The organism is Kluyvera huaxiensis (assembly GCF_040149365.1).
Taxonomy (GTDB): Bacteria; Pseudomonadota; Gammaproteobacteria; order Enterobacterales; family Enterobacteriaceae; genus Kluyvera; species Kluyvera intermedia_A.
On record NZ_JBEFLV010000017.1, the window covers coordinates 1 to 57,671 of the forward strand.

Sequence of the window (57,671 nt, forward strand, 5' to 3'; positions counted from 1 at the left end):
AGTCACTGTCGTTCTCAAAATCGGTGGAGCTGCATGACAAGGTCATCGGGCATTATCTGAACATAAAACACTATCAGTAAGTTGGAGTCATTACCCTTTAGTGCGCCAGAAGTTGCCGGAAAAACCGGTCACCTGCATGGGATTGACGTTTAAAAATCCACTGGGTCTGGCTGCGGGTCTGGATAAAGATGGTGAATGTATTGATGCCTTAGGGGCCATGGGCTTCGGTTCGATCGAGATCGGTACCGTCACGCCGCGCCCACAGCCGGGTAACGACAAACCGCGTCTGTTCCGTCTGGTCGATGCAGAAGGTTTGATCAACCGTATGGGCTTCAATAACCATGGCGTTGATAACCTGGTAGAGAACGTTAAAAAAGCGCATTTCGACGGTATTCTGGGGATTAATATCGGTAAGAATAAAGATACTCCAGTCGAGCAAGGTAAAGATGACTATCTGATTTGTATGGAAAAAATCTATGCCTATGCCGGTTATATTGCGATTAATATCTCCTCACCAAATACACCTGGGCTGCGTACGCTGCAATATGGTGAAGCGTTGGATGATTTACTTTCTGGTATTAAAAATAAACAATCTGAACTCCAGGAAAAACACCATAAATACGTTCCAGTGGCCGTAAAGATCGCGCCGGATCTTTCACATGAAGAGTTGATCCAGGTCGCCGATAGTTTAGTTCGCCATAATATTGATGGGGTAATTGCGACCAATACCACATTAGATCGTTCTCTGGTTCAGGGGATGAAACATTGTGATGAAATGGGTGGACTAAGTGGTCGTCCATTACAATTAAAAAGCACCGAGATTATTCGTATGCTGTCGGCGGAATTAAAAGGCCAATTGCCTATTATTGGTGTTGGTGGGATTGATTCAGTGATTGCGGCTCGCGAGAAGATTGCGGCTGGCGCTTCGTTGGTGCAGATCTATTCCGGCTTTATTTTTAAAGGCCCACCGCTGATTAAAGAAATCATCACGCATATCTAGTCTTTTTCCTCGTAATGTGATCCAGGGCTTTATTTCCGGCCCTGGTTGCTTTATATTTCCACATTGTTGCTTATTTAAACATATTGGTCTTTTATTATTTAAGACAAAGTCACGCAACGGAAGAACAGGCACAGCAATGGAGGCAAAAATGACGGGGGAGACAAATGCGAATTAAACCTGATGATAACTGGCGTTGGTATTATGATGAAGAGCACGATCGTATGATGCTCGATTTAGCCAATGGCATGTTATTTCGCTCGCGTTTTGCTCGCCGAATGTTAACGCCTGATGCTTTTGACCCAACCGGTTTTTGCGTTGACGATGCCGCGCTTTATTTTTCCTTTGAAGAAAAATGTCGCGACCTTGTACTGTCGAAAGAACATCGTGCCGAGCTTATCTTAAATGCGCTGGTAGCGATTCGTTTCCTTAAACCGCAAATGCCGAAAAGCTGGCATTTTCGCGCGCATCAGGACTCATGGGCTCCGACCACCGGAGACGCCGCCTGCGTATGGCTAAGCGATGACGACAGTCAGGTGAATTTGTTGGTGGTTGAACCCGGCGAGAACGCTGCGCTCTGCCTGCTTGCCCAGCCTGGGTTGGTCCTTGCTGGACGAACCATGCAGCTAGGCGATCCGATTAAAGTGATGAACGACAGGCTGCAACCTCAACCGGGGCTGGATGGCTACAGCCTGGAACAGGCCGTTTAAAGCTTCAGTTTAAGCGCCGTTTTCGGAACGCAGCTGCAGCTTAGAATGGAGCCATCATTGCGAATCGCGCTTTTCTTCAGTGGATTGACTTCCCCATCTACCAGCGTAACCCGACAGCTACCGCATAGCCCGGCGCGGCAGGAGTAGGGCACTCGAATACCTTGCTGTTCAAGCTGCTCAAGCAAAATTTGCTGATTATTGCCGCTGAACGTTTTTCCCTCCCAGTCAATTTCAACCAACGCATTCTGCTGAACCTGCGGCGCTATCACATCATCGCTTTTCCCAGCGCGATAGATTTTTGCCGGCCCGGTGGTCAGAATTTCCACCTCATCGCCGACGCGAATCACACCGCTATTGCGAGGAATCAGATTCTGGCCAAAATCAACGTCGCCGTTTGCAGGATCGGTACGGAAGGATTGCAATGTACTGAGCGGTTCACCGGCAGGGTGTTTTTGCCCTTTTTCTGGGCTGATGGTGGTAAAGATGCATCGACTGCAGGGTTTCACGACGTCAAAAATAACTGCGCCGATACGAATTGTTTTCCAGGTGTCTTCCGCCCACGCCTCCACGCCCGTCACCACCAAATTGGGACGGAACTGCTCCATACTCACGCTGGCTTTACAGCGCTGCTGAACGTCGCGCAGCGAGGCTTCGTTAGTCAGTAAAAAAGGGAAACCATCGGCAAAAGAGAGCGGCACCGCGTCGTGGCGTTTGACGCGACGAGTCAGGTTATTTCCGAGCCAGCGCAGTTGGACATCACGCTTAAAGAAGGGCGAAAGCCACTGATTGATAGCGTCTGGGGCGATATGCGAGGTAAAATGATTGCCCCACACTTCGGTCGGCGACGCCTGCCCGGTGAAATCAGCAAACCGCACCAGCGCACTGCTGCCGTCGGGGGCGGTGAGATAGAGACCATCGTGCAGGACGGCGGGGGTAAAGCGCACCATCGCCGGAAACTGACGGGCGGTAATAAAGGTGCCATCAGGTTCGGTAATCATAAAAATGCGGTCAAACGCCAATCCGCTAATATCAGCGAATGCATGCGTGAGCCCAATACCCCGCATTGATTTCACCGGATGAATAAAAAGCCGCGATAATGTAGCCACAACGCTGTCCCTGAGTCGAAATTAAGCCTTTAACTTTATGACATGGGCCGCAGATTGGCTATAATGCGCAACAATTTTCTGCGAGTAAAAGTGACGATATGAATTCTCTGTTTGCCAGTACGGCCCGTGGGCTGGAAGAGCTGTTAAAAACTGAACTGGAAGGTCTGGGTGCGCAAGAGTGCCAGATCACCCAGGGTGGCGTCCATTTTCAGGGCGATACGCAGCTTCTGTACAAAAGCCTGATGTGGAGTCGCCTGGCGTCGCGCATCATGATGCCGCTGGGAGAATGTAGCGTCTGGAGCGATCTCGATCTTTATCTTGGCGTACAGGCCATCGATTGGACATCGATCTTTACCCCGGATGCCACCTTCGCGGTGAGCTTTGGCGGTCTGAACGATAGCATTCGTAATAGCCAGTACGGTGCGCTGAAGGTGAAAGACGCCATCGTTGATGCCTTTACGCGCAAAAATCTGCCACGCCCGAACGTCGATCGCGAAAATCCGGATCTACGCATTAACGTTCGCCTGAACAAAGAAACCGCCTACATTTCTCTCGATCTGAGCGGCGACGGCCTGCACCTACGTGGCTATCGCGATCGCGCCGGGATGGCGCCGATCAAAGAGAACCTGGCAGCGGCTATCGTCATGCGTTCTGGTTGGGTACCGGGTACGCCATTACTCGATCCAATGTGTGGTTCCGGTACGCTGCTGATTGAAGCGGCGATGTGGGCCACCGACCGCGCACCGGGGCTGCACCGTAGCCACTGGGGTTTTAGCGGCTGGGCTCAGCACGACGAAGTTATCTGGCAAGAAGTGAAAGCGGATGCGCAAACTCGTGCCCGCGCAGGTTTAGCCGCGTATGAATCGCGTTTCTTTGGTTCTGATACTGACCGCCGCGTGGTTGACATTGCACGTAGCAACGCCCGCCGTGCAGGTATTGGCGAGCTCATCACCTTTGAAGAAAAAGACGTCGCACAGCTTAGCAATCCATTGCCAAAAGGCCCATATGGCACGGTTATTAGTAACCCGCCGTACGGTGAGCGTCTGGAAAGTGAACCGGCGCTGATTGCATTGCATAGCCTGCTAGGTCGTACCATGAAAAGCCAGTTTGGTGGCTGGAATTTATCGCTGTTTAGCGCCTCGCCAGAGTTGTTAAGCTGTGTGTCCCTGCGCGCCGAACGCCAGTTTAAAGCCAAAAACGGCCCGCTGGACTGTGTGCAGAAAAACTATCACCTGGCGGAAAGCACCGGTGAAACGAAAGCGACAGTGGCCGAAGATTATGCCAACCGTCTGCGTAAGAATCTGAAGAAATATGAAAAGTGGGCGAAGCAGGAAGGTATCGAATGCTACCGTCTGTATGATGCCGACCTCCCGGAATATAACGTTGCCGTTGACCGTTACGCCGATTGGGTTGTGGTGCAGGAATATGCGCCGCCGAAAACCGTCGATGCCAACAAAGCACGTCAGCGTCTGTTTGATATCATCGCTGCAACTATTGCCGTACTGGGCATTGCGCCAAACAAACTGGTGCTGAAAACGCGTGAGCGTCAGAAGGGCAAAAACCAGTATCAGAAAATGAACGAGAAGGGCGACTTCATGGAGGTGAGCGAGTATAACGCGCGCCTGTGGGTCAACCTGACCGACTACCTGGATACCGGCCTGTTCCTCGATCACCGAATTGCCCGCCGTATGCTGGGCCAGATGAGCAAAGGTAAGGATTTCCTTAACTTGTTCTCCTATACCGGTAGTGCCAGCGTGCATGCGGGTCTGGGCGGTGCACGTTCCACCACAACCGTTGATATGTCACGTACCTATCTTGAGTGGGCCGAACGCAACCTGCGCCTGAATGGCTTGACCGGTCGCCCGCATCGCCTGATGCAGGCCGACGTGCTGTCATGGCTGCGCGATACCGACGAACAATTCGACGTTATCTTTATCGATCCGCCAACCTTCTCAAACTCCAAGCGCATGGAAGATGCGTTTGATGTTCAGCGCGATCATTTGCGTTTGATGAAAGATCTGAAACGTCTGCTGCGTAAAGGCGGCACCATTATGTTCTCCAACAACAAACGCGGTTTCCGTATGGACCACGACGGTCTGGCTGAACTGGGACTGAAAGCACAAGACATTACCCAAAAAACACAGTCACCAGATTTTGCCCGTAACCGTCAGATCCACAACTGCTGGCTGATTACTACAGCCTGAAAGGAATAAAGAATGTCATTAATTAGTATGCATGGCGCCTGGCTGTCATTCAGCGATGCGCCGCTTCTCAATAATGCCGAGCTGCATATTGAGGATAACGAGCGAGTCTGCCTGGTTGGGCGAAACGGCGCGGGCAAATCGACGCTGATGAAAATTCTCAACCGCGAGCTGGGGCTGGACGATGGGCGAATCATCTACGAACAGGATCTGGTTGTGGCGCGTCTGCAGCAGGATCCTCCGCGTAACGTAGAGGGAAGCGTTTATGATTTCGTCGCCGAAGGGATTGCGGAACAGGCAGAATATCTCAAGCGTTATCACGATATTTCGCATCTGGTGATTACCGATCCCAGCGACAAAAACCTGCAGGAGCTGGCGAAAGTCCAGGAACAGCTGGATAACCACGGCCTGTGGCAGTTGGAAAGCCGAATTAATGAAGTGCTGGAACAACTAGGTCTGACGGCGGATACCGAACTGGCCTCGCTTTCCGGCGGCTGGCTGCGTAAAGCGGCGTTGGGTCGTGCGCTGGTTAGCGCACCGCGTGTGCTGCTGCTCGATGAACCGACCAACCACCTGGATATTGAAACGATCGACTGGCTGGAAGGCTTCCTGAAGTCCTTCAAGGGGACGATCATTTTCATCTCCCACGACCGTTCGTTCATTCGCAACATGGCGACCCGTATTGTCGATCTCGATCGCGGTAATCTGGTGACCTACCCTGGCAATTACGATCAGTACCTGCTGGAGAAAGAAGAGGCATTGCGCGTTGAAGAACTGCAAAACGCCGAATTCGACCGCAAACTCGCGCAGGAAGAGGTGTGGATCCGTCAGGGCATTAAAGCACGTCGTACGCGTAATGAAGGCCGTGTCCGTGCGTTGAAAGCGATGCGTAACGAGCGTAGCGCGCGCCGTGAAGTGATGGGCAGCGCGAAGATGCAGGTCGAAGAGGCCTCGCGCTCCGGTAAGATCGTGTTCGAAATGGAAGACGTAAATTATCAGGTCGATGGCAAAGTGCTGGTGAAAAACTTCTCCGCACAGGTACAGCGTAGCGACAAAATCGCCATGATTGGGCCTAACGGTTGCGGTAAAACCACGTTGCTTAAACTGATGTTGGGTCAGCTGCAGGCCGATAGCGGGCGTATCCACGTGGGCACTAAGCTGGAAGTGGCTTACTTCGACCAGCACCGTGCAGAGTTGGATCCGGACAAAACGGTAATGGATAACCTGGCGGAAGGTAAGCAAGAGGTTATGGTCAACGGTAAACCGCGCCATGTACTAGGCTATCTGCAGGACTTCTTATTCCACCCTAAACGGGCGATGACGCCGGTACGTGCGCTGTCCGGCGGTGAGCGTAACCGTCTGCTGCTGGCGCGCTTGTTCCTGAAGCCAAGTAATCTGTTGATTCTCGATGAACCAACCAATGACCTGGATGTTGAAACGCTCGAACTGCTGGAAGAGCTTATCGATGGCTATCAGGGAACCGTACTGCTGGTGAGCCACGATCGTCAGTTTGTGGATAATACCGTGACCGAATGCTGGATCTTCGAAGGTGAAGGGCGTATTGGTCGTTATGTCGGTGGTTACCACGATGCGCGCGGGCAGCAGGCACAATCACAGTCGCATCAACAAGCGGCAGTGAAAAAAACTCCGGAAGCGGCCCAACCAAAAGCAGAAACTGTCAAACGCGGGGGTAGCAAATTAAGCTATAACCTGCAGCGCGAACTGGAGCAGCTGCCGCAAAAGTTGGAAAAACTGGAAGCGGATCTGGAAGCGTTACAGTTACAGGTTGCCGATGCGACGTTCTTTAGCCAGCCTCATGACCATACTCAAAAGGTACTGGCTGACATGGCGCAGGCAGAGCAGGCGTTGGAAGAAGCGTTTGAACGATGGGAATATCTGGAAGCGTTGAAAAACGGCGCCTGATTGAGGACTTTTCATGTGCGAACAACATCATGCTGCGCAGCATATTCTGTGTTCACAGTGTGACATGCTGGTGGCGTTGCCGCACCTTGAGCATCGACATAAGGCAAACTGCCCACGTTGTGGTACAACGCTAACCACTTCGTGGGATGAACCAAGACGGCGCCCAACGGCGTACGTCCTGGTGGCGCTCTTTATGCTGCTGCTGGCGAACCTGTTTCCGTTTATCAGTATGAACGTGGCAGGCGTCAAGAGTGAAATTGAACTGCTGGAAATCCCCAGCGTCATGTTTTCCGAAGACTACGCTAGCCTCGGCACCTTTTTTCTGCTGTTCGTACAGCTGGTGCCGGCATTTTGCCTGATAACCATTCTGTTGCTGGTCAACCAGGTCAAAATTCCCTATAGGCTCAAAACATTCCTTGCGCGTATTCTGTTTACGCTCAAAACGTGGGGAATGGCGGAGATTTTCCTCGCTGGCGTGCTGGTTAGCTTTGTGAAGCTGATGGCCTATGGCGACGTTGGCGTGGGCAGCAGCTTCCTGCCATGGTGTCTCTTCTGTCTGCTGCAACTGCGCACTTTCCAGTGTGTTGACCGCCGCTGGCTGTGGGACGACATCGGCTCTATGCCAATGCTTTCGCAGCCGCTAAAGCCGGGAATAACCGGGATCCAACAGGGGTTACGCTCCTGTTCGTGTTGCACGGCGATTCTCCCCGCAGAATTGTATGAGTGTCCTCGTTGCCACAGCAAAGGCCATGTGAGGCGTAAAAACAGCCTTCAGTGGACAGTTGCGCTGCTGGTAACATCAATCATGCTTTATCTCCCCGCCAATATCATGCCAATCATGATTACCGATCTGTTGGGCGACAAGATGCCGTCGACGATTATTGCCGGGGTGATCCTGCTATGGAGTGAAGGCTCGTATCCGGTGGCCATGGTGATTTTCATCGCCAGTATTTTGGTCCCGACGTTGAAGATGATCGCTATCGCCTGGCTGTGCCTGGATGCGAACGGGCTTAAACGACGTCACCGGGACAGCGAACGTATGCATCTGATTTATGAAGTAGTGGAGTTCGTCGGGCGTTGGTCAATGATCGATGTGTTTGTAATTGCAGTGCTCTCCGCGCTGGTACGCATTGGGGGGTTAATGAATATTTACCCGGCCATTGGTGCGCTGATGTTTGCGTTGGTTGTTATCATGACTATGTTCTCAGCAATGACCTTTGATCCGCGCCTGTCTTGGGATCGGGAACCTGAATCAAGCCATAAGGAATCGTAAAAGCATGGAAACCAAGAGTGGGGAGGCAAATGTGCAGAAAGTGAAAAACTGGTCTCCCGTTTGGATCTTCCCGATTGTCACGGCGCTGATTGGCGCATGGATCCTGTTTTATCATTACAGCCATCAGGGGCCGGAGGTGACGTTAATCACCACCAACGCTGAAGGTATTGAGGGTGGTAAAACGACGATTAAAAGCCGCAGCGTGGATGTGGGCGTGGTGATGAGTACCACCCTGACCGATGATCTGACGCACGTGGAAATTAAAGCGCGCCTGAATTCCGGCATGGAAAAACTGCTGCATAAAGACTCCGTGTTTTGGGTTGTGAAGCCGCAAATTGGCCGCGAAGGAATCAGTGGGCTCGGGACGCTGTTGTCCGGAGCTTATATCGAACTACAGCCGGGATCGAAAGGACCTGAGCCTAGCAACTATCAGTTGCTTGATGCCCCACCGCTCGCGCCGCCGGATGCTAAAGGTATTCGCGTGGTACTCGACAGCAAAAAAGCAGGGCAACTGAATCCGGGCGATCCGGTGTTGTTCCGCGGCTATCGTGTAGGGTCAGTCGAAACCAGTACTTTTGACCCAAAAAATCGCAGCATCTCTTATCAGCTGTTTATCAGTGCGCCGAATGACCGTCTGGTGACCAGTAACGTGCGTTTCTGGAAAGACAGCGGTGTGGCAATGGATCTCACTTCTGCTGGGATGCGGGTGGAAATGGGGTCGCTGGCGACATTATTTAGCGGCGGCGTCAGCTTTGATGTACCGGAGGGCGTCGATCTCGGTCAACCTATCGTCGAGAAGACCGAATTCAAGCTCTATGACGATCAGAAAAGCATTCAGGATTCGCTGTATACCCAGCATATTGACTATCTGATGTTCTTCAAAGATTCGGTCCGCGGCCTGCAGGTTGGCGCACCGGTTGAATTCCGGGGTATTCGTTTAGGGACTGTCGCTCAGGTACCGTACTTCTCCAATAGGCTGCACCAGGCATTGTCCAGTGACTACCGCATTCCGGTGAAAATCCAGATTGAACCTGAACGCCTGGCCACTCAGTTTGGCGAGAGCCCTGACATTCGTGGTCATCTGCCAGCATTGATTGAACGTGGTTTACGCGGATCGCTTAAAACAGGGAACCTGGTCACGGGCGCGCTGTACATTGATCTCGACTTCTACCCGAAAGAACCGGCTATCTCTAATGTGAACACATTCGATGGTATCAATATTATTCCTTCGGTAAGCGGTGGCCTGGCGCAAATTCAGCAACGAGTGATGGAGACGCTGGATAAATTTAACAATCTGCCTCTCACGCCGATGGTTCAACAGGCAACCAATACGCTCAGTGAGACTCAGAATACGATGCGTCGTCTGCAAACGACGCTGGATAACCTGAATAAAATCACCGCTAGCCAGTCAGCGCAGGAGTTGCCGGCCGATATGCAGAAAACGCTTCGCGAGTTGAATCGTAGTATGCAGGGCTTCCAGCCGGGTTCGGCAGCTTACAACAAAATGGTTGCCGATATGCAGCGTCTGGATCAGGTACTGCGTGAACTACAGCCGGTGCTGAAAACATTGAATGAGAAGAGCAACGCGCTGGTATTCGAAGCGAAGGATAAGAAAGATCCAGAGCCTAAGAGGGCGAAATAATGAAGAAGTGGTTAGTAATGGCTGCGGCCTGCCTGTTGGCGGCCTGCAGCAGCAGCGGGGATAATAAAACTTATTACCAGCTGCCGTTGGCAACAGGCACTGTGCAAAACAGCGCCACCGCACACCAGCGTATGCTGTGGGTTGAACAAGTTAACGTGCCTGATTTTCTCGCTGGCAGCGGCGTGGTCTATCAGACCAGTGACGTTCAGTATGTGATTGCCAGCAATAACCTCTGGGCCAGTCCTCTGGACCAGCAGCTGCGTACGACGCTGGTGTCTAACCTCAGCAATCAGCTGCCGGGGTGGGTGGTGTCGTCACAACCATTAGGCAGCGATCAAGATACGCTGAACGTCTCTGTTACCGGTTTCCATGGTCGCTTTGATGGTAAAGTGGTGGTGAGCGGTGAATGGTTGCTCAATCATCAGGGCCAGCTGACCAAGCGTCCATTCCATATCGAAATGGCGCAGCAGCAGGATGGTTATGATGCGATGGTGAAAATTCTGGCCCAGGCCTGGAGTCAGGAAGCCGCTTCTATTGCGGAGACCATCAATCGCCAACCATAAATAGAATTAATTGTTCTAAGGACCGCCGCCGGTGCAAAACCGACGGCGGTTTTTTTACGTCTGGCTTCAATTGGTTACTTATGCCACATCACGTTTTTTGTACAAATGAACTTCTGATTAGCTCACAAATATGACATTGGTATGAATTCTGCGCATTGACGGGGCCATTTTTTAGCGGTATTCGTATTATGTGGTCGCATACTTTGTAACCACTGTTTTCTTTTCCACCAGACCAAGATATGAGGGAAACGAGGCATGAAGAGACAAAAACGAGATCGCCTGGATCGGGCACATCAGCGTGGGTACCAGGCCGGGATTACCGGACGGTCAAAAGAAATGTGTCCTTACCAGACTATTAACCAGAGGTCTTACTGGCTGGGAGGCTGGCGAGAAGCCATGGAGGACAGGGCAGTAGTTGCCTGACACTGTCTCTTTAAAAAGAAACCTCCGCATTGCGGAGGTTTCGCCTTTTGATTCACAATACTAATCAATCGCCAGGCCAGTAAAGCCTGAAGACGAGTCGCATTAGAATGCAGAAGTGTCCTGGAACAGACCTACTTTCAGGTCGTTCGCGGTATAGATCAGACGACCATCAACCAGAACTTCGCCATCCGCCAGCCCCATGATCAGACGACGGTTAACGATGCGTTTGAAGTGAATACGGTAGGTCACTTTTTTCGCCGTTGGCAGAACCTGACCGGTGAATTTCACTTCACCCACGCCGAGCGCACGGCCTTTGCCTTCGCCGCCCAGCCAGCCCAGGTAGAAACCAACCAGCTGCCACATTGCGTCCAGACCCAGACAGCCTGGCATCACCGGATCGCCGATAAAGTGACAACCGAAGAACCACAGGTCCGGATTGATATCGAGCTCAGCTTCAACATAACCCTTGTCAAAGTTGCCGCCGGTTTCGGTCATTTTAATGACACGATCCATCATCAGCATGCTAGGTGCAGGTAACTGCGGGCCTTTTGCGCCAAACAGTTCACCGCGACCAGAGGCAAGAAGGTCTTCTTTTGTATAGGATTCGCGTTTATCTACCATGTTTTAAGTAAGCCTTATTTTAAGTTCGGAACGCAGGATAGCTAACACGTGTACGCTGAACAAGTCCGATCAGTTGGAATGTGAACGGTTTAACCAGCGTAACGGCCACGGATAACGGTAGCGAGGCTCCGGCTGAGTGGCCTGTGCAATGCGTTCCTGAATCGTTTGCAGTAGCGTTTGCCCTTCGCCATCCCAGTTGAGCTGCGTCAGAAGCGGCAGCGCATCGCCGACATCATCGATAGCCCAAATAGAGAATGCCCCGGCTTCTACCGCTTCCTGAATCTCACTTGAGAGGCTCAGATGGCGTACGTTAGCGGAAGGAATGATGACCCCCTGCTTGCCGCTTAAGCCACGCTGTGCGCAGATAGCGAAGAAACCTTCAATTTTTTCATTCAGACCACCTACCGGCTGCGCACGACCAAACTGATCGACAGAGCCGGTTATTGCAATACTCTGGTTGATAGGCACGTTGGCCAGGGCGCTGATAAGCGCGCACAGCTCTGCCATTGAGGCGCTGTCGCCATCAACTTCACTGTATGACTGCTCAAACGTCAGTGACGCTGAGAAGGGCAGCTGCTGCTCCAAATCGAGCTCAGCCATCAGGAAGGCCTGCATCAGCATCATCCCTTTGGCATGAATATTACCGCCTAGTTCAGCCTTACGCTCAACGTCGGTGAATTCACCGTCGCCGACGTGTACCACGCAGGTAATACGTGACGGTTCACCAAACGGGCGCGGGTGGCCAGGAAAATCGATAACTGACAGAGCGTTGATCTGACCGATGCATTCACCTTCAGTCTCAATCAGGATCTGCTCAAGCAAAATTTCGTCCTGCATACGTTCAGCCAGGAAGCCTTCTCTCCACAGACGCTGTTCCAGCATGGTTTTAAGCTGTTCTGCATTGATGACATCGTTATCAGTGAACGGGGCGGCTTCTCTGAGTTGGCGCGCAATCCACAGTGGGCAGAGCGGCATAATCTCCTGATCGCCGGTATCGCGGGCACCTTCCTGCATCAGCAGTGGCCATGCATCGGCAGCAAGGCCTGGCAGGGATTTTTCGCGAGCGACATTCCAGACCCACTGGCACCACTGCTTAAGCGTTTCTTCATCGCTGATTTGCAGGTTGTCTTCAAATTCGCTGTACAGTGAAGTTTCAGCCAGCTCCGGTTCCATTTCCTCGAAGTCGGCAAGCGAATCACGGTCGCCAACCAGGACGAGCTTGAGTGTCAAAGGCATGGAGGGAATGCTGACCGGCAGAGGGCGCGCATCGTCGAAAGTGAGCCAGTCAAATCGCTGGTGTGAAATCACATTCTTCAAGCGCATCCACAGCAGCGGCTGCGCCATAAGCGTACGCAGTGACAAAATCAGAATGCCACCATTGGCCTGGTGAACGAGGCCCGGCTGCAGCGTGATTTCACCATTGAATTGGCGAACGCAGCCAAAAAGCTGCTCGGCTTCGATCCAGTCGGCATAGACAACTGGCCCGGTGCTGGCAAAATTATCATCGGTACTGCGCGCTGGCGTGACCGTGATTTTGCTGCCGTTAACTTGATAATCGACGCCTGTCAGGGCCGACTCATCGTTACCACGCAGCGACAGCGTTGTCTGCGTGAGCAGCTGCAGGTAATCTTTTTCTTCTGGTGCTTTGACCAGCAAGAGGGGGGAGACACCTTGCGGATGCAGAAACTGCTCCAGGGCGTAATGTAAACGCGCCTGCAGTTCACTGAATAAGGATTCGTTTTCTGAGGCCAGATCAGGCTGGGCAAATAGCGCCTGAAATGCTTCAGTCGCGGGGGCGAGAAAGCGCCGGGAAAGAGTATTTATAGTCAATGTCGCTATTTTTAGTCAGATGTAAAGTGCGTGATTATACCTGATGCCAACGGGAAGCTCACGGAGAATACGGAAGTATCTTCTGTTGTTGGCTTAATCGGTATCACAGTTGCAGATTTCTTCTCAGCACATTGAGAAAAAACTGTTATTCTGAAAAGAGTTACACGGTCACACTGAGATCGCAATGAAATATCAACAACTGGAAAATCTTGAAAGCGGCTGGAAGTGGAAATACCTGGTTAAAAAGCACCGGGAAGGCGAATCCATCACCCGCTATATTGAAGCCAGCGCCGCACAAGAGGCTGTCGATGTTTTGCTGAAACTGGAACATGAACCCGTTCAGGTTAATGACTGGATCGCTCAGCATATTAATCCGCAACTGGTCAACCGTATGAAGCAGACGATTCGTGCACGCCGCAAGCGCCACTTCAATGCTGAACATCAGCATACGCGCAAGAAGTCTATCGATCTGGAGTTTGCTGTCTGGCAGAGACTCGCCGGTTTGGCGCAACGTCGCGGGAAAACGTTATCGGAAACCGTTGTCCAGCTGATTGAAGATGCTGAAAACAAAGAGAAGTACGCGACGAAGATGTCCAGCCTTAAGCAGGATCTTGAAGCGATGTTGGGTAAGGATAAGTAGACTTGTTTTGAGGTTGTTTGGCTTAGTTAAAAACCGACAAACCAACAGGCAAAAAAAAACCCCGCAGCGCGGGGTTTTTTATTAGACGATAACTTAAGCCTGTGGCTGAGTTACAACGTCTTTGCTACCTTTAACTTCGATCTCTACGCGACGATCTGGTGCCAGGCAGTCGATCAGCGCAGCTTTCGCTTTCACGCCGTCACAGGTGTTGCCGCTAACTGGGTTAGATTTACCCATGCCACGTGCGGAGATTTTGTCTGAAGGGATACCTTTAGATACCAGGTAATCAACAACGGACTGTGCACGTTTCTCGGACAGACCCTGGTTGTAAGCGTCAGAACCGATACGGTCAGTGAAGCCCAGAACCACTACGGAACCGTCTTTCGGATCCAGGTTGCTCAGCTGGCTGTACATCTGATCCAGAGCTTGCTTACCTTCTGGTTTCAGAGTTGCTTTGTTGAAGTTGAACAGAACGTCAGACTTCAGAGTGAAGTGCTTGGTCTGTACTTCTGGAGCTGGAGCTGGAGCTGGTGCGATTACTGGAGCCGCTGCATCCTGCTGGCCGAAGCGGTAGGAAACACCTACGCTCAGCATGCCGTTGTCAGGACGTACACCAACGGTGTTTGCGTCGCCGATGTTGTTAACCCACTGGTATTCCAGACGGGTAGCGATGTCGCGAGTCACAGCCCACTCAACGCCGCCAGCGAATACTGGGGAAACGCCGGTGTCGTGGTGATCGCCAGCTTTGTTGTTGCTGGAATCTGCACGCCATACCATACCACCCAGACGGGTGTAGATGTCCAGATCGTCAGTTACTGGGTAACCCAGTTTAGCGGTCAGCTGAACGCCTTGAGCTTTCAGTGCACCGTTAGTCTGGCTACCGGTGTATTCCATACGGCCCAACCAGTCGTAACCCATTTCGAAACCAACGTACGGGTTAACCTGGTAGCCACCGAACGCGCCTGCGCCCAGCTGGCTGTTGTGGGTAGAGCCGTTGTTGTTTTTGTCAGCCTGGTACCAGCCGGTGTCATGGAACTGGGACCAACCCAGTTTACCACCAGCATACCAGGTGTTGTCTTGCGGAGCGGCCTGCGCCACAGAAGCGAAGCCTGCCAGTGCCACTGCAATCGCGATAGCTGTCTTTTTCATTTTTTGCGCCTCGTTATCATCCAAAATTTGCCATGAAGCTCTAAATAGACTCACGGTTAAATCCTTCCACCGGGGTGGGGCTTAGTGAATTACTTAGCAGATATCTGCGGTGTAAGCTGAGCACCCCTGGCGATGTAAAGTCTACAACGTCGTTCGAAACTTACAAGTGTGAACTCCGTCAGGCTTATGAAAAAAAAAGAGTTGTATACGCAATATTTAACAAAATTGATTAAAAACCAAACAGCCAAAACTACCGGAAACCGCACCAGACAAGCCTTTTGAGAAAAATCTATCAGGAAATCTAAGAGATAAAAAAGCTGCAAAAAAAATACCAGGAATAATCCTAATTTCGCTTAATGGAACAAATTAGAGTGAATTTTTAGCCCATTAAATTGTCCAGTGGGGTGTGATGAAGATTGAACTGGGCGCATTATGAACACCATCGCGTTACCTTCCTCAGCTGCCGCCAGTAATTGGGCATGCTCATTTGTTGATAATTCATCCTTTAACCAACAGATAACCACACTATAATTTCCGGTACGTAATGCCCTAACCATAGAGTCGAGCATGTCGCATGACGACATTTGACGCAATTGCATTACTTTTGTTAGCGGCAGTCCAGACTCTTGTACCCACTGACGGCTCAGTTTCTGTTGTGGGGTAAGCCAAAGCTGCCAGCGTGACTGCTGCCCCAACTGTTGGAGCAGGGGTAGTAATAATAGCTGTGCCATCATTGGCTGATCTTCGCGATAGAGCACTTCGCTAATTAAGGCAGCAGAAGTACTTTTCGCCGAAGTGAAAGCATGGGAAGCCGTTGCTGTAACAGCTGCAGAAGAATGATTAACAACACCAGAAGTATACATAGCTAATCCAACCTTGTGGGTTACTGTATGAATATACAGTACTACCCATATCATCAAAGATCAACCTCAATTTCTGAAAGTAACTCGCAAAATTGGATACAAATTGCTCAGGACGACAAATTCATCTTGCCGTCCCGGGTGAACTTCCCTATGTTGCTTATTAAATGTTCTATTAGTGAATTAGATACACCCACATCCATGATTATTAAGGATTAATCATGAAGGAAATATCATATAAACGGATTTATCAATCCCAGGAATGTTTCTCAACATTAGGGAAAATCAGGTCACGGGCGCTGTTCGGCGGTTACAGTCTGGCTGTCGACAGCACGGTCTTTGCTATGGTTGCAGAGGGAGAGTTGTATCTGCGGATGTGTGAACAAAATGCCACTTATCAGGCTCAACACTCACCGCCATTATTAACGTTGCGCAAACGCGGGATGCCGTTGCAGTTAAAATATTTCCGCGTTGACGCTGCACTGTGGTCGAATCAATCTGTGTTATTACAGCTTGGCCTATCCTCGCTGGAGGATGCGCGACGAGAGAAATCTCAACAAAGGATGCCACCGCGCTTAAAGGATTTACCTAATCTCTCTTTTCATATGGAATTATTGCTGAATGAAGCCGGCATTATGGATGCACGGACGCTACGGCAAATGGGGGCGAAAACCGCATGGCTCCGTCTTCGCCAGATTCGTAAACAGATCAGTATTAATGTGCTTTATGCACTCGAGGGGGCGATTACTGGTGTCCACGCTGCCGCACTTCTGACGCAAAGGCGTCAGGAGTTGCAGAGTTGGGCGCAAACCTGCATGCAAAAACAATAAGCCGTTTAGCATCAGGCCAGAACTTGCTTTTGTAGCCGACAGATTTCCGGTAACAGTGAAATCATCAAACCGATTTGTTGCAGTACCAATGGCTCTTTGCTGTCAGGACGAGTATCGAGATGGTTAATCCGTGCGGCTAATCCAGCTAAGGCCAATTGAACCCTGTCTTCATCCGAAGGCTGATGATGTAAAGCATCATCGACATAGCAAACGGCATCGTCCAGAAGAGCCAGGATTTCAGGTGTAGTTAATTTCTCGCGGTGGGCGCCCAGCGCAGAGATATAGCTGGTTAGAGTGTGGTTCAGGCACAGCAGACGAAACGCCGTTTCACGCATTTCAGCGGTAACTTTCGGCTCGGTCGACATGTTTGACACGACGGACGCCAGTTCAGCATCGCGATTATGAGCATCACGTCGCGCAATCCGATAGGCCAGACGGTTATCACGTCCCTGATGATATTGCTCAAGAATGGCGTCGAGATAGCGGCAGTTAGCATCGACTGCGCGCTCAAGAACTCGAGGTAAATTACGGAATTTCCAATCTGGCCAGATAAAACTCACCGCTATCCACGCAATACCACAGCCGATCAGAGTATCGATGACGCGAGGCAGGGCCACTTCAAACCCCTCGCCGAGCAGGTTGAAGCACAGTAGTACCAGTAATGTGATGAACATAGTCGCGTGGGCATACTGTACGTTGCGAAAGGCGAAGAACAGTACGCCGGTTATCACAATCAGCACCAGTTGCCCTTCAAGAGACGGCACCAGCAAGAGAATCGGCAAGCCGAGCGCCACGCCCACTAGCGTACCAATAATACGCAGCGCCAACCGGTGACGGGTGGCATTATAGTTTGGCTGACAGACGAATAGGCTAGTGAGCAAGATCCAGTAACCGTGCTGTAGGCCGGTAAACTGAATAAAGGCATAGCCTGCGCACAGGACTAGCGACATGCGCACCGCGTGGCGAAAGAGCGCGGATTCTGGCGACATGTTGCGGCTAAGACGTGAACGAATATCATCAAAGCCGTGCAAACTATCATCCGCCAACAGCGTTTCCGTTTCGCTTTTCATCTGCGACTGCACCTGCTCTGATTCTATTGTCGCAAGCTGCGCATCAATAGCTCGCAGGTTGTTAAGCAGAAAACCCAGCGCTTTTATCTGTTCCGGCGCAGCTCCGCTGGCGCGGACACGATCGAGTGCTGCATCCAGGTGAGTAAATGCGCGTTCGAACCGCGCATCGTGCTGATAAGGCGTACGCAGCAAAATGGCTTTTGCCAGCGCCTGGCAGGCCATCGACTGCATAGAAAGCAGGCGCTGGAAACGGAACATTACGTCGCTATAGCGGAAGTTATCCCGCAGTGCCTGGTACTGAATGTGCGACGAGCTGGCGCGCTCGTGAATATCCTGAGCGACAAAATAGTAGTGCAGCGTTCGACGCGTGCTGCGTTGGCCTCGGTCTCCGCGCAGGCGGGTTAATAAAGAAGCTTTAGTCTGGTTTAGCGTGGCCATTAACTGTCCATTAGCCAGCGCGAGCTCGTAAAGCGGGGCCTGATCTTCATCGTCAAGGTCAGGGTCAAAAAAACGTGACTTCAGTTCAAGGTAGTGAGCAAGCTGCTCATAGCTGCGGGCGAGGTTATCCTGCAACGGACGAATAGGGAAAATCAGGTGCCCAATCAGTGTCAGCAGGTTATACCAGACCGCGCCGGCAATCAGCAGCAGCGGTTGCATATACCAGTGGCTGTAAAGTGATACGCCAAGCATGGTGTAAATTGCGATCAGCAATGCACCAAAGGCAATAGTGGCATAACGCTGGCCCAGGCCGCCAAGCAAAATAAAGCCGATGGTTGAAACGGTCAGCCCCAGCGCAAACAGCCACGGCCACGGGAAAAGCAGTTCTACCGAAGTGGACGCGATAAAAAAACAGACAAGCGTAATGACCAGATTACGCAGCCGCCCGCTCAGACGGTCGTCTAAGTCGGTCAGCGCGGCGGCAACCACGCCCAGCGTAAGCGGGATGGTCAGCTTTACGTCGCCCAGCCACCAGGGCAGAGCGCAGGTTCCAACTAACGCGATAAAAATTCTGGCGTTATAGAGCCAGGCGCTGTTCCATGTATAGCGGCGAAGCAAGGGGCTTAGCATCTTTTGTGACGGATCCTGAATTACTGAAAACGACGGCGGGCGTTAGCTTCACGTGCAGCACGCGCCACTTCGACGGGTACCACGCGACGGCCAACCGGCCACAGGGCGATAGCGGCAATTTTAAAGTTCGCAATCCCTACCGGGATACCAATAATCGTGATGCATTGAGCAATACCCGCCATGATGTGCGTCAGGCACAGCCACCAGCCAAACAGCACCAGCCAGATAATGTTCAGCAGTGTACCGCCAGCATTCATGACGCTGCTTTTTGCGCCAGGCTCCAGTTCGTCAACATGCACGGCTTCATTACCATACGGCAGCAACGACAGCTTGGTGATTTCCCAGCATGAGCGCGTGAGCGGCAGTGTGATAATCAGTACGATGCTGAACAGCGTTGCTATCAGCCAGCCCAGCGTTGTCAGAAAACCACCTAATACAAAATTCAAAATATTCAGAACAGTACGCATAAAACCTCTGTGCAGCGCTGTGAAAAATAAGACCTGATGATTGTAACGTTTTTTTACGCTGGAGCACCTATTCTCTGGCGGTTACACTGTGAGATATCGAAAAAAGTCAGGACTCGGCATGACATGGAATTAAAAGCAACGACGCTTGGCAAGCGCATGGCGCAGCATCCTTACGACCGGGTTGAGATCCTCAATGCGGGCGTCAGGGTATCCGGCCCTCAGCATGAATATATTATTCCTTTCAATCAGTTATTGAACATCAACTGCAAACGCGGGCTGGTGTGGGGTGAGCTGGAGTTCGTTCTGCCAGAGGACAAAGTTGTGCGCCTGCACGGAACGGAGTGGAGCGACACCCAGCGTTTTCACCGTCATCTGCTAGGGCTATGGCAGGAGTGGAGTGCGGAAATGAGTGACATTGCCGCCGAGCTTCTCCAGTCACAGCTGGCGATTATCGCTGGCAGCAGCGTCGAAAGCCAATGGCTAAGCCGCCAACAGGCACAGGCGATTCGTCAGCGAATTATCACTGCGCTCGAAGGTCTACCGCTGCCGACAAGCCGTCTTGCCGAGTTTGATAACTGTCGCGAAGCCTGGCAGCAATGTCAGGCCTGGCTTGCTGATAAAGAAAGTGGCAGGGCGAAGCACAACCAACGCTATACCGAGGCCATGCTCAGCCAGTACAGAGACTTTTTTGCCCAGATTGAATCTTCCCCGCTCAACGCTTCCCAGGCACAGGCGGTGGTTAACGGCGAGCGATCCTTGCTGGTGCTTGCTGGCGCGGGAAGCGGTAAAACTTCGGTGCTGGTGGCGCGTGCTGGTTGGCTGCTGGCGCGCGGTGAAGCCTCGGCTGAGCAGATATTGCTGTTGGCCTTTGGCCGTAAAGCGGCGCAAGAGATGGACGAGCGCCTGCAAACCCGATTGCATACCGATGCGATTACCGCCAGAACTTTCCACGCGTTGGCACTGTTTATCATCCAGCAGGGCAGTAAAAAAGTGCCGGTGGTTAGCAAACTGGAGAATGATGCCGTCGCGCGTCATACCCTATTTACCGAGTGCTGGCAGGCGCAGTGTCGTGAGAAAAAAGCTCAGGCGAAAGGTTGGCGGCTTTGGTTGCAGGAAGAGCTGGGCTGGGACGTGGCTGATGAAAGTTTCTGGGAGAATGAAAAGATCCTGAAACGGATGGGCAGCCGACTAGACCGCTGGGTAAGTCTGATGCGAATGCACGGTGGCTCACAGGCTGAAATGATTGCCGCTGCGCCAGAAGAGGTGCGCGATCTTTTCGGTAAACGTATCAAGCTGATGGCACCGCTGCTTAAAGCCTGGAAAACCGCCTTAAAAGACGAAGGCGCGGTGGATTTCTCGGGCCTTATCCATCAGGCCATTATCATTCTGGAAAAAGGTAAATTTGTCAGCCCGTGGAAGCATATTCTGGTTGATGAATTCCAGGATATCTCTCCGCAGCGCGCGGCACTACTGGCCGCACTACGAAAGCAGAATTCACAAACGTCGCTGTACGCCGTGGGTGATGATTGGCAGGCCATCTATCGTTTCAGCGGCGCGCAGCTGTCGCTGACCACCGCGTTCAATCACTATTTTGGTGAAGGGGATAACTGCGCGCTGGATACCACCTACCGTTTTAATAGCCGTATCGGTGAGATAGCCAACCGCTTCATTCAGCAAAACCCGCATCAATTGAGTAAACCGCTTAACAGCTTGAGCGCAGGGGATAAAAACGCCGTCACGCTGTTGGAAGACGATAAACTCGACGATCTGTTTGATAAGCTCAGCGGTTACGCAACACCCGAGCAGCGGATCCTCGTCCTTGCCCGTTACCACCATCTCAAGCCTGCCGCGCTGGCGAAGGCGGCGACCCGCTGGCCGAATCTGAATATCGATTTTATGACCGTACACGCCAGCAAAGGCCAACAGGCTGAATACGTTATTGTGCTGGGGCTTCAGGAAGGGTTCGATGGTTTCCCGGCTCCCGCCAGAGAGTCGATTATGGAGCAGGCGTTGCTGCCTATGCCAGAGGATTTCCCGGATGCCGAAGAGCGGCGGCTGCTGTATGTGGCCATCACCCGCGCTAAGCAGAGAGTCTGGCTGTTGTTTAATAAGGCTCAGCCGTCGCCGTTTGTTGAAGTGTTAAAGCAGCTGTCGGTACCGGTCGCGCGTAAGCCGTAATCTTTACCGGCGCCGCAGGAGCGGTGCCGGTGTTATCAGCAGCTTATTTCAGTCGATCGCTGAGGTAGCGCTGATAATCAGGGATCAAAATATCAACCGGCTCGCCGAAGTTTGGCGACTGGATGATAAAATCAGCGGTTGAAGCGTTTGTGGCCACCGGAATGTTCCATACGGTAGCCAGGCGCAGCAGGGCTTTTACGTCCGGGTCGTGCGGAACGGCATTAAGTGGGTCCCAGAAAAAGATCAGGACATCAATTTTACCTTCCGATATTAGAGCGCCTACCTGCTGATCGCCGCCCATTGGGCCGCTTAGCAGCGCCTGCACTTCCAGGCCGGTTGCACGTTGTACCAGATTACCTGTGGTGCCGGTGGCTGATAGCGTGTGTTGCGCCAGACATTCCCGATGACGCTGCACCCATTTCATCAGCATATCTTTGCAGTGATCGTGCGCGACCAGCGCAATGTGTTTACGCGCCGCCAGGGTACGAGTAGTGAGTTCCATAAAACTATCCCTAAGTGTGTAATCCAGACAGATTACTGCAAGCGAATCAGGCTGCAAGCCCTGATTGGCAAAAATTTGACGCGCGACGTTAGCGGACTCGCTTACACTTAAGTGATTGGCCAGGAGGATAATGATGACTGAAAATGATATTGCCAGTATTTTGACCACAACGCGCACTATCGCGCTGGTGGGCGCTAGCGATAAACCCGACCGCCCGAGCTACCGGGTGATGAAATACCTGTTGGATCAGGGGTATCACGTGATCCCGGTTTCACCTAAGGTAGCGGGAAGTACGCTGCTTGGGCAAAAAGGCTATGCCACTTTGGCTGACGTACCGGAAAAAGTGGATATGGTTGACGTGTTCCGCAATTCCGAAGCCGCGTGGGGTGTGGCGCAAGACGCGATTGCGATTGGCGCAAAAACGCTGTGGCTGCAGCTTGGTGTGATCAACGAGCAGGCCGCCGTCCTTGCGCGAAATGCTGGACTGCAGGTGGTGATGGATCGCTGCCCGGCGATTGAAATCCCGCGCCTTGGTCTGGCGAAGTAATAAAAAACCCCGCGTAGCGGGGTTTTTTCATTTGAGAGGGCGGCTAGTTGCGTAGCCGCGGTGCCTGTAGCTGTCGGCGAATAGTGCGGGCCAGTTCGTCCATTGTGGGTTGTTCCGGATGGTCTTCACGTGGCTCACTACTTAACTGCGCTTCGGCCAGATAGGTGTGCATTGGCTGGCCTTCATCGTCTTCCATCACCACGTGATACCAGGGCAGCCCACGAAGCTCATCGTTAGCCGCCAGATCGTCGGGCTCGGGATCGTCAAGTGAGTAAACCGGGTCGATATCCACCACCACACCCAGGTAGCCGAGCAGGGAGTGACGCACCTGTTGGCCAATACCGAATTTGCTGGTAATCATCATATACACCTCCCGGGAAACAGCGCCTACTATCTATATATAGACACCATTTCGCTTTTCAAGTTACATGACGCGGCAGGCAAACCCTTTCAAATAGAGACCTTCCGGGTACGTCGCAATCACCGGGTGATCGGCTGCCTGACGGAACTGCTCTATAAATTGTACATCACGACCAGCATCTACAGCGGCATCGGCGATGATTTTCTGGAATAAATCCGTGGTCATCAGACCAGAGCAAGAGAAGGTCAGCAGTACGCCACCGGGATTCAGCAACTGGGTAGCCAGCATGTTGATGTCTTTATAGCCGCGGCAAGCGCCCATTAGCTGGTTTTTGTTCTCAACGAATTTCGGTGGATCCATGATGATTACATCGAATTTCTCACCCTGGTCACGGTATTTGCGCAGCAGTTTGAACACGTCATCGCGCACGAACTCTGCTTTGCTGAGGTCGAGTTTGTTCAGTTCAACGTTCTGGCGGGCAACGTCCAGCGCTTCCTGAGAGGTATCGACGCTAGTGACCTGGCTGCATCCGCCCATCAGTGCAGAAACGGCAAAACCACCGGTGTAGGAGAAGCAGTTCAGCACGCGTTTATTCTCGACGTAGCGGCGGGTTGCCAGACGGCTGTCGCGCTGATCGAGGTAATAACCGGTTTTATGCCCACCTTGAATATCCACCAGCAGCTTCATGCCGTGTTCTTCAATCGGCAACAGGGCAGGTGGCAGTTCGCCGGTGACCGGTCCTTGCGTCAGTTCCATCCCTTCTTTTTTACGCACCGCAACATCGCTACGGTCGTAAATAGCACATTCCGGAAAGAGAGTTTGCAGAGCGCTAATCAGCGCGGCGCGCTGGTACTCAGCCCCGGCGCTCAGGAGTTGCAACACCAGGAACGAGCCAAAGCGGTCGATGGTGACGCCCGGCAGACCGTCAGACTCGCCGGCGATAAGGCGGTAGCTGTCCAGACCGTCTTTTTGCGCCAGCCAGGTGCGCCAGCTTTGTGCTTGCTGTAGACGGCGGACGAAGAAGTCGATATCGATAGTTTCGTTAGCGTCAAATGTCCAGACGCGGGCACGGATCTGCGACGCGGGAGAATACGCGCCACGGGCTAACCATTTACCCTGATGGTCAACAATATCAATGGTCTCGCCGAGGCTGGCTTTGCCTTCCATGCGGGCGACTGCGCCGGAAAAGACCCAGGGATGACGGCGCAGCAATGATTTTTCGCGCCCTTTGGCTAACACTAAACGTACACTCATAGTTTTTTATATCTGGCTTTTTGAAGGAATCAGGCTGCATTTTCCCGACTTCCCCGCACAAATGCAACGAACGGCGGAAGAATGTGCAGGCGATTGACGCTACAGTGTCTGGATGAAGTAAAAATGTACGGGAGGAAATCCGCGTGGATAAATGTGTGATTTGTTGGGTTTACGGTCAGGTGCAGGGCGTGGGGTTTCGCTACTTTACCCAGCAGGAGGCGGTGCGACTTGACCTACGCGGCTACGCGAAGAACCTGGATGACGGCAGCGTCGAAGTGCTGGCCTGCGGTAATGATGAGCAGGTGGAGAAACTGCTGGCGTGGTTAAAAGCCGGCGGTCCGCGCAGCGCCCGGGTTGATAAAGTTCTGGCCGAGCCTCATCAACCCGAACAAGCGTGGAGCAACTTTAGTATTCGCTATTAAATACACTTCACCGGTTTAGGGAGGCCAGCGATTTTTGTTGCCTGTTTGGCCGGGCCTTTCGGGAACAGACGATACAGATAGCGGCTGTTGCCTTTTTCTTCGCCGAAGGTGTTGGCCATCGCCTTCACCAGCATACGGATAGCCGGCGAGGTGTTGAACTCGAGGTAGAAATTACGCACAAAACGGACGACTTCCCAGTGCTCAGGGCTCAGTTCAATCCCTTCATTAGCCGCTATTGCCGCCGCCAGCCCTTCGCTCCAGAGCGTCGTGTCTTTGAGATAGCCTTCGCTATCGGTCTCAATTTCGGTGTTTTCGTAGATAAGCATAATTTTTCACACAACAAACAGATGGCGGGAAGTGTAGCAAATAAAAAGGCCCCGCATAAGCGAGGCCTTGATACTGAAGCGTCTTAGGGTTAGTCGCGGCTTGCGAAGCCCAGGATGCTCAGCAGGCTGACGAAGATATTGTACAGGGAAACGTACAGGCTCACCGTCGCACGGATGTAGTTGGTCTCACCACCGCGGATGATGTTGCTGGTCTCAAACAGGATTGCGCCTGAGGAGATCAGAATGAACACCGCGCTAATGGCCAGGTGTAACGCAGGCAGCTGCAGGAAGATGTTCGCCACCATACCAATCAGCACCACTACGATACCTGCCATCAGCATACCGCCGAGGAAGGACATGTCTTTACGGGTGGTCAGCACGTAGGCCGAGCAGCTGAAGAACACCAGCGCCGTACCGCCTAACGCCATGCCGATAACGTCGCCCATACCTGCAGACAGGTAAGCATTCAGGATTGGCCCCAGGATATAGCCCAGAAAACCGGTGAACGCGAACGCCGACAAAATCCCCACCGGCTTGTCTGCCGTTTTATGGGTCAGGAACATCAAGCCGTACATGCCGACCAGCGTCAGGATTAATCCCGGAGACGGCAGCATCAGCACGGTGCTGGCGGTGGCGGTGATGGCAGAAAACGCCAGCGTCAGGCTCAGCAGAAAATAGGTATTACGCAGGACTTTGTGTGTGCTCAAAAGCGATGAGCGGTCACGCGATGATGTAATTATGCGATCCATGAGTCACTCTCTTATGACAGATGTTATTAGTGGCTCAGCATAAGAAAAGTTTCCTTTATACCCAAATGTTTTTACCCATCTTTACTCTGCTTAATCAGGGGATTACTGCCAGCTCACAGAATCCTCGCGAAAGCAGCAAAGAGCGAGATCAATATCTTATAGGTCGTTGAAAGAAGTTGCGTAATTTCATATCCGCGCCAAGAGTGAAAAGGGTTAAAACAACAAGGCAATGGAAATGAAAATACAAAAACATAACTACATCACAATGGTCATACTGGCAATCGGCATGACCGGAGCCGCACAGGCAGCAAACGTGCCGGAAGGTACCGCGCTTGCCGAACAACAGACGCTGGTGCGCAGCAACGGTAATGAACCGGCATCGTTGGATCCACATAAAGTGGAAAGCGACGTCGAGTTCAACATTATCAGCGATCTGTTCGATGGGCTGGTGGCAGTGAAGGGTGATGGCAGTATCGAACCGCGTCTGGCCGAGTCCTGGGACAATAAAGATAACACCGTCTGGACGTTCCACCTGCGTCCGGGAATTACCTGGGCAGATGGCTCCGCCATTACCGCGCAGGATATTGTCTGGAGCTGGCAGCGCTTGGTGACGCCAGCCACCGGTTCACCGTATGCCAGCTATCCTGGCAACATGCACATTGTTAACGCCGCCGATATCGCGCTGGGTAAAAAAGATCCTGACACGCTTGGCGTGAAGGCCCTGAACGACACCACTTTGGAAGTCACGCTGTCGCAGCCCACCTCATCTTTCCTCGCCATGCTGGCTCACCCCTCGTTGGTACCGCTTGATAAAGTATTGATTACTCGCTACGGCGATAAATGGGTTAAGCCAGAGCATTTTGTTGGCAGCGGTGCCTACAGCCTGTCTGATTGGGTGGTGAATGAGCGCATTGTCGCCGTCCGTAACCCGCGCTATTGGGATGACAAACACACGGTCATTAATAAAGTGACCTATCTGCCGATTCGTTCTGAGGCGGCGGATGTGAACCGCTATAAAGCGGGAGAGGTGGATATTGTTTATACGCTGCCAATCAACCAATTCAGCCAGTTGAAAAAAACGCTGGGCGATGAGGTAGATGTCTCGCCACAATTGGCAACCTATTACTATGAATTCAATACCACCCGCGCCCCTTTCAACGATGTACGCGTGCGCCGGGCGCTGAATATGGCACTGGATAAAGACATCATTGCCGACAAAGTGTTGGGACAGGGGCAGCGCCCGGCGTGGGTTATCAGCCAACCTGAAATCGGCGGCGTGAAGCTTAACGGACCGGACTATGCGTCCTGGCCGCGCGATAAACGAATCGAGGAAGCGAAGAAGCTGCTGGCGGAAGCGGGATTTAATGATTCGCATCCGCTGTCGTTTAATCTGCTTTATAACACTTCGGAATCACATCAGCGCATTGCGATCGCGGCGGCATCGATGTGGAAGAAAAATCTCGGTGTGGAAGCGAAGCTGCAAAACCAGGAATGGAAAACCATGCTGGACACAATGCACACCGGCAACTTTGATGTGGTGCGCTACGCCTGGATTGCCGATTACGACGATGCGTCGACCTTCCTGAATACCTTCCGTACCGGTGATAGCGAGAACACGGCGAAATACAGCAACCCGGATTATGACGCTGCGCTGCGCGATGCCGCGAAAGCGCAGGACCCGGCCCAGCGCGCACGCGACTATCAGAAAGCAGAAGATATGTTGGGGCGTGATGTTCCGGCGATTCCGGTGTACCACTACGTGCGCACGCACCTGGTGAAACCGTGGGTCGGTGGATTTACTCCAGACAGACTGGGTTATTACTACACCAAAGATATGTACATCAAAAAGCACTAAGCGAAAAAGGCGGCTAAAGCGCTGTAAAACTAGCCGTTTTGTTGTTTTTTCAGACGAACAACAACTTTTTGGCTGTTTTTCAGGCAAACGAACGTATTGGTGCTTTACAGGTCCGTTCGGGATGTTTATAGTGCGCCTCATTGGAAGCGTGGCCGAGCGGTTGAAGGCACCGGTCTTGAAAACCGGCGACCCGAAAGGGTTCTAGAGTTCGAATCTCTACGCTTCCGCCAAACATGAAACCCGAGCAACTTAGTTGCTCGGGTTTTTTCATTTCTGACGTACTCAGTATGCTGCTGTCTATACGTTCGCTTTCGTTTCTCCCTATATGCCTCTGGTAACCGAGTACGGTTTTCCCTTCATTTCCATTCTCTATTCCAGGACTCATGTTTGCCTGATTGCATCATTTTTTAATAAATTAACCCTGCATTTATTTAGCACGGCTAAAAGATTATTTTGCTTAGCTAAAAGTAATTGTATTGAAAAATAGTTCTATGAATGTATCGAAAGCTATTGTGATGCCATTTAATAAAATGGTCGCTAGATAATTAATGGAAATGTATTGATGTTTTCAAAATTCAGACTAGCAACTTCTTTTCCATTACACATCAACTTATTATAAATGGTGGCTGTAAAACTCATTTAAGCACCACTTAAGGATATATTTTATATCAATGAAAAAATAGTGGAGTTTAACTTAAGCTATTGATGTGTGGTTTGCTGGTAGGATTTTTCTGAATCTAATTTATTAATTAACTCAATATAATCAATGTGTTGAAATTTAACCTATGATTTTATTCGCATTTATATTAACTGTGTCTCAATGTTGTCACTACACAAAATCAATTCATGTCATACAATCGTATGAGAAGCTTTTTAAAAATGTATGATTTTCTAATACCGGCGTGAACCCTGGGGTTTTTGAACTCGATGGGTTTAAAATTCTATGAAGATAATCATAAATTTTAACGTAGATGTTTTATTGCTACGGGCGGGTTTTTTTCATCGGTATTAGGCATTGCGGAAGGTTTATTTAACGACTCACTCAGTGGGGATTAATTATAGATGCAACTGTTCAAAATGGAAACCAGAGGCAACATATTCTGTCATCTTTTTTTTACAACCAATAACTAAATAAGCGAAATAGTTAATCAAGTAAATTATTAATTATCTAAATATAATTACAGTGTTTTGATTTTATTCATTTTTATATTGTTGATGGGACGACGCCATGCACCCATGGCCCGCGCCACGGCTCATTAATCAGTTATATACCGGGATATTTTATTTGGTTGGCTGTTCACAATAACCCATTCATTGCTGCTCTGTGACGAGGTTCTAATCATATGGCTAATATCTCTATTACTGCCCGGAGTGGCGCGACTACTTCAACCGTTTCTGGTGAATCCGCAAGCGTTATTTCGCCGAGCATCGTAAAACTAAAAATCAACCCGCAGGACATAGCCGAACTGGATCGCCATGGAAACGATCTGGTTATTACGCTTAAAGACGGCGAGAAGATAACCATTGAAAACTATTTTACGGTGGATGCCGAAGGTCACGGAAGCGAACTGGTTCTGGAGGATCAAAACGGTGCGCTGTGGTGGGTGAAAGAGCCTGCCACCGGGTTGCATTTTGCGCCATTGGCCGATATCGATTCTCTGCTGATCGTCCAGAGCGGTACGGAAGGGGCGATGCCGTGGATTTTGGGTGCGCTGGGAGTGGGCGCCGGTATGGCCGCTGCCGCCAGCAGTATAGGGAGCTCCGGAGGACATCAGGATCATGGTATTAATGCTACGGATCCTGATAACGACAACGGCTCCGGCACAAATACCGAGCTAACCCAGATTGATAGCATCGCTAATCTAACGGTTACTGATAACGTTGCTCAGATAACGGGTTCAATCGCCCGCGGTGGCTTCACTAATGACAATACGCCAACCTTAAGTGGCACCACCATTCCTTATGGTATGGTCACGATTTACGATGGCTCGCTGATATTGGGTACTGTTAAGGCTGACAGTAAAGGAGCCTGGAGCTTTACAACCGCAGAACTGCCTGATGGGGCACATAGCTTTTCCACTACCGTCAGCAATGGTTCGATAACCAGCGCCCACAGTGGAGCATTTGTCGTCACCATTGATACTACCCCACCGGGCGCTATCACCATGATGATTGCGACCGATAATCATGCGCCGGGGCTGGGAACCATCACCGCCGGTATGGCAACGAACGATAATACACCGGTTCTCAGCGGTAAGGCCGAAGCGGGAAGTACGGTAAATATTTACGATAACGGTAAATTAATCGGAACCACGGTAGCTGACGGGCAAGGGAACTGGGGGCTGGAACTGACCACGGCGCTTAAGGATGGCACTCATACCCTCACCGCTAACTCCGTGGACCAAGCCGGTAACGTTGGGCCAACCACCAAGCCGCTGGACTTTACCGTCGATACTGACACGCCGCAGAAAATGACCAGCTTCAACGTCGAGGATGATGTCGGCATTTATAAAGGGCCACTGAACAGTAATGATTCGACTGATGATACCAGACCAACCTTTAGCGGCGCGGCGGGTAGCGTCGAAGGTAAAGTGACGGTCAGTATTTATGACGGCACAACCCTATTAGGCAGCGTAACGTCGCAGGCGGACGGTAGCTGGAGCTTCACCCCGGATGCGCCGCTGTCATCGGGGCATCATACGTTCACCACCGTGGTGACCGATGCGGCGGGCAACGCCAGCTCGCCGTCGCCACCGTTTGAGCTGACGATTACGGCACCGAGCGGTCTGGTGACGATCCTTAATGTGTTAGATGACACCGCGCCGGGTATCGGGTCACTGACGAACGGTGCAGTGACTAACGATAGCACGCCTACCTTCCTCGGAAATGCTCCGCCATTAACTATGCTGACTGTCTATGACAACGGCGTATTGATAACGAGTACCTTCGTTGTTGACCCAACAGGCTCGTGGACGTTTACGCCGCCGTCGGGGTTAAGCGAGGGAGAACATCATTTCACCTTCTCCGTGACCGGTGATTCCTCGCCGCCGCTGGATTTCTTCCTGACCGTTGATACTAAAGTGCCAAATGCCGCGAGCGAGTTTACCGTCGTCGACGATCTCAATCCGAGTATTGGTCAACTGCACAGCGGTGACTCCACCAACGACGGCACGCCAATTATCAGCGGTAAGGCAGAGCCCGGCACGACGGTGACGCTGTATGACAATGCCATCATTATTGGCACCGCTCTGGTTGGCAGTGACGGCCGATGGGGCTTTACGCCGGGCACCGCGTTGACCGACGGAACTCACCATATCACTACTACGGTGACCGATGCGGCGGGTAACACCAGCGCGCCGTCCGCCGATTTTGTGCTGGTGGTGGATACCCAGGCACCAGCGCCAGTCGCACTATTTATTGCTACGGATAATACTAACCCGGTTGTCGGCACCATCATGGCCGGGGATGTCACCAACGACAGCACGCCGGTGCTGAGCGGCCAGGCTGAACCGGGCAGTGAAATCATTATTTATGACAAGGGTGTTGAAATCGCGCGTACCGTTACCAATGGTGACGGTAGTTGGGGGCTGGAACTGAGCACCCCGCTCAGCGATGGGGCGCACGGTTTGACCGTGGTGGCAGTGGATGCCGCCGGTAACGCCAGCCAGCCGACGGCTGAACTGGTCTTTAGCGTGGATACTGCGGCGCCGCTTGCCACGATTAATCTCACCGTGACCGATGATGTCGGGCCTGTTACCGGCAAACTGACCAGCGGTGGCACTACCGATGACTCCACGCCAACCTTTGCGGGTCGCGCCGAAGCGAACGCCACCGTCAGCATCTATGACGGCTCGGTGCTGCTGGGGCAGGCCACGGCGGACTCAACCGGGCGCTGGAGCTTTACCCCGAATGCGCCGTTGTCCAGCGGTCTGCACCATTTCACCACCATCGTCACCGACGCTGCGGGCAATATCAGCCCTACATCGCCAGCGTTTGACCTGACGATTTCACCGGTTGCGGGGCCGATTAGCGGGTTGGTGGTGAATGATAACGTAAATCCTGTTACCGGTGCGTTGACCAACGGCGCCGCTACTAACGACAACACGCCAACCTTTAGCGGCAAGGCGGCCGCCAATAGTACGGTTGCGGTCTACGACAACGGTGTGCTGGTGACGACAGTGGTCGCAGACGGCTCCGGCAACTGGAGCTATACCCCGTCCCCGGCGCTGGGCGATGGCTCGCACAGCGTGACCTTCACGGTCGACAACGGCAGCGGCCCATCCGCGCCGTCCGAACCGTTTGTGGTTAACGTCGATACCCTGGTACCGAATCCTGCCGCGGGTCTTATTGTTGTCGATGATAAAACGCCGGGGGTTGGGCAGTTGGCCAACGGCGGATTAACCAATGACAATACGCCGATTATCAGCGGTAGCGCCGAACCGGGCAGCACGGTAACTATTTATGATGGCAGTAACATTATCGGCACGGTTAAAGTCGGTGATGATGGGCAGTGGGGCTTTATGCCGGGCACGCCGCTGGCGGATGGAACCCATCACATCACTACCACGGTGACTGATGCTGCTGGCAACGTCAGTGCACCGTCGCCAGATTTTGTGCTGAGCGTTGATGTGACGGCGCCGAACGCGCCGACGCAGTTTATCGTCACCGATAATATGCAGCCTACTGTCGGGACCGTGAATTCAGGGGGGGCCACCAACGACAGCACGCCGATTCTGAGCGGCAAAGGGGAAGCGGGCGCGCAGATAATCATCTATGACGGCACAACGGAAATCGCGCGTACTACCGTTGATCCGCTCGGTAATTGGGGGCTGGAGCTGGCAACCCCGTTGGCTGATGGCCCGCATAGTCTGACGGCGGTCGCCGTGGATACGGCGGGCAATACCAGCCAGCCGACGGCGGTGGTGGAGATTACCGTCGATACCAAAGTGCCGGATAAGATCACCGATCTGGAGATTACCGATAACGTTGGCGTGAAACAGGGCGAGTTGCTTAACGGCGAACAAACCGATGATACAAGACCCGTGATCAGCGGTAGTGCGGAAGAAGGCACGACGGTCAGTATTTACGATAACGGTATCCTGCTTGGCACCGTGCTGGTGGGTAACAACGGTGTGTGGTCGTTTACCCCCGATGCGCCACTTGCTGGCGGCGCACACACCATTACGACCCAGGTCACCGATGAGGCGGGCAATGCGAGCGCGCTATCCGATCCCTTTATTGTATTGGTTGCACCGCCTCCCGATTCGGTCAGCAACGTCAGTGCCTACGATAACTTATTGCCTGGCATTGGCCCGATTGCCAATGGGGGGATAACCAACGATAAGCATCTGGTCTTCAATGGCAATGCGCCGGCAGGCACCACGGTTATTATTTATGATAACCGTGTTAAGGTGGGAGAGGTTATATCGAGCGGGACCTGGATGTGGGCGTCTTCAACGGGGTTGAGTGATAGCAGCCACAGTTTCACCTTTGCTGTTGATAACGGCGGGACGGTCTCTGCACCTTCGGCTCCTTTTGTGGTCACGGTTGATACGCTGGTACCAGACCCTGTAGGGAATCTGACCATTGTCGACGATGCCAATCCAGGCATTGGCCAGGTCGATAACGGCGGCTTCACCAACGATGGTACGCCAATCATCAGCGGCACCGCAGAGCCAGGCACCACGGTATCAATATTCGACAACGGTTTGATTATTGGTCAGGTTACCGTGGGCGCAGACGGTCATTGGGGCTTTATTCCAGGCGCACCTTTGTTGGACGGGAAACATTCCATCACTACCCAGGTGACCGATGCCGTTGGCAACGCCAGTTCGCTGTCACCCGAGTTTATACTGAACGTGGATAACGACATTCCGTCGATAGTAACGAATCTGCTGGTTTACGATGATCGCGCGCCGGGGATAGGCGCGATTTTAGATGGTGGCTCGACTAATGATAATACGCCAACCCTCAGCGGGCTGGCGGAAGCCAACGCTATCATCACCATTTATGACGGCAACACCGTGCTGGGCACCGCCCTGGCAAATGGTGTAGGGGCCTGGAGTTTTACCCCGACAGCACCGCTGAAGGATGGGCCGCATAGCCTGACCACCACGGTCACCGACGGTGGTGGTAATACCAGCGTGAAATCACCGCCGTTTAACCTGACGGTAGACACCACGCCGCCAGCGGTTATCGGCAGCCTTACCATTACCGCTGACACCGGTGTGCTGGTACCGGGTGGTAGCACTAAAGATACCACGCTGACCGTCAGCGGTAGCAGCGAACCGAATAGCGTCGTCAGATTATATGACAGCAATGGCACCACGCTGCTCGGCACCGTGACGGCAGGCTCTGATGGCAAATGGTCTGTCGCCATCAATCCGTTGGGGGAAGGCTCGCACTCGATCACTGCCACTGCCACCGATTCTTTAGGCAACGTCAGCGCCGCGTCACCGCCGACGGTAGTCGTTGTCGACCTCACGGCTCCTGCGCAGATAAGCGCAATTATAGTTACTGACAACAAACAACCGAGCACCGGCGTTATCCATGCCAACGATCGCATCAACGACAGCCAGCCAACCCTGAGCGGCCGCGCGGAAGCCTACAGCACCGTCAATATCTACAATGGAACCACGCTGGTGGCGACGACGCAGACCGATGCCAACGGCAACTGGAGCATCACCCCAACGACGCCGCTGGGCGATAACACCTACACCCTGACCGCCACCGCTACGGATGCGGCGGGTAACACCAGCATCAGCTCGCCGGGCTTTAGCTTTACCGTCGATACCAAGGCGCCAGACGCGATGTCGGGCCTGACGGTAGCCGCCGACGGCACGCCTTTATTAGCTGGAGCTAGCACCAACGACACCACGCCGAGCATCAGCGGTGTGTCTGAACAAGGGGCGACTATTACCGTTTACGATACCGATGGCACCACCATTCTGGGGACGACGGTCGCTGGCATCGGTGGTCTGTGGACTGTGAATCTACCGGTGTTGGGCCCGGGCTCGCATTCGCTGACCGCGACGGCTACCGACGTCGCCGGTAACGTCAGCAATGTGTCAACACCTGTGGTCGTGGTTATCGATACGACGGCACCGACGCAGATAAGCGGCATTACGGTTACCGATACTAAACTACCGTCCACAGGGCCTGTGGGTAGCGGGGCGGATATCAACGATCCGTCGCCAACCCTTAGCGGTCATGCCGAAGCCAATAGCACCGTCAATGTGTATAACGGCTCGACGCTTATCGGTACCGGGAAGGCGGATAGCAACGGTAACTGGAGCTTTGCACCGACGGTGGCGCTGCCGGACGGCAACTACAGCCTGACGGCAACGGCAACCGATGCGGCGGGTAACGTCAGTAAACCGTCCCCGTCCTTCTCTTTCAGCGTCGACACTAAAGCGCCGGATACTATTACCGCGCTGATTGTCACCGACAACGTTGCGCCGAATATCGGCAACGTGGCGAACGGCGGCAGTACCAACGACACGACGCCAACCTTCAGCGGTAGAGTCGAAGCCGGAGCGACCATTGTTTTGTATAACGGCACCGATGTGCTGGGCACCGTCAAGGCGGATAGCAACGGTAACTGGAGCTACACCCCATCGGCTCTGGATGAAGGTATTTACCATATTACGGCTAAGGTGACCGATCTGGCGGGTAACGTCAGCACAGCATCAACCGATTTTGTTATTACTATCGACAAGACTGCGCCGCTGACCGCCCCGACCTTTACGGTATCGGATGATGTGCCACCGGTCGTTGCCACGGTGACAAATGGCGGCAGTACAAACGATCCGAAACCAACTCTCAACGGTTTTGCTGAGTTTGGCAGCACGGTGACCATCTACAATGGTGCAACGGTACTCGGTACTGTTAAAGCATCGGACACCGACGGTAGCTGGACCTTCACGCCGGGCAGCAATCTGGCTGACGGTGAGTACAACCTGAAGGCGACGGCGACGGATGCTGCCGGAAACGTTGGCCCGGCATCACCGGCTTTCGACCTGTTTATTGATACCGTACCGCCGGCGAATGTGACTAACTTTGCGGTCAGCGATGACTTCTCGCCGGTCACCGGATTACTGACCAGCGGCAGCAGTACCAACGACAATACGCCAACCTTTACCGGACGTGCCGAAGCGGGTAGCACCGTTAATATCTACAACAACGGCAATGTGATTTTGGGGACGGTGAGCGTGGGCGGCAGTGGCCAATGGACCTTCACGCCAACGCAGTCGCTTGGTGATGCCCACTACAGCATTACCACCACCGTCACGGATAAAGCGGGTAACGTCAGCACGGGTTCTTCACCGGCCTTTGAGCTGACTGTGGACACAGGTAAACCGGCCATTAGCACTGACTTCGCGGTTAACGATGATACCCTGCCGATCAGTGACGGTAAGTCGACTAATGACACGACGCCAACGCTGAGTGGCAAGGCGGAGCCTGGCAGCAGCGTTATCTTATTCGACAACGGTATCTGGATAGCTACGGTGAAGGTCAACGGAAGCGGGATCTGGCAGTATACTCCACCGGCAAGTTTGACCCAGGGATCGCACAGCTTTACCACCGTGGTAGAGGATGCGGCGGGTAATCAGAGTGATGCTTCTACGGCGTTTGTCATTATTGTGGATAGCATTGCGCCTAATGCGGTTACCGGGCTATTGGTGACCGATTTGGCTTCGCCAGTGACTGGGGGGCTGACCAACGGTGCCAGCACCAACGACCAGAAACCGACCTTCAGCGGCAGTGCGGAAGCCAATACCACGGTGGCGCTGTACGAGGGAACGACAAAACTGGGTGAGGTGCAGGTTGATGCTAACGGTAAATGGAGCCTCAGCCCGACTGATCTGCTCGATCCTGGCCAGCACATCATCTCCGTCGTGGTGACCGATGCCGCGGGCAACGTATCGACCAGTAACCCGTCGTTCACGCTGACGGTGGATATCAAAGCCCCTGATCCGGTCAGCACCATCACCGCTTCTGATAATGCGGATCCGCAAACCGGCATTATCACCAACGGTTTTACCAACGACACTACCCCGACGCTTAGCGGTACCGCCGAGTTCGGTAGCACGGTCACCATTTATGATGGCATCAAGGTGCTGGGCACGGTGAAGGCATCAGCGGTAGATGGTAAGTGGAGCTTTACTCCTTCCACACCGCTGGGAGAAGGCCCGCATGTGATTACCGCTAAGGCCACCGATGCCGCTGGCAATGAAGGGACAGCATCGCCGACGCTGAATTTAACCGTGGATACGATAGCCCCAGCGCCGGTTGCTGACCTACAAGTTCGTGATGACGTGGCGGGCGGTAGCTTTGGCTTGCTGACATCGGGCGGCTTAACCAATGATAAAACGCCAACGCTAAGCGGTACCGCAGACCCTGGCGGCTCGGTAACGATTTATAACGGCACCACGCCGCTTAGCACGGTGCCAGTCGACGATGTCACCGGTATCTGGAGCTATACACCGGGTTCGCTGCCGGACGGCACCTATAACTTTATTACCACCGTTACCGACAAAGCTGGCAACGTTAGTGGTCCATCGAGCTCATTTACGGTTATCGTAGATGGCACTGCGCCGGGCAAACCGGGAAGTATTACGGCTACCGATGATGTCGCGAATTATCAGGGTACGGTTCCTGCTGGCGGCTTGACCAACGACCGGACGCCGACCTTGAGCGGCGTGGTTGAAGCCAATGCGCTGGTGACTATCTATCGCGGCACCGTTGCCATCGACACCGTCACTGCCAATGCAGCGGGCCAGTGGAGCTATACCTCGACGTCGCTTATTGACGGTAATTACGATTTCTATGTCACCGCCACCGACAAGGCGGGTAATACCAGCAGCCCATCAGATACTCTGACGCTGCAAATTGATGGCACTGCGCCTACGGCAATATCGGTGCTGCTTGTTTCCGATCTTCTTGCTGGCGTCGTCAATAATAACCAACCGACCTTCACCAGTCTGGCGTTGGTAAGTGAACTGAATGCCACCGTCAATATCTATGACAACGGTAAGCTTATCGGCACTACCACCGTTGATGGTGCTGGGGTTTGGAGCTTCAGGCCGAGCGTACCGCTGGCAGATGGCCCGCACAACTTTACCGTCAAGGTGATGGATGCGGCCGGTAATGAAAGCGGTCCGAGCGCTTCAGTACAGGTGGCAATTGATACCACGGCACTAAACGGCGGGATAACGGACCTGGTTGTGGTGGATGATGTCCAGCCTGTCACGACGAACATTACCAGCGGCAGCTTCACCAACGACAACACCCCTGACTTCAGCGGTAAGGCGCAGGCCGGTACCACGATTACGTTCTATGATAACGGCCTGCCTATCGGTTCAGCATTGGTGAAAGGAGACGGAACATGGAGTTTCACTCCGCCATCTTCGTTGCTTGATGGTGCACATTTGATCACCACCACGGTGACCAACGGAGTGAGCACTACGTTGCCTTCTCCGCTTATCCAGTTCACGGTGGACTCTGTCAATCCTGATAACACCACTGTGGTGGTCAACGACGATCAGGCTCCGGGGATTGGTCTTATTGCCAATGGCGGCACCACCAACGATAAAACGCCAATCTTTAGTGGAGTCGCGGGCACTCTGCAGGGCTCGGAAGCGGGTAGTACTGTCATCATCACCGAAGGTGGGGTTGAAATCGGCCGCGCTACCGTTGGGCTGACCGGGGGGTGGACTATCACCCCATCCAGCAATTTGGGCGAAGGCCTGCACAACTTTGTTATCACGGTAGTCGATAAGGCAGGCAACGCCAGCCCGGGAAGCAACTTTACGCTGACCGTTGACTCCGTGCCGCCGGCACAGATTACTCAGTTTACGCTCGTCGATGATGCCGTACCAGGTCTGGGCAACATCGCTCAAAACGGCTTCACCAATGACACAAAACCTACGCTGGTGGGGGGCGTGGGTAGCGCCGAGGCGGGCAGTACGATCAGTATTTATGACGGTATTTTTCTGCTCGGTACTACGCAGGCACAGGCAGACGGTTCGTGGGTCTTTGAAACACCGACGTTGTTAAACGGTAGTCACAGCCTTACGGTAACCGCTACCGATGCTATCGGTAACGTCAGCAACGCCTCGACTCCGGTTAATTTCACGGTTGATACTCTGCCGCCTGCACCGATTCTGGCACTAACGGTCTCCAATAATGTCGGGTCACCTGCGTTGGCCAGCGGAACGGTCACCAACGACAACACGCCAATTATCAGCGGTCGCGCGGAGGCGGGTGCTCTGATTACGGTGTATAACGGCGCAGCGATAGTAGGCACCGTGACGGCTGGCCCGGACGGCACCTGGAGCCTGGCACCGTCTTTGCTGGGTGACGGCTCTTATGTCCTGACCGCCACCGCCACCGATGCCGCAGGCAACGTGAGCGCGGCGTCGCCGCCATTCACCCTGAATATCGACACCGCTGCACCAAATGCGCCGTTGGCATTTACCTTAACCGACAGCATTTCGCCGGTAACGGGAAGTATCACCAACGGTGGTGCCACCAACGATACCCGCCCAGTGCTGGCCGGGGCGGCGGGCAGTGCGGAGGCCAATGCGCTAATTTCAGTTTACGATGGCACTACGCTGCTGGGGACAACCCGCGCGCTCGCCAACGGCTCATGGTCGTTTACCCCACTGCTGCCACTGGATAATAACAGCCATACGCTATCGGTCACCGCGACCGATGCGGCGGGTAACGTTAGCGGCAGCTCTCCAGTATTTAACGTCACCGTAGATACCATTGCACCGGCGATACCGGGGGCGATTACCGTCAACGACGATATTGGTTCGATTACCGGTAATCTCACCAACGGTGGCGTGACCGATGATACCCAACCGGTTCTTAGCGGTACCGTGGAGCCGGGTGCGAAGGTGTCCATATATGACAATGGAATTCTGCTGACGACGGTCACCGCCAATGGTACCGGGCAGTGGAACTTCCAGGTGACCACGCCGTTGGTTCCAGGAGGACACAGCTTTACCGTGACCGCAACGGATGCTGCCGGTAACGTCAGCCTGCCGTCAGCGAGCTTTAACGTCAGCGTGGATACTACGGCGCCTGCGGCCATCACATCCTTCACGGTAACCGACGATATCTCACCGGTCACCGGCACGCTGAGCAGCGGGGCGACTACCAACGATAACCGGCCAACGATTTCCGGTTTTGGCGCGACGCCAAACACGACGGTTATCATTATGGACGGCACGCTGGAAATTGGTCGCGCCGATGTGAATGCGTTGGGAATTTGGTCATTTACCCCCGTAACCGGACTGCCAGAAGGGCCGCATAGCTTGACGCTGCTGGTCACCGATGCGGCGGGGAATACTAGCGCTCCGACCCTAGCCTTTAACCTGACGGTCGATACCGTGACGCCATCGGCTGGGGCGCTGCCGATTGTCAGCGACAATTTCGGAGCGGTCACCGGCGATCTGCTTAATGGTGCGCAGTCTGACGACAATACGCCAACGCTGCGTGGGACGGTCGAAGGGCTGGCGTGGGTCAATATCTACGATGGCAGCAAGCTGTTGGCGACGGTTCAGGCCAACGCTTCCGGGGCGTGGAGCTACACGCCATCGGCGTTGAGCGACGGGGTTCACCGCTTTAGCACCACGGTAAGCGATGCTGCCGGTAACGTCAGCGCCTCCTCGCCGGTCTTTACCCTGACCATTGATACTACGCCGCCAGTGATGGCGAACAATATTACGGTCAGCGACAACGTAGGGCCTGTCATCGGGCTGGTAACGAATGGTGGGGCTACCAATGACAATACGCCAACGCTTAATGGCATGGCGGAGGCCAACAGTACCGTCACCATTTACAACGGTCAGTCTGTTCTGGGCTCGGTTCAGGCGGACAGCAACGGCGCGTGGAGCTTTACGCCAGGTGCGCTGACGGATGGCACCTACACCCTGTCGACAACCGTGACTGACCAGGTTGGCAACGTCGGGCCGCGTTCACCGGACTTTGTTCTGACGGTGGACACCAAAGCGCCTGCAACGCTCGGGGCGCTGACGGTCAGCGACGATATTCTGCCGAATACCGGTACGCTGACCAACAACGGCAGCAGTAACGATACTCAACCGACCATCGGCGGCGTTTCGGAAGTGGGGGCGACCATCACTATTTACGATGGCGCTAAAGTCCTTGGTACCACTGTTGCGGGCGCAGGCGGCGTATGGAGCTTTACGCCGACGGTGCCGCTGGCGGATGGGGCCCACGTCTTCACGGCGGTTGCCAGCGATGCGGCGGGTAACATTGGCGGCACTTCGCCATCATTTACTCTCAATATCGATACCGTCGCGCCGACGGTGATTACTGGCCTGACCGTGACCGATGATGTGGCACCGGATTTGGGCAACCTGACCACCGGTAGTATTACCAACGATACGCGGCCAACTTTCTCCGGCGTGGCGGAGGCCAACAGCCAGGTCAAAATCTACGATGGTGGTACCGTGGTTGCCACGGTGACGGCAGGGGCAAACGGTCAGTGGACCTGGACGCCAGGCACTGCCCTGACCAGCACCACCCACACCTTTACGTTCAGCGCTACCGATGCGGCGGGCAACGAAGGGCCGAAAACGCCGGTCTTCACCGTGACTATCGATCCATCTATCGGTACGCAGATCCTTAATGCGGTGAATGACGAAGTGGGGCTGTCGCTGACCACCTCCGTACAGCAAATTACCGGGGCCACGGGCAGTTCGCAGAACCTCAACGTGCTGAACCTTGGGGTTGGCGATCTGCTGACGGTGAATTTGATTCAGACCAACCAATTGCCGACTTTCCATGTCGACGATGGGGCATCTCGTGCGCTGTCGCTGAAGGCGAGTGCGACTGGGGTGACGCTGCTATCGACCTTCGATCTTTACATCTATAAGTCCAACGGTGATGGTACCTATAGCATGTACCAGAAGGTCGATAACATCCTGAAAATTCTGCTGCTGTCGGGATCCTCGGGAACGGTGAACCTCAACTTACCGGGGGGCGATTATGCCTTGATGCTGCAGGCAGATGACGGTTTGTCGCTGCTGTCTAACAGTAAGCTGCAGATAACCTCGGATGTTACTACCGGCGTCTTTGTTGATACTGCGGGCGGCACTACCAGCGGTAACGTAATTACCGGCGTGGGCGGCGGCGGTATCGATAGCGCGCCAAACGGCACCGTAGTCAGCGGCGTCAGCCTCGGTTCGTCCAGCAGCATGACCACGGTGAACGCGACCGGCAACACGGTGATTAACGGCACCTACGGCACCCTGACTATCAACGCACAGGGTGGCTATAGCTATGTTCTGAAAGCCGGGGTATCGCCGTCCAGCATTACCGGGCCAGAGGTCTTCACCTATCAGTTGAAAGCGCTGAATGGCACGACCAGCAATGCGACGCTGACAATCGATCTCAACCTACCGAACCTCCACGCCACCAGCGATCTGGTGACGCTGGAGGTCGATCCGACACCGGTGGATGTGAGCACCCCTGGCGTCAGCAACTCCTCTCTGGTGCTTGCCAGCGTTACGTTGGGGAACATATTAACGGCCGATATCAGCACAGCCGGACAGTTGCAGTTTGATGTCCCGGCGGGAGGGAGTCGCACCTTTACGTTAGGCGGTAGCGTTCTTGGCGTTGCGCTCGGGGCGACCTACGATCTCTATATCTATAAGTACAACCCCACTACCAAGGAGTATGAACAAAGCCAGTTCCTGAATAACTGGATTAAAGCGCCGGCGCTGCTGGGGAGCCAATCGCAAAGCTTTACGCTCGGCGAAGGGCACTATGTCTTCCTGCTGAAAGCCGATGGTCTGCTGTCGGTGGCGACTTTTGCCACCATGACCACCAGTAACGATGTCACCCATACTCAACAGGCGGCAATCGAGTCGGTTTCCGGTAACGTGATTACCGGGAATACTAACGGCGGGGTGGATGTTGCGCCTGCGGGAACGGTGGTCAGCAACGTCAACGGCCAGGTGATTGCCGCTACCGGCAACACTATTATCAACGGTAACTACGGTACGCTGACTATCAACGCACAGGGGGTCTACACCTATACGCTGAAAAGCGGCCAGCCGGCAACTTCGCTGGGCCAGGAAACCTTCACCTACGTTATCCGCAACGGTTCGTCGGTGAGTATGGCGACGCTGACCATCTCGCTGCCGTCCGTCGGCGCCTCGGCGGTGACCGCCCAGTCGATGATGGCCACCATGGCGCTGCTGTCGGACGAAAGCGTGGTTCAGGACTCGGCGAGCGCACGGACCACGGCGCAGGCGGCGACTCTGCTGGCAACCACCAGTGAAACCACGGCGCACGGTGCCACGCTGCAAGTGGCCAGCGCAGACGGTCTGGAGCATTCGGCGCTGGTGCTGGCGTTCTCTTCGCTGCCGACCGCCAGTGGCCAGGTGGTTTACCAGATTCTGGATGCCCAGGGCAATTTAATCACCAGCGGTACGCTGAGCACGGACCCGACAACGCTCAATGCCAATATCTCGCTGGGCAACACTGTACTTCACGACGGCCAGTACAGCGTGTTGCTGCAAGATACCGCGGGCAATGCGCTGAACAGCGAATTCAGTACCGTCCTGACCAGCGTGGCGGTGACGCCGGAAGCTTCAGCGGCTGGCGTCACGGTCGAAGGGCAGATTGCTGAAATCGCGCTCGGGACGCTGTGGAGCAGCATCACGTTTGCCAATGAGAGCGGCCAGCAGGTGACTGAGATGGCGGGCAGCGGGCAATCGCAAACGCTGCAAGGTCTGTATGGCACGTTGGTACTGCACGCGGATGGCAGCTACAGCTATACCCTGCGTGAAGGCGTTAGCGTGGCGGATCTGACTCAGCGTGAGCAGTTCGACTACACCCTCAAAGCCCAGGACGGCAGCTTAAGTCACGGCATCCTGACGATTGATCTCCATCCACATGTTGAAGGCAGCGACAAGGCCGATACCACGTCGAGCAGCGCCTATGACGATACCTATACGCTCGGCGGCGGCGGGGACACGGTTGTCTTTAATCTGCTGGATAGCCACGATGCCAGCGGCGGGAATGGTCATAACAATCACTGGACAGATTTCTCAGTTAGTGACGGCGATCATATAGATATCAGCAAGCTACTGACCGACTGGAGTGGTAAATCTGAGGATCTCGGCCAATATTTATCTATAGAGCACACCGCATCGGGCGACACGGTGGTATCGATTGACCGTGATGGTGCAGGGGCTCAGTACCAGTCGACGCAACTGATCACGCTCGATGGCGTGCAACCTACCCTGGAAGAGCTGCTGCACCAGGATCCATCGGCTAACCACGGATAACATTCTGCGAGGTCGCAGCAGGTCTGACAAACCTGAAAGAGTATCTTGCGCGCCGTTACCCCGCCGCAACGCGGGTTAACGGTTAGCGCATCAGGACGGCATTACCTCAGGAGCACGACCCTCCGAACCCGCTGTTTCCCTATGGAAGGGACTTCACAGCGGGGGCGGATATTCATCAATAGTCATAAAAATATAAACGGCCTTATCTGGTCAGAATATTGATTTTATTGGGGATGTTGTATGGGAACGCGAAACGGTAAGCGCACGACACTTTTTTGGTTAGCGGTTTGTATTCAGCCATTACTCCTACCCAATGGCTGGGCCGCATGGGGGCGCTCGGATACCGATATCGCCCGACAAATCAATCCGCAAAAAATCGCTGATAGCGATGACCTGCCCAATCTTCGAGGGCGTGACCCTGGCCTTGCTGCCAGCGCTACGCCACCTGCCAATATGAATATCACTCAGGCGGTGCAGCGTGCCGTTCAGTGGTATCCGGATATCGGCACCCAGGCTGGTAAGCTGATGAGCACCGCGGAGAAAATCGATATCGCCCGTGCCCGATACTATCCGCAGATTAGCGCGGGGCTGAATAACGGCGTCACCAACTCCTATTCCAACCACGGCAACGTTCCTTCGGTGGTACTGTCGCTTTCGCAAATGCTCTATGACTTTGGTCTGACGGACAGCGCGGTACGTGAAGCCAACGCAGCGGTGGCGGGGCAGCAGGCTATCGTGCTGTTAAGCATTGATAAAGTGGCGCATGACACCGCGGCGGCGCTGGTTCAGGTGCAGGGTTACCAGGAGCTGGTGGCGATTGCTGAGGAACAGTTAAGTTCGTTGCAGCAGCTGGGTAAACTGGCCAACGAACGTAACGCCGAAGGGGCGAGTTCGCTGTCTGATGTGGTGCAAACCGACGCGCGTATCGAAGGCGCACGGGCGACGCTGGCGCAGAATCAGGCCAATCTGGAACGCTGGCGAGCGACGCTCTCGACCTATGTCGGCTGGGACAAGATTGCGCGGGTCAGCAATGAGTTCCCCCAGACGCTAGGCAAGTCTTGTAGTGCGGCATCGATTGATGACCAACTGGTGCCGTCGGTATTGGCTGCGCGGGCACAGGTTAATCAGGCGGCGGCGCAGCTGGCGGGGGCGGAAGCGCAGATGAAACCGACGATTTCGGTGGAGTCGGAAGTGACCCACTATCTCAACGATCGCTACCCCAACAGCGAACAGCTCGACCGTACCCAGTACACCGCCTATGTGCGGGTGAAAATGCCGATTTATCAGGGCGGGGGACTGACCGCCAACCGCGATGCCGCCCAGTATGGTCTGGACGCCGCCACGACCGCGGTACGCAGCGCCCAGTTGGAAGTACGCCAGCAGCTCAGCGCGGCGCAGAGCGCATCGATAAGTCTTGAGCAGGCGCTACAGATCCAGGCGCGACAGCAGATATTGACGCAAAAAACCCGCGAACTGTATCAACAGCAGTATCTCGATCTCGGCTCGCGTCCTTTCCTGGACGTGCTGAACGCCGAACAGGAAGTCTATCAGGCGCGCTTTACCCAGCAGGAAACCGAAAGCCAGCTACGTACGCTGCAGCTTGACTGCCTGTACAACACCGGGCGTACCCGCCAACAGTTTGCGCTTAATAATCAGTCCATTCAGGGTGTGGAGATCCAACCATGACCGGGAATGCCAGTATGGCCGAACAGGAGATGCTTGAAGCCCGAGCGCTCAGTGATTGGGTTGCCGTCATAAGCCAGGTGGCGACGCACTATCGCCTGTCATTTTCCCCCGGCGGACTGCAGGCCATGGCCCGCTGGCAGTTGGGTAAACCGCTGAGCGTGGCGCTAAATAATATGGCGCGTCACGTCGGGTTGACGGCGCGGCGGCTGCATGAAAAACGCGATGACGTTTCCGGCTGGCGTTTGCCGCTGGTGGTACAGCTCAAAGAAGGGCAGATAGGGATCGTTCATACCTTTGACGGCGCGGCGAATGTGGGCGTCAGCTTTACCCGCGATGCCAACCTGATTGTCACGCAGCCGTTGAGTGAACTGCTCGACAATATTCAGGTGGTGGTGGCCTTTCGCCCGGCGTCGATGGCCCGCGATAGCCGCACCGAAGAGTATCTGGCGGACTTTAATCCCGGCTGGCTACACCAGCTGGTGATGGTCAAAAGTAAACCCTACTGGCACGTGATGCTGGCTTCGCTGGTGATCAACGTGCTCTCCATGGCGGGGATTATTTTCTCCATGCAGGTCTACGACCGGGTGATCCCCGCGCAGTCCTACCCGACGCTGTACGTGCTGTTTATCGGCGTGCTGATTGCCGTCGCCTTTGGTTTTGCCATGCGCCTGATGCGCAGCCATGTCAGCGATATTCTCGGCAAACAGGCGGATATGCGCATCTCCGACCGGGTGTTCGGTCATGCCCTACGGTTGCGCACCAGCGTGGTGCCGCGCTCGACCGGCAGCTTTATCTCCCAGCTGCGCGAGCTGGAATCAATTCGCGAGATGGTCACCTCAACCACCGTGTCGGTGATAGCCGACCTGCCGTTCTTCTTCCTGTTTTTACTGGTGATGGCGATTATCGCCCCGCAGCTGGCGTGGATCCCGCCGGTGGCGGCGCTAGTGATGATCGCCCCCGGGCTGCTGCTGCAAAAAAAACTGGCTGACCTCGCCAACGAGAACGTCAAAGAATCGACCCTGCGCAACGCCGTACTGGTGGAGAGCGTGCAGGGGCTAGAGGATATCAAACTGATGCAGGCTGAAAACCGCTTCCTGCAGCAGTGGAATAGCTACATTCGCATCACTGCCCAGACGGGAATGAAAAGTCGACGGCTGACGCAAGGGTTACTGGCCTGGGGTAACACCATTCAGGGGCTGGTGTATGCGGTGGTTATCGTCGTGGCGGCACCGATGGTTATCGGCGGCGATATGACCACCGGGGCCATCGTCGCCGCCTCCCAGCTCTCTTCGCGCATGATAGCGCCGATGGCGGCATTGTGCGGGGTGCTGGCGCGCTGGCAACAGGCCAAAGCCGCGAAAGGCGGCATTGACAGCATTATGCAGCTTCCGGTGGAGAACGGCGGCGATTCCCAGCGCCTGCACCGCGATGTGCTGCACGGCAACTACCAGTTTACCGATACCGCTTTCCGCTATCGCCCGGACTCGCCGACTGTCCCGCTACGGGTGGCGAAGCTGGAGATCACCGCTGGAGAACGTATTGCCGTGCTCGGGCGCAATGGGGCTGGCAAATCAACCTTCCTGCAGGCGCTGATTGGCGGCGTGCCGCTGGAGCAGGGCGAGCTACGGCTCGACTCGCTCAGCCTGCCGCATATTGATGTCGCCGACCTGCGGCGCAATACCGGGCTGATGACCCAGAATGCCCGCCTGTTCCACGGCACGCTGCGCGACAACCTGACGCTGGGCGCACCGCAGGCCCGGGATGATGAAATTATCGCCGCCCTCGAGATGTGCGGTGCCGATGTGCTGGTGCGCAAATTGCCCCATGGCCTCGATCATGTGGTGATGGAAGGCGGGCTGGGGCTGTCCGGCGGGCAACGCCAGTCGCTCCTACTGGCGCGCCTGATGCTGCGCGACCCTAACATTGTGCTGCTCGACGAACCGACCGCATCGCTTGATGAGCACACCGAGCGCGACTTCCTTGACCGCCTGAGCCACTGGCTGGCGGGGCGCACGCTAATTATCGCCACCCATCGCAGCGCGGTGCTGTCGGTCGTTGACCGGGTGCTGGTGCTCAAAGACGGTGCGCTGGTGATGGATATGCCGAAAGACAAGGCCATGGCCCCCAGAAGCACCGTCGATGCGGAGGTGAATAATGAAAGACGACCAGCCTGAAACCGCCGTCATGCTGCCCGAGCAGGCACCGATCCCGACTCCAGCCAACGCCCAGCCGCTTAACTGGAACGGCGATCGCGGTGAAAATGATTTTGATAACCAGAGCCTGGCAAAATCCGGACGCATCGTCACCTTGTGCGGGGTGCTACTGCTGGTGGCCTGGGGATGGGCGTCGTTCAGCACGCTGGATGAAGTCTCGACCGGGACGGGAAAGGTGATCCCCAGCTCGCGTGAACAGGTACTGCAATCGCTGGATGGCGGCATTCTGGTGGCGCTGAACGTGCGCGAAGGGCAGCGGGTCGAGGCCGGAGAAGTGGTTGCCCGCCTCGATCCAACCCGCTCGGAGTCTAACGTTGGTGAAAGCGTGGCGCGTTATCAGGCGGCGCTGGCGGCCAGCGCGCGACTGTCCGCTGAAGTTAACGAGCTGCCGCTGACCTTCCCGCCGGAGCTCAATAGCGTGCCGCAGTTAGTCGCGTCGGAAACCCGTTTGTACAAGCTACGGCGCAGCCAGTTTACCGATTCGAAGGCGCGGGTGGCCGACTCTCTGTCGGCGGTAGACAGCGAGCTGGCGATTACTCGTCGGTTGGCGAAAACCGGCGCGGCCAGCAACGTGGAAGTGCTGCGTCTGGAGCGCCAGCGCGCCGATCTTCAGCTTAAAATTCTCGACCTGCGCTCTCAGTATCTGGTGCAGGCTCGTGAAGAGCTGGCCAAAGCGACGGCGGAGGCGGCATCGCTGGTCGAAATTATTCGTGGGCGGACCGACAGCGTGACGCGCATGACGGTGCGTTCGCCGGTGAAAGGGATCGTCAAAAAAATCAAAGTGAACACCCTGGGCGGGGTAATCCCACCGAATGGCGAACTGATGGAAATTGTCCCCCGCGATGACCATCTGCTTATCGAAACGCGTCTGTCGCCGCGTGATATTGCTTTTATCCACCCGGATCAGGCGGCGCTGGTGAAGATAACCGCCTACGATTACGCTATTTACGGTAGCCTGAAGGGCGTGGTGGACAGCATCTCACCGGACACCATTCAGGACGAGGCGAAACCGGAGGTCTATTACTACCGGGTGTTTATCCGCACTGAGCATGACTACCTGCAAAACAAAGCCGGGAAACATTTTAATATCGTACCCGGGATGATCGCCAACGTGGACATTAAAACCGGTGAGAAGACGGTGATGGATTATCTGGTGAAACCGTTTAACAAAGTAAAAGAGGCGCTGCGGGAACGCTGATCATGACATCCGATGGACTATTCAGATAATTAAGGTCCTAAAAATTGTATTTATTCAGATAAAATTATTCAGCTAACGTATTTTTCCCATTCAGGCCAGCGTAATGCAGGTGCGCTGAATATCACTGAGCTAGTGAAAATACCTTCAATATGGAAAGGCTGAATATATGATTATCTTTAGTAATGCACAATTTTTCCAAAGCGGCCGTTATTTTCCTGGTGAGCTATGCATATCGTAGAGAACGGTGTTTTTAGTATCATTCTCTTTTATAACAGCTAGTTGAATCATAACTTTAGCTGGTGGGATATCCAGCATCATGATGGCGAAGGGCGTTAGGCTGCCTGAGGGAATAATCATATATAATTTACGTATGAATTTCATGGTTAAATAATTCCTGGTTGATACCATAAATATTTTATATTTCACCTGAAAGATAGCGTGGTTTAAATGAAAACATGCCATGACACCTGGTGCTAACGTATTATTTTAAAGCTACCATGCTTGCCGAATTAGGCTTTCAGAATGTCATAACCGTGGCTTGAATTGCACCAACGCTGGGCTAAGCTGAAAAGAGCCTGACCGGCGATGGTCTTTTATTCTGAATAATAACGACAATTATTTCTTTCTGGTGATAGTCATGAATAGAAGTGAGACCGGGTTTTGGTCTGCGATTTTGCCTCGGGCTGGCAGCGCTGCTGCGGGCGGTGGCGCTTTTTTTACGGCAGCATTGCTTCTTCTTTTACTCTGCTCGCGCGCAGAGTCCGCCGGTATGATTGACCCGGAAGACGGTATGCTCGATATGAGCCACTTTCTTCAGGATAACCCCTACGGTTTCCTGCCCGTGCCGGTTGTCATCACGGAACCTTCGGTGGGCTACGGTGGCGGGTTGTTCGGCCTTTTTTTACACGGCAAGGGCCGCCGGGATAACGGGCACTTCATCCCCCCGGCCATCAGCGCCTTTGGCGGCGGCGCAACCCAAAACGGCACTTGGTTTGTCGGTGGCGGACATCGCCGAACCTGGCAGGATGATCATATTCGCTATCTGGTGGCGGCAGGCTATGCCAACATCAATCTGGATATCTATACCGGCGATGTTCTCGGATTCGGCAATAACAAAGCCATTAATACCGAAACCCAGGGATACGGCGGCATGCAAAAATTGCTCTTTCGCCTTGGCGATAGCCCGGTGTTTCTCGGGGCCTCACAATCCTGGGCGAAGATGGATATCTCAGCCAAAAATAACCCTCTGGTGGATGCTATCTGGCGGCGAGTGCTAGGGGAAAGCAGCACCACCTCGAGCTTTGGCGTGGTGGCGGAATATGACACTACCGACAATTTCTTCTGGCCGGGGCGCGGCGTTTCGCTCAAAGGAGAATACCAGTTCTACGGTCAGGCGCTGGGAGGCGACTACCGCTACGATTTACTGACCCTCGATGGCAAATTCTTCTTGCCGTTAACTCCATCCTGGACACTCTCGCTTGCCGGGAATTATCAAACCCTATCACAACAGGATAATCACCTGACGCCGATGGCGCGGCCTTATATCGATCTCCGCGGGATCTCCCGCTACCGCTACCAGGGAACGGACGTCAGTACCGTTCAGACGCAGCTTGCCTGGCAAGTGACGCCGCGCTGGATTTTGCAGGGGTTTATCGGCGCTGGAAGTGCAGCAAACAGCAGCGATGAACTGTACCACTCTACCGAAGTGGCGTGGGGAACGGGGTTTCGCTACCTGATCGCGCGCGATTATGGGTTACGCACCGGTATTGATGTTGCCTTTAGCGAACATGAACAGGCGCTCTATTTTAACGTCGGCTCGGGGCTGTAAATCGCAGCAAGTACTGATGAGGAAGAGATACAATGAGGTGGATAAAGACCGCAGTACCGCTGCTGCTATTTTCTTGCATGGTTCATGCCGCAGAAGCTGATGACGAGCACACGTTTCCGATTTGGGGAGATGAAGCGCGGGCGCGGGGGTACGACATCCCATTGCCCTTCGGCATCAATATGAACTACATGAACATGCGGCAAAATATCAACGTCGATAGCATTAGCTTTTCGGGGCTGGCATTAGGCAACCATCCAATTCCTGGCGATATGTTTAATATCGACGCCGGGCATACCCGCGAACAAAGTAAAACCGAAACGCTGCGTCTTGATATGTGGGTGTTTCCATTTCTGAACGTCTATGGGCTGATCGGGCACTCTCGTGGATCATCAGTTTCCAACGTCTCCGTCGATGCCGACCCTTCACGTTACACCGGGGTCGACCGCGTGATTGCCGGTGCGGTCCATCGGCTGTATGAAAATGGCTCGCTACAGAATATTGATTTTACCCTCGATTTTAAAGGCACCACCTGGGGCACGGGGATGACGCTTGCCGGGGGATATGGCCACTGGTTTGGTTTGGTCGATACCAACTACACACGCACTAGTTTTAATATTCTGGATGGCAGCATCTCCGCGCTAACCGTCTCTCCCCGCGTTGGCTATCGATTTAATCTGCAGGGGCCGTGGGGGCCATCCCACCTTGGCGTATGGCTGGGCAGTATGTACCAGGATGTACAGCAGGAGTTCAACGGCAGCATTGCCGATCTCAATATGCCCGCATCGCTACAACCACTGATTGATACGGTGAACCAGAGCGGCAATGGCCGTTTTTCGGTTAAGCAGCGGCTGACCTCACCGTGGAATATGCTGGTGGGTACGCAGTATGAAATCACGCCGCATTTCAACCTGCTGACCGAGATTGGTTTTAATGAACGCAATAGCTTTTTTATGGCCGGTGAATACCGCTTCTGATGAAAATACGACTGTTGGTGGTGATGTCCTGTGGGATACACGTTTAAAGCTGGAGTTTGCAAAGAGAGCGCCGGATTATATTTGCTGGTCGCGGGGGTAGTTTGAATGGCCAAATGGCTCATGTTTTTTCTTCTGGCGGCAGCCTCGGTGCAGGCGAACGACGGACTTTTCCCTCTCCAGCAGGCTCAAAGCCTCGCACCGGTAGCCAGTGATCTGTCTGCTCCCGAATCGCTGCGCCCGTGCTGCGCATTTGGCTACGATCTCCACGTCAGAGCCGCGGGCGTCCCGGTGCCTTTTTATCAAATTGGCAACGTGCTCACGCTGGAAACCCTGGGTCAGCATCAATATAACGACAGTGCGCTGGGGACGGTGAAAAATCTGGTTGGGCTGAGCAAAGAGCATAACGGACTTCTCTATACCCATCGGGGCGGGTTTATTGATATCGCCCACGTGCGCGATACGGCAGATAACACGTTGTTTATTTTTAGCCAGCTTTACCCCAAGCTCGGCCAGCGCTGGCGCTATTTTTATAGTAATGAACTGGGCGTCCGCCGGTTACAGTTTAACGCCTTTTATCCTCCCGCCTCGCCGCTACAGCGCTACACGCTTGCCGCCTGGCTAGCTGGTGACTTAGCGTTTCAACTGGCGCAGTGGCATGAAATCGCCCAGTGGTACGGTTTTCAGTCGGTGCCGGGTTTTTCTGAAGAGATCTCGGCATTCTCGCCGGAGGATCTCTACTCAAACCTGCTGGGCGCGCGGATAGCCATTACGGTCATCTTGCAAGGTCGGGCGGAATCGGTGGCGGAGTATAACGCGGCGATGACCGCCGAATTAAAGCGCGTGCTGCTACGTCTGGACGTCGCCACTCAAAGCGAAACGGAAAGCAAATTCCGCGAGCTGGACGGAGACTGGTGGAACAGTAAGCGCAGGGTGCCGGACAAATTTCTGGTGTTAAAGCGAAACTACAGCCTGGAGAATAACCGCCTGCCAACGCCGGTGGCCTATGAAAGCACGGTGCCGTATCAGCTGACGTTCCCCGCGGCGGTGGCCGGGTATCTGCTGTCCCAACTGGCGGAGCTGCAAATTTATCCCGGCGATAAGATGCAGCAACTGCCGGTTCCGGCCTCGTTTTACAGTTCGTCACAATTTCAGCAATTAGCCGATAAGGCTCAGGAGGCTGATAAAGTTCAGCTTGAACGGCTGAAGAAATAAAATAGCGTCCACGTGGTGATTATTTATCATGTCAACTATAGACCATTATTGTTGCCTGCTTTTATAGAGGCAACAATTGTTAAATATAGCCATTTATGTGGCACAGAAGGACAAGTTGGGGGAGAGGGCGAAAGGTAAAATACGTGTTTAATAAAAAGCAGTGATTTTTATGATTTTAATTAGTTTACTTTTGCGCGTAATTCTTTTCGCTCTGTCTGTTATTGCTGTCGTAGTGTGCCTGCATGTTGATGTCAATATCCTTAAAGATGGCCTGTCTGAAACCTCATTTACCGAGGTGGTACAAGAGTCAATTCTGTTCATTATTGTCCTGATTCACCTTATCCGTGCGCACAAAGATAGCGCCATGAGACAATGTAACGTATTGATTGCAGGATTTTTCCTTGCCATGCTTATTCGCGAGCTGGACGCCGTTTTCGATCTTGTTCGTCACGGCAGCTGGGTTTGGTTTGCGCTCCTGGTCAGCGTGGTGAGTATTATTTATGCGCTGCGTAACCCCGCGCAGGTGGCACAACAATTGATCGCTTATACCCGCTCACCGTCCTACGGTGTGATGGTCGCAGGGCTACTGACGATTCTGATTTTCTCGCGCCTATTTGGCATGTCGATTCTCTGGCAGTCAATTTTACAAGACGGCTATGTGCGCATTGTTAAAAATATGGTTGAAGAAGGCATTGAGCTCTTTGGTTATATTTTGTGCTTGGGTGCTGCGGTGAATTTATTATCCGGAAAATCCTCGTCTTAAAACGGAATTAGTATTTCCTTATCTCGGAATGGAATATTCAGCACGCGCTGAGGAAAAGATGCTCTAATATTCGATGGTTACGGCGGTCCCTCTGCGGGCCGCTTTTTTGTGTCCGCCAGGCAATCGTTTGTTTTGCGCCGCTTATTGATTACGGGTAGGATGCACCGCGCGGTTTTATCCCTACACAGAATGACGGGAAAAACCCTGGGGTTGTCGCGGATAGTCGTTCCTTCTCGCGCCGGCCGGAAGTCTTCCTTTAATCAGACAGGTAACAGGGAAACGATGGAAACACAAAAAACACAGGCTGCGGAGCAACACGCGGCAAAACGGCGCTGGCTTAACGCCCACGAAGAGGGCTATCACAAAGCCATGGGCAACCGTCAGGTGCAGATGATTGCCATCGGCGGCGCAATTGGTACCGGTCTGTTCCTCGGTGCCGGTGCACGTTTACAGATGGCGGGTCCGGCGCTGGCGCTGGTGTATCTGGTTTGCGGTATTTTCTCCTTCTTTATTCTACGCGCGCTTGGCGAGCTGGTATTGCACCGGCCTTCCAGCGGCAGCTTTGTCTCCTACGCTCGTGAGTTCCTCGGCGAAAAAGCCGCCTACGTGGCAGGCTGGATGTATTTCGTCAACTGGGCGATGACCGGGATTGTCGATATCACCGCCGTGGCGCTGTACATGCACTATTGGGGCGCGTTTGGCGATGTTCCGCAGTGGGTCTTCGCCTTAGGCGCGCTGGCTATCGTTGGTACCATGAATATGATCGGCGTGAAGTGGTTTGCCGAAATGGAGTTCTGGTTTGCGCTGGTCAAAGTGCTCGCTATCGTGGTGTTCCTCGTGGTGGGCACCGTCTATCTGGGCAGCGGAAAACCGCTGGATGGCAACGCCACCGGCTTCCATCTGATAACCGATAACGGCGGCTTCTTCCCGCACGGCCTGCTGCCTGCGCTGGTGCTGGTGCAGGGCGTCGTGTTTGCCTTTGCCTCTATTGAGCTGGTGGGAACCGCCGCCGGTGAATGTAAAGACCCGCAAACCATGGTACCGAAGGCTATCAATAGCGTTATCTGGCGTATCGGTCTGTTTTATGTAGGCTCCGTGGTACTGCTGGTGCTGCTGCTGCCGTGGACGGCATATCAGGCGGGGCAGAGCCCGTTTGTCACCTTCTTCTCGAAGCTCGGCGTGCCGTATATCGGCAGCATTATGAACATCGTGGTGTTGACCGCCGCGCTGTCCAGCCTGAACTCGGGCCTCTACTGCACCGGACGTATTTTACGTTCAATGGCGATGGGCGGTTCCGCGCCTAAGTTCATGAGCAAAATGAGCCGCCAGCATGTGCCTTACGCGGGCATCATGGCGACGCTGGTGGTGTATGTGGTTGGGGTATTCCTCAACTATCTGGTGCCGTCCCAGGTGTTCGAAATTGTGCTTAACTTCGCCTCGCTGGGGATTATCGCCTCGTGGGCGTTTATCATGGTCTGCCAGCTGCGTCTGCGTAAAGCCATCAAAGAAGGGCAGGCCGCCGACGTTAGCTTTAAGCTGCCGGGCGCACCGTTTACCTCCTGGCTCACGCTGCTGTTCCTGCTGAGCGTACTGGTGCTGATGGCGTTCGACTATCCGAACGGTACCTACACCATCGCTTCTTTACCGCTGATTGCCATTCTGCTGGTGGCCGGCTGGTACGGCGTGCGTAAGCGCGTGGCGGAAATTCACAGTACTGCACCGTAAACGAATTAAGGCCTGACGATGTCAGGCCTTTTTTCTGCACGATATCGACCCGGCCGCGATATACACCTAAAAGCTCATTGCCAACCCCACGCCATACCCTTCGGTACCGTTGCCAAACATATAGCGCGCCACCAGTCGGGTGCGGGTGATAAAGACCGGATATTTGCTGCTATCAACTTCAATTCCCACGCCGACCGAACTTAGGCTATCAAAGCCGAGCTTTCCTCGCTGTTCGCCAAGGTATTCGGTATGCGCCCCTTCCAGCACGTAGCGCACCGGGCTTTTCAGCAGCGTCCAGTCAAAAATTGGCGCGCGGCGGCGCAGATACAGCCCGAGGTTCTGCGCGCTGGCGCTACCGCTCACGGCGCTGGAAGTATTGCCGAAGGTTTGCAGACTCATCCCGGTATAACGCAGCTCAATATCAATATCCTGCTGAGTCGACAGAAGTTCATAGTCGAGCATCAATGAACCGCCCAGCCCATAGGCGTTCAGCCTACCGCCATCGAGAAAGTCATAATCGGCGTTTTGATGCCGCTCCAGCGCCCAGGCACCGACCCGCAGATCGCTGGCCATCGTGCCGAGCATGACGTTGGCGATAGGGCGCAGCACCAGGTTGCCGCCCCAGCGGTCGCGGTGCAGGTTAAAGTCCCAGCCGATACCGCCGGTGGTGGTGAGGCTATTCCATTTGGTGGGAACGCGTCGGCTCTGACTGCCGTCGCTGATGACAAACTGTGGGTCGTAGCGGCTGTAGCCCAATGCCCCTTCCAGATACAGCGGGAAGGATTCCCCCATGGTGGCGCCCCCGCCGAACTGGGTGATTGCCAGTTCGCTGGTATCATCCGACCCGGAACCGATATTAAGATCGCTGGCGGTGATATCCGGCACAATCATAAAGCTCATCAGCGTCAGCACCGCATCGGCCCGCTGTTTGATGCGATGGCCATCGGCGGCGCTGGCATCCAGGCTGAAAGTGAAGGCGGCAATCAGTAAAAGGACGAGGCGAGGGAGTGCTGAAATCATCCGTTAGACCGCCTCTGAGTGGGAGATATTCTAACTATAGAATCACTCTGGCGTGCTCTCCACACGGCTAGCGCAGACAAAACCTTACAAGGAAGACCTTGCACATAGATTTGTATTGTTTATGATTCGGCAGATCTGAATCGTCTGGGAAATTATGCGTAATCGTCAGCGTCTTGCGAAATGGTTTTTGATATTGACCTGCCTTGCCATGGTTATCTGCATGGTTCAGCGGGCGGTCTATCTGCACCATTTTTTACAACAAGCCGCGAATCCGGTGCAGATGCTCTCCGCCCCGGCACCAGACGATGCCTCAGCCGGTCCTTCACCGTGTCAGCTTAGCGCCAGCTCGCTACTCTGTACCCAGCCCGTATTCTTCGATGGCGCATTGCCCGCCGTCATTCTCTTCCTGGCCTTGCTTCAGCGCTTGACTGAGCTGCGTGCGTTCGTCTTCAGAGACGTCCCCGTCAGGCCACCTACGCTACGAATCCATCTTAAAAACTGCGTCTTCCGTGAATGAATAATCGTCGTTAACGCGATTTATTATTCAATTTACGGAGAAAAAAGATGCTGAATATCTTCAGGGGATTCGTCCTCCTGTTGCTGTCGTCTATGGGTGTGGCCCATGCGGCAGATACCGGGTGGCTGACGTCGCCACAAAACGATCACGCCCGGATACGTTTCCAGGCCGAAAGAAGTGAAAACCGCCTTTATGGGTTGCTGACCGTCGAGCTGCAATCGGGATGGAAAACCTACTGGCGTTCGCCGGGGGAAGGGGGCGTTGCCCCCGAAATTCACTGGCATAACGGTGAAAAGGCCCAGTGGTACTGGCCGGTGCCTTCACGGTTTGAGATTTCGGGGCTGACCACTCAGGGCTACCATAAACAGGTGGTTATCCCGATGATTATCACCGGCCAGCAAAGCGATGCGCTGGACGGCACGCTGACGCTCTCCACCTGTAGCAACGTGTGCCTGTTAACCGACTATCCGCTGCATCTGGATTTCAGTCAGCCGGTGGATGACCATTTCCAACAGGCGTTTGAGCAGGCGATGCGTTCCATTCCTGCCGAGAGTGGGATCTCCGACGATCTTAGCGCCCATCTGGCGGGCAGCAATCTGGTTGTCACCGGCACAACGGCAGGCGAGTGGCGCGATGC

At 53.9% G+C, this 57,671-nt stretch carries 39 protein-coding genes, 1 tRNA gene and 1 pseudogene (1 of these 41 running past the window's edge); 27 read left to right on the forward strand and 14 right to left on the reverse strand.

The genetic code is table 11. The features are described 5' to 3' along the window. The 3 genes and pseudogenes from ABOC97_RS16730 to zapC form a co-directional block, all read left to right on the forward strand. Window positions 1-80: IS1 family transposase (locus tag ABOC97_RS16730; protein ID WP_001401901.1), on the forward strand; the 80-nt coding region annotated here is incomplete at its 5' end. A gap of 11 nt (window positions 81-91) precedes the next feature. Further along, window positions 92-1,000 (forward strand): annotated as a pseudogene (pyrD, locus tag ABOC97_RS16735) (quinone-dependent dihydroorotate dehydrogenase); the annotation flags it as partial. 164 nt (window positions 1,001-1,164) lie between these two features. Further along, window positions 1,165-1,707, forward strand: a complete 543-nt coding sequence (gene zapC, locus ABOC97_RS16740; protein WP_349599891.1) for a cell division protein ZapC — start codon at window positions 1,165-1,167, stop codon at window positions 1,705-1,707. Here the strand turns inward: zapC and ABOC97_RS16745 are convergent. Next, window positions 1,704-2,813 carry a YcbX family protein gene (locus ABOC97_RS16745; RefSeq protein ID WP_349599894.1) on the reverse strand — a complete coding sequence of 370 codons (1,110 nt, stop codon included), beginning with the start codon at window positions 2,811-2,813 and terminating at the stop codon, window positions 1,704-1,706. The two genes, zapC and ABOC97_RS16745, sit on opposite strands and share 4 nt — an antisense overlap. Before the next feature lie 98 nt (window positions 2,814-2,911). On the opposite strand from ABOC97_RS16745, the gene rlmKL reads away from it, so the two are divergent. From rlmKL to rmf, 6 genes are all read left to right on the forward strand, one after another. Beyond that, entirely contained in the window at window positions 2,912-5,017 is a 2,106-nt protein-coding gene (rlmKL, locus tag ABOC97_RS16750) for a bifunctional 23S rRNA (guanine(2069)-N(7))-methyltransferase RlmK/23S rRNA (guanine(2445)-N(2))-methyltransferase RlmL (RefSeq protein ID WP_349599897.1), read from the forward strand. 12 nt (window positions 5,018-5,029) lie between these two features. Further along, window positions 5,030-6,937 (forward strand): ABC transporter ATP-binding protein, encoded by a 1,908-nt coding sequence (locus ABOC97_RS16755; RefSeq protein ID WP_349599900.1) that lies wholly within the window; start codon window positions 5,030-5,032, stop codon window positions 6,935-6,937. A gap of 13 nt (window positions 6,938-6,950) precedes the next feature. After that, entirely contained in the window at window positions 6,951-8,210 is a 1,260-nt protein-coding gene (gene pqiA / locus ABOC97_RS16760; RefSeq protein WP_349599903.1) for a membrane integrity-associated transporter subunit PqiA, read from the forward strand. Between the two features lie 4 nt (window positions 8,211-8,214). Then, on the forward strand, window positions 8,215-9,852 hold the full coding sequence (pqiB, locus tag ABOC97_RS16765) for an intermembrane transport protein PqiB (protein ID WP_349599906.1): 1,638 nt from the start codon (window positions 8,215-8,217) through the stop codon (window positions 9,850-9,852). Then, entirely contained in the window at window positions 9,852-10,415 is a 564-nt protein-coding gene (gene pqiC / locus ABOC97_RS16770) for a membrane integrity-associated transporter subunit PqiC (protein ID WP_349599909.1), read from the forward strand. Before pqiB ends, pqiC begins: the two co-directional genes overlap by 1 nt. 255 nt (window positions 10,416-10,670) lie before the next feature. Continuing rightward, window positions 10,671-10,838 carry a ribosome modulation factor gene (gene rmf / locus ABOC97_RS16775; RefSeq protein WP_073971187.1) on the forward strand — a complete coding sequence of 56 codons (168 nt, stop codon included), beginning with the start codon at window positions 10,671-10,673 and terminating at the stop codon, window positions 10,836-10,838. A gap of 102 nt (window positions 10,839-10,940) precedes the next feature. On the opposite strand, the gene fabA is transcribed toward rmf, so the two are convergent. Further along, window positions 10,941-11,459 (reverse strand): bifunctional 3-hydroxydecanoyl-ACP dehydratase/trans-2-decenoyl-ACP isomerase, encoded by a 519-nt coding sequence (gene fabA / locus ABOC97_RS16780; protein ID WP_003035875.1) that lies wholly within the window; start codon window positions 11,457-11,459, stop codon window positions 10,941-10,943. Window positions 11,460-11,528: 69 nt separating this feature from the next. Continuing rightward, window positions 11,529-13,289 (reverse strand): Lon protease family protein, encoded by a 1,761-nt coding sequence (locus ABOC97_RS16785; protein WP_349599914.1) that lies wholly within the window; start codon window positions 13,287-13,289, stop codon window positions 11,529-11,531. 184 nt (window positions 13,290-13,473) lie between these two features. Between ABOC97_RS16785 and matP the strand changes: the two genes are divergently transcribed. Beyond that, window positions 13,474-13,929 (forward strand): macrodomain Ter protein MatP, encoded by a 456-nt coding sequence (matP, locus tag ABOC97_RS16790; protein ID WP_349599917.1) that lies wholly within the window; start codon window positions 13,474-13,476, stop codon window positions 13,927-13,929. A gap of 93 nt (window positions 13,930-14,022) precedes the next feature. On the opposite strand, the gene ompA is transcribed toward matP, so the two are convergent. Beyond that, a complete protein-coding gene (gene ompA, locus ABOC97_RS16795) occupies window positions 14,023-15,078 on the reverse strand; it encodes a porin OmpA (protein ID WP_349599920.1) in 1,056 nt (351 codons plus the stop codon). 353 nt (window positions 15,079-15,431) lie between these two features. Then, window positions 15,432-15,941: an SOS-induced cell division inhibitor SulA gene (sulA, locus tag ABOC97_RS16800; protein ID WP_349599923.1), complete on the reverse strand. Its 510-nt coding sequence runs from the start codon at window positions 15,939-15,941 to the stop codon at window positions 15,432-15,434. Window positions 15,942-16,159: 218 nt separating this feature from the next. On the opposite strand from sulA, the gene ABOC97_RS16805 reads away from it, so the two are divergent. Further along, on the forward strand, window positions 16,160-16,768 hold the full coding sequence (locus ABOC97_RS16805) for a TfoX/Sxy family DNA transformation protein (protein ID WP_349599926.1): 609 nt from the start codon (window positions 16,160-16,162) through the stop codon (window positions 16,766-16,768). Between the two features lie 11 nt (window positions 16,769-16,779). Here the strand turns inward: ABOC97_RS16805 and yccS are convergent, their stop codons facing one another. Further along, window positions 16,780-18,906 carry a YccS family putative transporter gene (gene yccS, locus ABOC97_RS16810; RefSeq protein ID WP_349599929.1) on the reverse strand — a complete coding sequence of 709 codons (2,127 nt, stop codon included), beginning with the start codon at window positions 18,904-18,906 and terminating at the stop codon, window positions 16,780-16,782. Between the two features lie 20 nt (window positions 18,907-18,926). Next, window positions 18,927-19,373, reverse strand: a complete 447-nt coding sequence (locus ABOC97_RS16815; RefSeq protein ID WP_234501805.1) for a YccF domain-containing protein — start codon at window positions 19,371-19,373, stop codon at window positions 18,927-18,929. Window positions 19,374-19,496: 123 nt separating this feature from the next. Here ABOC97_RS16815 and helD point away from each other — a divergent pair, with 123 nt between their 5' ends. Further along, window positions 19,497-21,551 carry a DNA helicase IV gene (gene helD / locus ABOC97_RS16820; protein WP_349599932.1) on the forward strand — a complete coding sequence of 685 codons (2,055 nt, stop codon included), beginning with the start codon at window positions 19,497-19,499 and terminating at the stop codon, window positions 21,549-21,551. Between the two features lie 43 nt (window positions 21,552-21,594). Here the strand turns inward: helD and mgsA are convergent, their stop codons facing one another. Continuing rightward, window positions 21,595-22,053, reverse strand: a complete 459-nt coding sequence (gene mgsA / locus ABOC97_RS16825) for a methylglyoxal synthase (RefSeq protein ID WP_349599935.1) — start codon at window positions 22,051-22,053, stop codon at window positions 21,595-21,597. Window positions 22,054-22,186: 133 nt separating this feature from the next. Here mgsA and ABOC97_RS16830 point away from each other — a divergent pair, with 133 nt between their 5' ends. Then, window positions 22,187-22,600, forward strand: a complete 414-nt coding sequence (locus ABOC97_RS16830) for a CoA-binding protein (protein ID WP_349600132.1) — start codon at window positions 22,187-22,189, stop codon at window positions 22,598-22,600. 43 nt (window positions 22,601-22,643) lie between these two features. Here ABOC97_RS16830 and hspQ read toward each other — a convergent pair whose 3' ends face one another. Together hspQ and rlmI are read right to left on the reverse strand one after the other, a co-directional pair. Beyond that, window positions 22,644-22,961: a heat shock protein HspQ gene (hspQ, locus tag ABOC97_RS16835; protein WP_349600135.1), complete on the reverse strand. Its 318-nt coding sequence runs from the start codon at window positions 22,959-22,961 to the stop codon at window positions 22,644-22,646. A gap of 63 nt (window positions 22,962-23,024) precedes the next feature. Then, on the reverse strand, window positions 23,025-24,215 hold the full coding sequence (gene rlmI / locus ABOC97_RS16840) for a 23S rRNA (cytosine(1962)-C(5))-methyltransferase RlmI (protein WP_349599938.1): 1,191 nt from the start codon (window positions 24,213-24,215) through the stop codon (window positions 23,025-23,027). 143 nt (window positions 24,216-24,358) lie between these two features. Here rlmI and yccX point away from each other — a divergent pair, with 143 nt between their 5' ends. Then, window positions 24,359-24,637, forward strand: coding sequence for an acylphosphatase (gene yccX / locus ABOC97_RS16845; RefSeq protein WP_349599940.1), 279 nt, complete (start codon window positions 24,359-24,361; stop codon window positions 24,635-24,637). Here yccX and tusE read toward each other — a convergent pair. Together tusE and yccA are read right to left on the reverse strand one after the other, a co-directional pair. Next, on the reverse strand, window positions 24,634-24,963 hold the full coding sequence (tusE, locus tag ABOC97_RS16850) for a sulfurtransferase TusE (protein WP_234501800.1): 330 nt from the start codon (window positions 24,961-24,963) through the stop codon (window positions 24,634-24,636). The two genes, yccX and tusE, sit on opposite strands and share 4 nt — an antisense overlap. 89 nt (window positions 24,964-25,052) lie before the next feature. Continuing rightward, window positions 25,053-25,712: an FtsH protease modulator YccA gene (gene yccA / locus ABOC97_RS16855; RefSeq protein ID WP_349599944.1), complete on the reverse strand. Its 660-nt coding sequence runs from the start codon at window positions 25,710-25,712 to the stop codon at window positions 25,053-25,055. A gap of 235 nt (window positions 25,713-25,947) precedes the next feature. Between yccA and ABOC97_RS16860 the strand changes: the two genes are divergently transcribed. From ABOC97_RS16860 to ABOC97_RS16885, 6 genes are all read left to right on the forward strand, one after another. Further along, the gene (locus tag ABOC97_RS16860; RefSeq protein WP_349599946.1) at window positions 25,948-27,567 is read left to right on the forward strand and encodes an ABC transporter substrate-binding protein; all 1,620 of its coding nucleotides are present in this window, start codon (window positions 25,948-25,950) and stop codon (window positions 27,565-27,567) included. 142 nt (window positions 27,568-27,709) lie between these two features. Continuing rightward, window positions 27,710-27,797 (forward strand) — tRNA-Ser (locus ABOC97_RS16865). Between the two features lie 1,113 nt (window positions 27,798-28,910). Further along, complete coding sequence (locus ABOC97_RS16870; protein ID WP_349599949.1) at window positions 28,911-43,898, forward strand: BapA/Bap/LapF family large adhesin; 14,988 nt, start codon at window positions 28,911-28,913, stop codon at window positions 43,896-43,898. 240 nt (window positions 43,899-44,138) lie between these two features. Continuing rightward, entirely contained in the window at window positions 44,139-45,584 is a 1,446-nt protein-coding gene (locus tag ABOC97_RS16875) for a TolC family outer membrane protein (RefSeq protein ID WP_349599951.1), read from the forward strand. Further along, window positions 45,581-47,758, forward strand: a complete 2,178-nt coding sequence (locus ABOC97_RS16880) for a type I secretion system permease/ATPase (RefSeq protein ID WP_416013937.1) — start codon at window positions 45,581-45,583, stop codon at window positions 47,756-47,758. The genes ABOC97_RS16875 and ABOC97_RS16880 overlap by 4 nt, the downstream gene beginning before the upstream one ends. Beyond that, window positions 47,739-48,995 carry an HlyD family efflux transporter periplasmic adaptor subunit gene (locus tag ABOC97_RS16885; protein ID WP_349599953.1) on the forward strand — a complete coding sequence of 419 codons (1,257 nt, stop codon included), beginning with the start codon at window positions 47,739-47,741 and terminating at the stop codon, window positions 48,993-48,995. Before ABOC97_RS16880 ends, ABOC97_RS16885 begins: the two co-directional genes overlap by 20 nt. 207 nt (window positions 48,996-49,202) lie before the next feature. On the opposite strand, the gene ABOC97_RS16890 is transcribed toward ABOC97_RS16885, so the two are convergent. After that, window positions 49,203-49,376, reverse strand: a complete 174-nt coding sequence (locus ABOC97_RS16890; protein WP_349599956.1) for a hypothetical protein — start codon at window positions 49,374-49,376, stop codon at window positions 49,203-49,205. Between the two features lie 388 nt (window positions 49,377-49,764). Between ABOC97_RS16890 and ABOC97_RS16895 the strand changes: the two genes are divergently transcribed. The 5 genes from ABOC97_RS16895 to ansP all read left to right on the forward strand — a co-directional run bounded on the left by ABOC97_RS16895 (window position 49,765) and on the right by ansP (window position 55,497). Further along, window positions 49,765-50,823, forward strand: coding sequence for a BamA/TamA family outer membrane protein (locus ABOC97_RS16895; RefSeq protein ID WP_349600141.1), 1,059 nt, complete (start codon window positions 49,765-49,767; stop codon window positions 50,821-50,823). 32 nt (window positions 50,824-50,855) lie between these two features. Then, entirely contained in the window at window positions 50,856-51,797 is a 942-nt protein-coding gene (locus tag ABOC97_RS16900; protein WP_349599959.1) for a hypothetical protein, read from the forward strand. A 105-nt stretch (window positions 51,798-51,902) separates the two neighbouring features. Beyond that, window positions 51,903-53,009, forward strand: coding sequence for a DUF4056 domain-containing protein (locus ABOC97_RS16905; RefSeq protein ID WP_349599962.1), 1,107 nt, complete (start codon window positions 51,903-51,905; stop codon window positions 53,007-53,009). 169 nt (window positions 53,010-53,178) lie between these two features. Next, window positions 53,179-53,772: a transporter gene (locus ABOC97_RS16910; RefSeq protein ID WP_349599965.1), complete on the forward strand. Its 594-nt coding sequence runs from the start codon at window positions 53,179-53,181 to the stop codon at window positions 53,770-53,772. A 282-nt stretch (window positions 53,773-54,054) separates the two neighbouring features. Then, a complete protein-coding gene (gene ansP / locus ABOC97_RS16915) occupies window positions 54,055-55,497 on the forward strand; it encodes an L-asparagine permease (protein ID WP_349599968.1) in 1,443 nt (480 codons plus the stop codon). A gap of 66 nt (window positions 55,498-55,563) precedes the next feature. On the opposite strand, the gene ABOC97_RS16920 is transcribed toward ansP, so the two are convergent. After that, window positions 55,564-56,517 carry a hypothetical protein gene (locus ABOC97_RS16920; RefSeq protein ID WP_349599971.1) on the reverse strand — a complete coding sequence of 318 codons (954 nt, stop codon included), beginning with the start codon at window positions 56,515-56,517 and terminating at the stop codon, window positions 55,564-55,566. A gap of 154 nt (window positions 56,518-56,671) precedes the next feature. On the opposite strand from ABOC97_RS16920, the gene ABOC97_RS16925 reads away from it, so the two are divergent. Beyond that, on the forward strand, window positions 56,672-57,034 hold the full coding sequence (locus ABOC97_RS16925; protein WP_349599974.1) for a hypothetical protein: 363 nt from the start codon (window positions 56,672-56,674) through the stop codon (window positions 57,032-57,034). A gap of 47 nt (window positions 57,035-57,081) precedes the next feature. Beyond that, on the forward strand, window positions 57,082-57,671 hold the start of the coding sequence (locus ABOC97_RS16930; RefSeq protein WP_349599977.1) for a protein-disulfide reductase DsbD family protein. The gene runs 1,447 nt beyond the window's last position; the window shows 590 of its 2,037 coding nt (coding positions 1-590); it begins with the start codon at window positions 57,082-57,084; its stop codon lies beyond the right edge, outside the window.

Coding starts and splice junctions, on each gene's coding strand:
- zapC (WP_349599891.1), top strand. CDS start 1,165: ATGCGAATTAAACCTGATGATAACTGGCGTTGGTATTATGATGAAGAG.
- rlmKL (WP_349599897.1), top strand. CDS start 2,912: ATGAATTCTCTGTTTGCCAGTACGGCCCGTGGGCTGGAAGAGCTGTTA.
- ABOC97_RS16755 (WP_349599900.1), top strand. CDS start 5,030: ATGTCATTAATTAGTATGCATGGCGCCTGGCTGTCATTCAGCGATGCG.
- pqiA (WP_349599903.1), top strand. CDS start 6,951: ATGTGCGAACAACATCATGCTGCGCAGCATATTCTGTGTTCACAGTGT.
- pqiB (WP_349599906.1), top strand. CDS start 8,215: ATGGAAACCAAGAGTGGGGAGGCAAATGTGCAGAAAGTGAAAAACTGG.
- pqiC (WP_349599909.1), top strand. CDS start 9,852: ATGAAGAAGTGGTTAGTAATGGCTGCGGCCTGCCTGTTGGCGGCCTGC.
- rmf (WP_073971187.1), top strand. CDS start 10,671: ATGAAGAGACAAAAACGAGATCGCCTGGATCGGGCACATCAGCGTGGG.
- fabA (WP_003035875.1), bottom strand. CDS start 11,459: ATGGTAGATAAACGCGAATCCTATACAAAAGAAGACCTTCTTGCCTCT.
- matP (WP_349599917.1), top strand. CDS start 13,474: ATGAAATATCAACAACTGGAAAATCTTGAAAGCGGCTGGAAGTGGAAA.
- ompA (WP_349599920.1), bottom strand. CDS start 15,078: ATGAAAAAGACAGCTATCGCGATTGCAGTGGCACTGGCAGGCTTCGCT.
- sulA (WP_349599923.1), bottom strand. CDS start 15,941: ATGTATACTTCTGGTGTTGTTAATCATTCTTCTGCAGCTGTTACAGCA.
- ABOC97_RS16805 (WP_349599926.1), top strand. CDS start 16,160: ATGAAGGAAATATCATATAAACGGATTTATCAATCCCAGGAATGTTTC.
- yccS (WP_349599929.1), bottom strand. CDS start 18,906: ATGCTAAGCCCCTTGCTTCGCCGCTATACATGGAACAGCGCCTGGCTC.
- ABOC97_RS16815 (WP_234501805.1), bottom strand. CDS start 19,373: ATGCGTACTGTTCTGAATATTTTGAATTTTGTATTAGGTGGTTTTCTG.
- helD (WP_349599932.1), top strand. CDS start 19,497: ATGGAATTAAAAGCAACGACGCTTGGCAAGCGCATGGCGCAGCATCCT.
- mgsA (WP_349599935.1), bottom strand. CDS start 22,053: ATGGAACTCACTACTCGTACCCTGGCGGCGCGTAAACACATTGCGCTG.
- ABOC97_RS16830 (WP_349600132.1), top strand. CDS start 22,187: ATGACTGAAAATGATATTGCCAGTATTTTGACCACAACGCGCACTATC.
- hspQ (WP_349600135.1), bottom strand. CDS start 22,961: ATGATTACCAGCAAATTCGGTATTGGCCAACAGGTGCGTCACTCCCTG.
- rlmI (WP_349599938.1), bottom strand. CDS start 24,215: ATGAGTGTACGTTTAGTGTTAGCCAAAGGGCGCGAAAAATCATTGCTG.
- tusE (WP_234501800.1), bottom strand. CDS start 24,963: ATGCTTATCTACGAAAACACCGAAATTGAGACCGATAGCGAAGGCTAT.
- yccA (WP_349599944.1), bottom strand. CDS start 25,712: ATGGATCGCATAATTACATCATCGCGTGACCGCTCATCGCTTTTGAGC.
- ABOC97_RS16860 (WP_349599946.1), top strand. CDS start 25,948: ATGAAAATACAAAAACATAACTACATCACAATGGTCATACTGGCAATC.
- ABOC97_RS16870 (WP_349599949.1), top strand. CDS start 28,911: ATGGCTAATATCTCTATTACTGCCCGGAGTGGCGCGACTACTTCAACC.
- ABOC97_RS16875 (WP_349599951.1), top strand. CDS start 44,139: ATGGGAACGCGAAACGGTAAGCGCACGACACTTTTTTGGTTAGCGGTT.
- ABOC97_RS16880 (WP_416013937.1), top strand. CDS start 45,581: ATGACCGGGAATGCCAGTATGGCCGAACAGGAGATGCTTGAAGCCCGA.
- ABOC97_RS16885 (WP_349599953.1), top strand. CDS start 47,739: ATGAAAGACGACCAGCCTGAAACCGCCGTCATGCTGCCCGAGCAGGCA.
- ABOC97_RS16890 (WP_349599956.1), bottom strand. CDS start 49,376: ATGAAATTCATACGTAAATTATATATGATTATTCCCTCAGGCAGCCTA.
- ABOC97_RS16895 (WP_349600141.1), top strand. CDS start 49,765: ATGATTGACCCGGAAGACGGTATGCTCGATATGAGCCACTTTCTTCAG.
- ABOC97_RS16900 (WP_349599959.1), top strand. CDS start 50,856: ATGAGGTGGATAAAGACCGCAGTACCGCTGCTGCTATTTTCTTGCATG.
- ABOC97_RS16905 (WP_349599962.1), top strand. CDS start 51,903: ATGGCCAAATGGCTCATGTTTTTTCTTCTGGCGGCAGCCTCGGTGCAG.
- ABOC97_RS16910 (WP_349599965.1), top strand. CDS start 53,179: ATGATTTTAATTAGTTTACTTTTGCGCGTAATTCTTTTCGCTCTGTCT.
- ansP (WP_349599968.1), top strand. CDS start 54,055: ATGGAAACACAAAAAACACAGGCTGCGGAGCAACACGCGGCAAAACGG.
- ABOC97_RS16920 (WP_349599971.1), bottom strand. CDS start 56,517: ATGATTTCAGCACTCCCTCGCCTCGTCCTTTTACTGATTGCCGCCTTC.
- ABOC97_RS16925 (WP_349599974.1), top strand. CDS start 56,672: ATGCGTAATCGTCAGCGTCTTGCGAAATGGTTTTTGATATTGACCTGC.